General features: G+C 37.6%; 40 protein-coding genes and 2 pseudogenes. 27 read left to right on the top strand and 15 right to left on the bottom strand.

The genetic code is table 11. The features are described 5' to 3' along the window. Positions 1–209 precede the first annotated feature (209 nt). The 3 genes from AC1UFB_RS11110 to AC1UFB_RS11120 all read right to left on the bottom strand — a co-directional run bounded on the left by AC1UFB_RS11110 (position 210) and on the right by AC1UFB_RS11120 (position 2404). Entirely contained in the window at positions 210–1370 is a 1161-nt protein-coding gene (locus AC1UFB_RS11110) for an aminotransferase A (protein ID WP_482589214.1), read from the bottom strand. A 114-nt stretch (positions 1371–1484) separates the two neighbouring features. Next, on the bottom strand, positions 1485–1697 hold the full coding sequence (locus AC1UFB_RS11115) for an IDEAL domain-containing protein (protein ID WP_025909199.1): 213 nt from the start codon (positions 1695–1697) through the stop codon (positions 1485–1487). A 512-nt stretch (positions 1698–2209) separates the two neighbouring features. Then, positions 2210–2404, bottom strand: coding sequence for a hypothetical protein (locus AC1UFB_RS11120; RefSeq protein ID WP_061784983.1), 195 nt, complete (start codon positions 2402–2404; stop codon positions 2210–2212). A gap of 308 nt (positions 2405–2712) precedes the next feature. Between AC1UFB_RS11120 and AC1UFB_RS11125 the strand changes: the two genes are divergently transcribed. After that, positions 2713–3618: a chemotaxis protein gene (locus AC1UFB_RS11125; RefSeq protein ID WP_025909201.1), complete on the top strand. Its 906-nt coding sequence runs from the start codon at positions 2713–2715 to the stop codon at positions 3616–3618. Positions 3619–3690: 72 nt separating this feature from the next. Here AC1UFB_RS11125 and AC1UFB_RS11130 read toward each other — a convergent pair whose 3' ends face one another. Next, a complete protein-coding gene (locus AC1UFB_RS11130; protein WP_100347433.1) occupies positions 3691–4161 on the bottom strand; it encodes a YkyB family protein in 471 nt (156 codons plus the stop codon). 216 nt (positions 4162–4377) lie between these two features. Between AC1UFB_RS11130 and AC1UFB_RS11135 the strand changes: the two genes are divergently transcribed. Next, positions 4378–5235, top strand: coding sequence for a GRP family sugar transporter (locus AC1UFB_RS11135; RefSeq protein WP_328101654.1), 858 nt, complete (start codon positions 4378–4380; stop codon positions 5233–5235). 47 nt (positions 5236–5282) lie between these two features. Continuing rightward, on the top strand, positions 5283–6068 hold the full coding sequence (locus AC1UFB_RS11140; RefSeq protein WP_100347435.1) for a glucose-1-dehydrogenase: 786 nt from the start codon (positions 5283–5285) through the stop codon (positions 6066–6068). On the opposite strand, the gene AC1UFB_RS11145 is transcribed toward AC1UFB_RS11140, so the two are convergent. Continuing rightward, positions 6065–6574, bottom strand: coding sequence for a L,D-transpeptidase family protein (locus tag AC1UFB_RS11145; protein WP_025909205.1), 510 nt, complete (start codon positions 6572–6574; stop codon positions 6065–6067). The genes AC1UFB_RS11140 and AC1UFB_RS11145 overlap by 4 nt on opposite strands. Before the next feature lie 160 nt (positions 6575–6734). Between AC1UFB_RS11145 and AC1UFB_RS11150 the strand changes: the two genes are divergently transcribed. Beyond that, on the top strand, positions 6735–8267 hold the full coding sequence (locus tag AC1UFB_RS11150) for a Ppx/GppA phosphatase family protein (protein WP_482589219.1): 1533 nt from the start codon (positions 6735–6737) through the stop codon (positions 8265–8267). A 123-nt stretch (positions 8268–8390) separates the two neighbouring features. Then, complete coding sequence (locus AC1UFB_RS11155; RefSeq protein ID WP_328101237.1) at positions 8391–10523, top strand: RNA degradosome polyphosphate kinase; 2133 nt, start codon at positions 8391–8393, stop codon at positions 10521–10523. Positions 10524–10558: 35 nt separating this feature from the next. Here AC1UFB_RS11155 and AC1UFB_RS11160 read toward each other — a convergent pair whose 3' ends face one another. Further along, complete coding sequence (locus tag AC1UFB_RS11160) at positions 10559–10816, bottom strand: hypothetical protein (protein WP_100347438.1); 258 nt, start codon at positions 10814–10816, stop codon at positions 10559–10561. A 98-nt stretch (positions 10817–10914) separates the two neighbouring features. Beyond that, the gene (locus tag AC1UFB_RS11165) at positions 10915–11787 is read right to left on the bottom strand and encodes a metallophosphoesterase (protein WP_482589221.1); all 873 of its coding nucleotides are present in this window, start codon (positions 11785–11787) and stop codon (positions 10915–10917) included. Positions 11788–12009: 222 nt separating this feature from the next. On the opposite strand from AC1UFB_RS11165, the gene fadH reads away from it, so the two are divergent. The 3 genes from fadH (at position 12010) to AC1UFB_RS11180 (ending at position 14837) form a co-directional block, all read left to right on the top strand. Further along, positions 12010–12774, top strand: a complete 765-nt coding sequence (fadH, locus tag AC1UFB_RS11170; RefSeq protein ID WP_482589223.1) for a 2,4-dienoyl-CoA reductase — start codon at positions 12010–12012, stop codon at positions 12772–12774. Positions 12775–13021: 247 nt separating this feature from the next. Then, a complete protein-coding gene (locus AC1UFB_RS11175) occupies positions 13022–14233 on the top strand; it encodes an EAL domain-containing protein (RefSeq protein WP_025909149.1) in 1212 nt (403 codons plus the stop codon). A gap of 115 nt (positions 14234–14348) precedes the next feature. After that, positions 14349–14837 carry a DUF3993 domain-containing protein gene (locus AC1UFB_RS11180; RefSeq protein ID WP_025909148.1) on the top strand — a complete coding sequence of 163 codons (489 nt, stop codon included), beginning with the start codon at positions 14349–14351 and terminating at the stop codon, positions 14835–14837. Positions 14838–14860: 23 nt separating this feature from the next. Here the strand turns inward: AC1UFB_RS11180 and AC1UFB_RS11185 are convergent, their stop codons facing one another. Beyond that, entirely contained in the window at positions 14861–15097 is a 237-nt protein-coding gene (locus AC1UFB_RS11185; protein WP_025909147.1) for a glutaredoxin domain-containing protein, read from the bottom strand. Between the two features lie 230 nt (positions 15098–15327). Here AC1UFB_RS11185 and AC1UFB_RS11190 point away from each other — a divergent pair, with 230 nt between their 5' ends. The 4 genes from AC1UFB_RS11190 to AC1UFB_RS11205 all read left to right on the top strand — a co-directional run bounded on the left by AC1UFB_RS11190 (position 15328) and on the right by AC1UFB_RS11205 (position 18730). Next, complete coding sequence (locus AC1UFB_RS11190) at positions 15328–15564, top strand: YkuJ family protein (protein WP_025909146.1); 237 nt, start codon at positions 15328–15330, stop codon at positions 15562–15564. Between the two features lie 246 nt (positions 15565–15810). Further along, positions 15811–16701, top strand: coding sequence for a LysR family transcriptional regulator (locus AC1UFB_RS11195; RefSeq protein WP_482589227.1), 891 nt, complete (start codon positions 15811–15813; stop codon positions 16699–16701). A gap of 119 nt (positions 16702–16820) precedes the next feature. Next, on the top strand, positions 16821–17537 hold the full coding sequence (gene dapD, locus AC1UFB_RS11200) for a 2,3,4,5-tetrahydropyridine-2,6-dicarboxylate N-acetyltransferase (RefSeq protein ID WP_025909144.1): 717 nt from the start codon (positions 16821–16823) through the stop codon (positions 17535–17537). Between the two features lie 65 nt (positions 17538–17602). Continuing rightward, positions 17603–18730: an N-acetyldiaminopimelate deacetylase gene (locus AC1UFB_RS11205; protein WP_061784976.1), complete on the top strand. Its 1128-nt coding sequence runs from the start codon at positions 17603–17605 to the stop codon at positions 18728–18730. Between the two features lie 36 nt (positions 18731–18766). Here AC1UFB_RS11205 and AC1UFB_RS11210 read toward each other — a convergent pair whose 3' ends face one another. Next, complete coding sequence (locus AC1UFB_RS11210) at positions 18767–19633, bottom strand: mechanosensitive ion channel family protein (RefSeq protein ID WP_100347440.1); 867 nt, start codon at positions 19631–19633, stop codon at positions 18767–18769. Between the two features lie 341 nt (positions 19634–19974). Between AC1UFB_RS11210 and AC1UFB_RS11215 the strand changes: the two genes are divergently transcribed. From AC1UFB_RS11215 to AC1UFB_RS11240, 6 genes and pseudogenes are all read left to right on the top strand, one after another. Next, a complete protein-coding gene (locus AC1UFB_RS11215) occupies positions 19975–20517 on the top strand; it encodes a peroxiredoxin (protein WP_078989991.1) in 543 nt (180 codons plus the stop codon). A 208-nt stretch (positions 20518–20725) separates the two neighbouring features. Further along, positions 20726–21622 (top strand): phosphogluconate dehydrogenase (NAD(+)-dependent, decarboxylating), encoded by an 897-nt coding sequence (gene gnd, locus AC1UFB_RS11220; protein WP_025909140.1) that lies wholly within the window; start codon positions 20726–20728, stop codon positions 21620–21622. A gap of 133 nt (positions 21623–21755) precedes the next feature. After that, on the top strand, positions 21756–22418 hold the full coding sequence (locus tag AC1UFB_RS11225; protein WP_025909139.1) for a potassium channel family protein: 663 nt from the start codon (positions 21756–21758) through the stop codon (positions 22416–22418). 33 nt (positions 22419–22451) lie between these two features. Continuing rightward, a complete protein-coding gene (locus AC1UFB_RS11230; RefSeq protein ID WP_482589230.1) occupies positions 22452–23618 on the top strand; it encodes a sensor histidine kinase in 1167 nt (388 codons plus the stop codon). A 95-nt stretch (positions 23619–23713) separates the two neighbouring features. Continuing rightward, positions 23714–23806: pseudogene (locus tag AC1UFB_RS11235) on the top strand (DNA-binding response regulator); the annotation flags it as partial. Between the two features lie 146 nt (positions 23807–23952). Continuing rightward, positions 23953–24654 carry an ATP-binding cassette domain-containing protein gene (locus AC1UFB_RS11240; protein WP_100347442.1) on the top strand — a complete coding sequence of 234 codons (702 nt, stop codon included), beginning with the start codon at positions 23953–23955 and terminating at the stop codon, positions 24652–24654. A gap of 29 nt (positions 24655–24683) precedes the next feature. Here the strand turns inward: AC1UFB_RS11240 and rnjA are convergent, their stop codons facing one another. Together rnjA and AC1UFB_RS11250 are read right to left on the bottom strand one after the other, a co-directional pair. Continuing rightward, positions 24684–26351, bottom strand: a complete 1668-nt coding sequence (rnjA, locus tag AC1UFB_RS11245; RefSeq protein WP_025909133.1) for a ribonuclease J1 — start codon at positions 26349–26351, stop codon at positions 24684–24686. A gap of 5 nt (positions 26352–26356) precedes the next feature. Next, positions 26357–26566, bottom strand: a complete 210-nt coding sequence (locus AC1UFB_RS11250) for a DNA-dependent RNA polymerase subunit epsilon (protein ID WP_025909132.1) — start codon at positions 26564–26566, stop codon at positions 26357–26359. Positions 26567–27145: 579 nt separating this feature from the next. On the opposite strand from AC1UFB_RS11250, the gene AC1UFB_RS11255 reads away from it, so the two are divergent. Continuing rightward, complete coding sequence (locus AC1UFB_RS11255) at positions 27146–27928, top strand: Cof-type HAD-IIB family hydrolase (RefSeq protein WP_100347443.1); 783 nt, start codon at positions 27146–27148, stop codon at positions 27926–27928. A gap of 35 nt (positions 27929–27963) precedes the next feature. Here the strand turns inward: AC1UFB_RS11255 and def are convergent, their stop codons facing one another. Both def and AC1UFB_RS11265 read right to left on the bottom strand, forming a co-directional pair. Then, positions 27964–28518 carry a peptide deformylase gene (def, locus tag AC1UFB_RS11260; RefSeq protein WP_328101229.1) on the bottom strand — a complete coding sequence of 185 codons (555 nt, stop codon included), beginning with the start codon at positions 28516–28518 and terminating at the stop codon, positions 27964–27966. A gap of 152 nt (positions 28519–28670) precedes the next feature. After that, entirely contained in the window at positions 28671–28790 is a 120-nt protein-coding gene (locus AC1UFB_RS11265; protein WP_482589233.1) for a YjcZ family sporulation protein, read from the bottom strand. A 170-nt stretch (positions 28791–28960) separates the two neighbouring features. Between AC1UFB_RS11265 and AC1UFB_RS11270 the strand changes: the two genes are divergently transcribed. The 6 genes from AC1UFB_RS11270 to AC1UFB_RS11295 all read left to right on the top strand — a co-directional run bounded on the left by AC1UFB_RS11270 (position 28961) and on the right by AC1UFB_RS11295 (position 35466). Continuing rightward, complete coding sequence (locus AC1UFB_RS11270) at positions 28961–29611, top strand: YkyA family protein (RefSeq protein ID WP_100347444.1); 651 nt, start codon at positions 28961–28963, stop codon at positions 29609–29611. A gap of 569 nt (positions 29612–30180) precedes the next feature. Beyond that, positions 30181–31296: a pyruvate dehydrogenase (acetyl-transferring) E1 component subunit alpha gene (pdhA, locus tag AC1UFB_RS11275; RefSeq protein WP_100347445.1), complete on the top strand. Its 1116-nt coding sequence runs from the start codon at positions 30181–30183 to the stop codon at positions 31294–31296. A 3-nt stretch (positions 31297–31299) separates the two neighbouring features. Next, on the top strand, positions 31300–32277 hold the full coding sequence (locus tag AC1UFB_RS11280; protein WP_025909127.1) for an alpha-ketoacid dehydrogenase subunit beta: 978 nt from the start codon (positions 31300–31302) through the stop codon (positions 32275–32277). A 103-nt stretch (positions 32278–32380) separates the two neighbouring features. Then, positions 32381–33703, top strand: a complete 1323-nt coding sequence (locus AC1UFB_RS11285; protein WP_025909126.1) for a dihydrolipoamide acetyltransferase family protein — start codon at positions 32381–32383, stop codon at positions 33701–33703. Between the two features lie 3 nt (positions 33704–33706). Continuing rightward, positions 33707–35119 (top strand): dihydrolipoyl dehydrogenase, encoded by a 1413-nt coding sequence (gene lpdA, locus AC1UFB_RS11290; RefSeq protein ID WP_482589236.1) that lies wholly within the window; start codon positions 33707–33709, stop codon positions 35117–35119. Between the two features lie 104 nt (positions 35120–35223). Beyond that, entirely contained in the window at positions 35224–35466 is a 243-nt protein-coding gene (locus tag AC1UFB_RS11295) for a hypothetical protein (RefSeq protein ID WP_025909124.1), read from the top strand. Positions 35467–35545: 79 nt separating this feature from the next. Here AC1UFB_RS11295 and AC1UFB_RS11300 read toward each other — a convergent pair. Then, positions 35546–36999, bottom strand: a pseudogene (locus AC1UFB_RS11300) (BCCT family transporter). 239 nt (positions 37000–37238) lie between these two features. Between AC1UFB_RS11300 and AC1UFB_RS11305 the strand changes: the two are divergent. Then, the gene (locus AC1UFB_RS11305) at positions 37239–38255 is read left to right on the top strand and encodes a M23 family metallopeptidase (RefSeq protein ID WP_061784970.1); all 1017 of its coding nucleotides are present in this window, start codon (positions 37239–37241) and stop codon (positions 38253–38255) included. Positions 38256–38637: 382 nt separating this feature from the next. Further along, positions 38638–38763 carry a GapA-binding peptide SR1P gene (locus AC1UFB_RS11310; protein ID WP_076513032.1) on the top strand — a complete coding sequence of 42 codons (126 nt, stop codon included), beginning with the start codon at positions 38638–38640 and terminating at the stop codon, positions 38761–38763. Between the two features lie 56 nt (positions 38764–38819). Here AC1UFB_RS11310 and AC1UFB_RS11315 read toward each other — a convergent pair whose 3' ends face one another. Further along, on the bottom strand, positions 38820–40295 hold the full coding sequence (locus AC1UFB_RS11315) for an aminotransferase class I/II-fold pyridoxal phosphate-dependent enzyme (RefSeq protein ID WP_100347447.1): 1476 nt from the start codon (positions 40293–40295) through the stop codon (positions 38820–38822). Positions 40296–40634: the final 339 nt, after the last annotated feature.

Genomic DNA, 40634 nt, shown 5'->3' on the forward strand with positions numbered 1-40634 from the left:
ATGACTCACCTAGAAAAGTTATTGATCGATTGTGCATTCGATTGTAAAAGATAAATTCAACTTATATAGTTAAGGTTGTAAAAAAGTACATTAATAAAAAAGCGTGAGTTTCCATGAGAACTCACGCTTTTTTATTAATATATCATTAGTAGGAGGTTAGATAGGATACGTATAGAAATCATAGCTAAACAAAGCTCGTTAAGTCATTTTTAGCCTTTTTTTGTTTGCAAATAGGATTCCATACGGTCCATTGCTTCAACCAACTTCTCCATTGCATAAGCATAAGAAAGTCTAACATAGCCTTCACCTAGGTCTGAAAATGCACTACCGGGAACAAGAGCTACGCCTGCTTCTTTTACTAACTCAAGTGCAAAGTCAAACGACGACATGTTAAGTGATTGAATCGATGGGAAAATATAAAAAGCACCGTTAGGCTTTTCCACATCAAAGCCCATCTTAACAAGACGCTCGTAAACATAATTCAATCGTCTTTCGTATTCTTTTTTCATGTCTACAGCATCATTTTTACCTGCTGTTAAAGCGTTAAGAGCCGCAGCTTGCGAAATGGATGATGCGCAGCTGACGTTGTATTGATGCACTTTTAAAATATGCTTTGTTAAGTATGCTGGCGCAAATAATAACCCGATGCGCCAACCTGTCATCGAATGAGACTTAGATACGCCGTTTACCACAATGGTTTTATCACGCATTGAAGGAATGGCTGCAATCGAATGATGGTTACCTTCAAATACAAGTTCACTATAAATTTCGTCAGATAAGACAAAAACCTCTTTATCCTTTAACAAGTCAGCAATCTCTTGAAGCTCTTCTTTGGACAGCGTTACGCCGGTTGGATTTGAAGGGTAAGGTAAGATAACACATCTTGTTTTATCCGTTAGGTGCTGCTCAATTAAATCAGCAGTTAAACGAAATCCAGTTTGTGTTGTATCAATATGTACAGGAATAGCACCGTTTAATTTAATGAGCGGTTCGTATCCAGGATAGACTGGACCTGGTAAAAGTACCTCTGAGCCTTCTTCTGAAATTGTTCGCATCGCAATATCAATGGCTTGACTCGCTCCAATCGTAACAATGATCTCAGATGATGGATCGTAGGATAATTGATACTTTGTATGTACAAAATCAGCGGCTGCTTTTCTTAGCTCAATTGTTCCTGCATTATGTGTGTAAGACGTAGCGTTTTCATCAATAGCCGTTTTAGCAGCTTCTTTCACATGAGGCGGCGTTAGAAAATCAGGTTGTCCAATTGTTAATGACAATACGTTATCATACTGAGCTACCATATTATAAAATTTGCGAATACCCGACAGTTCAATGCCTTTTACTCGTTTGTTAATTAAATGTTCCATACTAGTCGTTCCATCCTTCCACAGTGTTTCACTCATTTTATCATAATGTATACATGTAAAAAACCACTATCTTCTCAATGCAGATTGAGAAGATAGTGGTTTTAATCATTCACTTTATAAAAGGTGAGAATAGCGAGCTATTAATTTGTAAAAAAGTTCTTCATCTCTGTTATCAAGCGCTTCGTCAATTAATTCTCTTACATGCTTTTTGTTAAAATCCGTTGATAACTTTTTCAACAATAGACTTGCTTCTTTTGAATAGTATGGTTGGACAGGTCTAAATGAAGTAGATGTGGCGAAATTTTTATTTTTTCGATAATCGTTCATCACTCAACAACCCCTTTAATTATACTTACTAATCTATACCCTCTTATGGCGCATGTAACCCTCCGTTTTCTAAAAATCATAAATAGACACTGTGTTTTTATGATTTTATTGCTAAACGAGAGGGGGGCGTTTTATTTAAATGTATGTATTTAGTTGAAATACAGTGAGAGGTAGTCTACTTAAAATTATTATGTATGTAACAGCTTCGTAAGGGTAGTGGAAATCACGCCAATCGAAGAACAGAAGCTAGTGTTAGCCCCCTCATAGTTACACACAAAAAAGAGTTTGGGACATAACAAAATGATTGCTTCTAAGAGACGAACAATAGCTGTTCCAATCTTTTTGGTTTGTCTGAACACGTTCGTTCCATTGCGCTAATTGTTTTCACAATCAACCAAAAAACCTGAACGATTAAAAGTGAGAAACTCTCAATCGTTCAGGTTTATCATTGGCTGAATTACTTATGTCCCAGCCTCTTTCAAAGCAATTATGCATTATGTTTATAGTTAGAATCAGTCAGTGTGTATGTTTCCTTCGCGCCAGTACACAGGAGATACATGACCGAAGTCCACCGTTTGGTCGTCTAATGTCACGATACAGTGATCTGTGCCAGCTTGCTCTTTAATATTCTCGTAAATCTCTTCTTCTACATCTTCAATAATAGTCATTTCATTTTCATCATTAAAAAGAATGACGGAACCTTTCATTAAACATACACCTTCTTTAAGTAATTGTGGTTTATCATGTGTAGTATAAAGGGTTTCAATTCAATCGTCCACAGGTATTACAAAGATTTTCGTTAACATTTTGTGAACGAGTTATATCCTAGAAGATAAGAATTTGTTATTAAACCTCTCGCACTTTCAGCCGATAATTACTAATACAGAGATGAAAACGTTTTATGTTAAAAACATTTATTTTTTAGGTGGTTTTACTTTACGACTATAAAGTTTCATTACTATAATAAAGGACGACCACTACATAAGTACACTTTACTATGGAAGGGCGAAAATTTATGCAGCACGATAAAGGAATCCTATTAGAAAGCGGAACAAATGAGCTAGAAATTGTTGAATTCTCAGTCGATACTATTCGTTTTGGAATCAATGTTATTAAAGTTCGAGAAATTATTAACCCAGTAACCATTACACCGGTTCCTAATTCCCATTCTTACATAGAAGGAATCATTGAGCTGAGAGGAGAAGTTCTGCCTGTTGTTGACGTTGCGAAGGCACTAAAGCGCCCAGCATCGAATCAACCTGCTAAGGATAAATTTATTGTCACAGAATTTAATCAACAAAAAATTGTTTTTCACGTTCATCAAGTCACGCAAATTCATCGCATATCGTGGATGGAAATTGAAAAGCCTTCAGATTTATACCAAGGGCTAGAAACTCAAATCACGGGTGTAGTAAAAGATGAAAGCGATATGATTTTATTACTGGACTTTGAAAAACTTGTCACCGACGTTAATCCTGAAGCTGGAATTGATCAGTCTAAAATTAAGCGGTTAGGTCAGCGCCAGCGATCAAGCAAGCGATTAGTAGTTGCTGAAGACTCACCGTTATTACGCAAAATGATTTCAGATACATTGGAAACAGCAGGCTATGCCAATACAGAGTTTTTTGAAAACGGGTATGATGCGTTACTTTATCTACAATCACTCGTAGAGTCAGGTCATGCCATTGAAGATGAGGTACAACTAGTTATTACAGATATTGAAATGCCACAAATGGATGGACATCATCTTACCAAGAAAATAAAAGAAGATGATCGTTTATCTGCACTCCCTGTTATTATTTTTTCATCTCTAATCACAGAAGATTTACGTCATAAAGGAAAAATGGTTGGTGCACAAGCACAAGTAAGTAAACCGCAAATTGGTGAACTAGTGCAAATGATTGATGAATTTATTTTATAAAGTAGTTGTGAGCAATATCAAGTTAATGAAAAAAGTGCCTCAATTGTTTCTTTGAGGCACTTTTTTATTTACTTACCAATAGCTTTTACCTAGTGGCTTAAAAACAGGCGCCTGCCGTTTGCGAACATTAGAAGGCTGAACAGGGTTAGGTGCTGATAATAAAAAGCCAGTATATTTGGATAATAATCGTTTTGCATAAGATAGTGACATTGTCGTTTTGGGATTTCGATATTGATGGTTTAAGTGACCGAGGTGTATTAGTTCTTTGAAGTCCTCTTTCTTAGGAGGCATATGGAAAAAGTAATCTCCAACGGATACCAGCACATCTGATTTTTGCTGACTTTTACCTGGGTTAGGTGAAAAATGAAGTCCTTCTTTTTTTGCTTTTCCTTCTGAAATCAGTTGCTCAAGCGCAAGCTTTTTTAACGTATAAAGCTGCTTCGGATCAGGGGCTGCTTTAGCGTGCCTGTTTACCGTGAAAATAGCTTGTGCAATCTCAGCAGTAGATGGATTGAACGTTTCTTGGTTGGTTGAATGAGGCATAAATAAATTCACTCCCTTTCATTAGTCGCTTCATGAAGCAAATGCTGTTTCATAAGGCTTAGTTCTTTTATTATAGCGTGTCTTGTCCAATTTGAAAATAATTACACAGAGATTGGATAAATTCAAAAATATTTTTCTTTTAGGTTTCGTTTAAAAATGAGAGGTTATACAAATAATACAACAAAGGTTTGAAAGCATAAGAAGGTGTTGAATGAAGTGGATATTTTAATTGCATTAATTCCCGCTGTCATGTGGGGGAGTATTTTACTTGTAAGTTCGAAGCTCGGAGGCAAAGCTTATAGCCAAACAATTGGTTTAACTGGAGGAGCGCTTTTATTCTCGATTGTAGCATTTTTTATTGTCTCACCTGAACTTACATGGAAAATCTTTATTGTAGGTTTTGTTTCAGGTTTATTCTGGTCAGTTGGTCAAATGAACCAATTCTCAGCCGTTGAATATTTAGGTGTATCAAAAACACAGCCTATTTCCACAGGTATGCAGCTAATCGGGACATCGTTATTTGGTGTCTTACTGTTTGGTGAATGGTCAACTCAAACAAAGCTACTAATTGGAATTGCTGCTCTTGCGTTTATTATTGTAGGTGTAGTGTTTACGTCATTAAATGATAAAAATAACAAAGAAGCTGATGGGAAAAGTCAATTTGGTAAAGGGATGTTTACACTTTTCATTTCAACATTAGGTTACATAGGTTATTTTATCGTCGTTCAATGGTTTGGAGTAGAAGGCTGGTCTGCGATTTTACCACAGTCTTTGGGTATGCTAGCAGGTGCATTGCTTCTTACTTTCCGTCATAAGCCATTTAACAAATATGCTACACGCAACATCTTAACAGGATTTGTTTGGGCGACAGGTAATATTGGTCTATTAGTAGCAGCTCCTCGTGTCGGAGTAGCAACAAGTTTTTCATTCTCACAAATGGGAATTATTATCTCAACGTTAGGTGGTATTTTCCTACTTGGTGAAAAGAAATCGAAAAAACAAATTACGTTTGTCATCATCGGCTGTATTCTAATCATCGTAGGTGGCGTACTGCTTGGATTTACGAAAAAATAAATAAAACTCTCATAAAAAACGAAACCAGAAAAAAAGGAGCGATTACTGTGTATAAAGATTTAGAAGGAAAAGTAGCAATCGTGACAGGAGCGGCAACTGGACTTGGAAAATCAATTGCAATAAGATTTGGACAAGAAAAAATGAAAGTGGTTGTGAACTATCGTTCAAAAAGTGAAGATGCTCAAAAAGTAGTGGAAGAAATTAAGCAAAATGGTGGAGAGGCAATCGCTGTACAAGCTGATGTATCAAAAGAAGAAGATATGAAGCGATTGATTGAATCAGCTCATACGACATTTGGATCGCTAGATGTCATGATGAATAATGCTGGAGTTCAAAAAGAAATTCCCTCTCATGAAATGTCGCTTGAAGAATGGAACAAAGTCATTTCTGTTAACTTATCAGGGACGTTTATGGGGTGTAGAGAAGCAATTAAGTACATGCTTGAACATAATATCAAAGGTACGGTCATCAACATGTCAAGCGTACACGATATTATCCCGTGGCCACATTTTGTTCATTATGCATCAAGTAAAGGCGGCATTAAAATGATGACAGAAACGTTAGCATTAGAATATGCGCCAAGAGGAATTCGCGTAAATTCAATTGGTCCAGGTGCGATTAATACGCCAATCAATGCTGAAAAATTCTCAGATCCATCAACCAAAGCCGATGTGGAAAAGCTGATTCCAATGGCTAAGATTGGAGAACCAGAAGAAATTGCAAGCGTCGCGGCATGGTTAGCATCGAACGAAGCTAGATATGTTACGGGCATCACGCTGTATGCTGATGGTGGAATGACCCTATATCCAAGTTTTCAAGCAGGAAAAGGTTAATTCATTCTTCTAGAAGGACGAATATACACACCGGTACCATTTGGCACAATGGAAGCAAGTTCGTTTACTTGTTCGTTTTTCATTCGAATACAGCCTTTTGAAACGGCTTTTCCAATCGAACTAGGGTCATTTGTTCCATGAATGCCATAGGATTGTTTTGAAAGGCTTAGCCACATTGTACCAAATGGTCCACCGGGATTTGGCTCTCTATTCACAATGACAAAGTCTCCAACAGGTGTTGTGCTAAGCATCTGCCCAACAGCAATTGGGTAAGTTGCTTTCACAACATTATTTTCTCTTAGCTCCAACTCTCTCTCCGCGATAAAGACATGAATGGAATATGGAATGGTTGTTTTATCTGGTAGGTCAGGAATAAGAATTACTTGCCCTGGTACGATGATGTTTGGGTTTAACCCTGGATTGGCTGCAAGAATCATACTGAAAGGCCTTCGATAATCAAGTGAAATTTGATACAATGTTTCACCTTGTTTCACAACATGGAGCATGACTTTCCCTCCTTAATCATAAATCTTTTTAAAATTAACAGAATTTTTCGTTATTATATAAATCTATAGGATTATTTGTTACTATATGAACAGCGTGAGGAGAAAGTGAGCAATAGAGTAAAGGTTTCATATATACGAAATTAGAAGGTGTTGAACAAAAATGAAAATGAAGCACGGAATGATTGACATTGGGTCGAATACAATGCGACTAGTGATTTATGAAAATAGAGAACGGAAAGGCTTTAAGCAAATTGAAAACCTCAAAGTAGTAGCCAGATTACGTAATTATTTAGATAATGACAGTTTGTTAAACGAAGAAGGCATTCATGTTTTGCTTCAAACGCTACAAACGTTTCAAATTATTACGCGTCATCACGAATTAACACACGTTAGCTGCGTAGCGACTGCTACGGTTAGACAAGCTAAAAATAAAGAGTACATTGTCCAACTGGTTAAAGAAAACACTGACTTCTCAATGAAGATCTTATCGGAATATGAAGAGGCCTTTTATGGTTTTTTTGCCGTGACGAATTCAACTTCAATAGAAGAAGCTGTAACAATTGACATAGGAGGAGGGAGCACAGAACTTACTTACTTTCGAAATAGAGAACTTGTTGAATATCATAGCTTTCCTTTTGGTGCGCTCTCCTTACGTTTGCAGTATGTGAAAGACCATGTACCGACCAATGAAGAAAGAGGCAAAATCCGTGATTTTGTACGAAGTGAATTTCAAACGCTATCTTGGCTTAAAAAACGCTATGTACCAATTGTAGCAATCGGTGGAAGTGCGAGAAATCTTGTACAGCTCCATCAAAGTTTTATTCAGTATCCGCTTGCTGGGGTGCATCAATATAAAATGACACCTAGGGACATTGCACAAGTGAAAACAATTATTACCCCCTACTCCTACGCTGAACTTCAAAAATTAGAAGGGCTATCCAAAGATCGAGCAGACACCATTATGCCTGCTATTGAAGTGTTTCAAGCCCTGTGTGAGGTCGTAAACGCGCCTTCATTTATTCTCAGTCGTAAAGGGCTTAGAGAAGGAGTGCTATATAAAGAAGCACATGAGCAAAGCCAGGGAACAATGTATCCCGACGTAGTGGAACGTAGTTTTCAAGAACTTGTCGATGACTTTGAAATTAATCCAATTTACGTTCAACAAGTAACGCGTACCGCTACAATGCTGTTTCAGCACCTGCGAGTGAATGCTTTACCAACCTTAACAGATGATGACCTCGAATTGTTAAGAAAAGGGGCTCAAGTGTTTCATTTGGGAGAATATATTGATTCAGAATCCAGCAGTCAGCATACGTTTTATTTATTAGCAAATCGTACAATTGACGGGTTAACGCATTTAGAACGCCTAAAGTTAGCATTAGTTGCTTCTTATAAAGGGAAATCTACGTTTAGACAATATATTGAGCCGTTTCGTGAATGGATTTCAAAAGAAGAACAGAGAAAACTCTTATTAGTAGGAGCTCTATTAAAATTGGCAACAAGCTTAAATGCAACTAAGCGAAATGTGGTAACACATATAGAAGTCAAGATTACGGATGCAATGTTAACTTTTACGCTCGTGTGTAATGGTAATTATAAAGCGGAAGAATACCAAGCTGAAAAACAAAAAAAGCATTTAGAAAAAGTGTTGAAAAAACCTATTGTGTTGAATTTTAAATACATTACGAATTAAAAGGTGATACTATTCCTGTACAAAATAAGAAATAAAAAATATACATGTCGTTCATCTTATCTTTATAATTAGTTCATAATTAGATATTAATTAAAAAAGGAGAGCATTTAGGGGGAAATGTAGATGGTGGATGTGGATAAAATATATAGACTGGATAAAGAAAATGAACTGACAAACCCTTCTTATTATAATAACCGGGAACTAAGCTGGTTGGCATTTAATCAGCGCGTACTAGAAGAGGCGATTGATAAACGGAATGCTCTTTTAGAACGATTAAAATTTCTAGCGATTTTCAGCTCTAATTTAGACGAATTTTTTATGGTAAGAGTAGCAGGAATAAAAGATCAAGTAAAAGCAGGATTTAATAAGCCTGAGAACAAAGCGGGACTGACCCCCAAACAGCAGCTTTCAGCAATCGCGATTAAAAATCATGAGCTCATTAAAGTTCAATCTGAAACCTATATGCATACTTTATTGCCATTGTTAAAACAAGAACAAATCAACTTTGTTTCAATCAAGGAATTAACGACGCATCAGAAAGAGTTTTTAAAATCTTATTTTATAGATCAAGTGTTTCCTGTTTTAACTCCAATGGCAGTTGATGCATACCGACCGTTTCCGATACTTCTCAATAAAAGTTTAAATTTAGCTGTGGTATTAAAAGAAGATAACGAAGAGCAGCAAGTTACGGGGATAAAAGGAAGACTTGCCATTGTGCAGGTGCCTGCGGTTTTAGAACGGTATATTGAACTCCCAACGGATTCATTGGAACGCTCATTCGTTTTATTAGAAGAAGTGATTGCCCACTTTATTCAGCAATTGTTTAGCGGTTATGAAGTAACATCTGTGACGCAGTTTCGCATTACGCGAAATGCGGATATGACCATTCATGAAGAAGGAGCTCGAGACCTTTTAAAAGAAATTGAGAAAGAGCTGAAAAAACGAAAATGGGGCGCTGCTGTGCGTTTAGAAGTAAAAGCCTCTTATTATGATGAACAGGTTCTAGCCTATTTAAAAAGAGTGTTGGATATCCACACGAAAGATGTGTACGTAGTTGACTCACCTCTTGATTTAACCATGCTGTTTTCGTTTTGTGACAAGATTAAAGTGACGCATGAGCATTTAGGTGTTGAAATGTTTATCCCGCAGCCTCCGCAAGATTTAGCATCGGATGAAGATATCTTTGAAAAATTGTTAGAGCAGGATTTGTTGTTTCATCATCCCTACGAGTCGTTTGAGCCGGTTGTTGACTTTGTAGCCGATGCGGCAGAAGATCCTGATGTATTAGCCATTAAACAAACTTTATATCGTGTAAGCGGAGATTCACCCGTCATAAAAGCGCTGCAAAGAGCTGCTGAAAATGGAAAACAGGTTACCGTATTGGTTGAATTAAAAGCACGGTTTGATGAAGAGAAGAACGTTCAATGGGCAAAAAAATTAGAAAAAGCGGGTTGTCACGTTATCTATGGGATGACACACTTAAAAACGCATAGCAAAATTACGCTTGTTGTCAGGAAGCGCCACAATCGAATTGAGCGATTTGTTCATCTTGGCACAGGCAATTATAATGACGCAACGGCTAAAATCTATACGGATATTAGTTACTTAACATCAAAGCGCCAGTTCGGTATTGATGCAACTAATTTCTTTAATTACTTAAGTGGCTATACGCAAAAGCCAGCTTATCACCACTTATCAGTTGCGCCGTTTGATATTCGAGATGATTTCCTTGCGTTAATTGATAAAGAAATAGCATGTCATAAAAAACACGGCAATGGCCGAATTATTGCTAAGATGAATTCCCTGACAGATAAGGCATTAATTATGAAGTTATATGAAGCTTCGCAGGCTGGTGTGTCCATTGATTTAATTGTCCGCGGTACGTGTTGTCTGCGTCCCAAAGTGGAAGGGATTAGCGAACATATTCGAGTGAGGAGTATTATAGGGAGGTTTTTAGAGCATAGTCGCATCTATACATTTCATCACAATGGAGAAAAAAAGGTGTATTTCTCATCTGCTGATATGATGACAAGAAATATGGTAAAGCGCGTTGAAATTCTATTTCCAATTCTCGAAAAATCGTTAAAAAACAGAACGCTAAAATGGTTAAACCTTATGCTTGAAGATAACATAAAAGCTAGAGAGCAGGATGCGAGCGGAAATTACTATTACCTGCCGCAGGGGCAACAAGAAGCTGTTGATAGCCAAAAAGTTTTTAGGCAACTAGCATATCAAGTCATGGAAGATGAAGAGTAAACAAAAAAGCCGATAGAAATCGGCTTTTGCACTTGTTATCGAGGAATGGGGCCAAATCCTGGTGTGCCTGGAGCTCCATAGAAAGTGTGGTAAACATGTGGACCTCCATAGTATGGAGTAGGTGGATATGGGTAGAACAGAGGGCAACAAACCGGGCGTCCACCGAATCCGCTCACTGCTAGTCCTCCAAGTAAGCCACCAGCTAGGCCAGCTACGAATGGCAAAGCAAAAAAGCGCTGTTCACCGTTAGGAGCGGTACGATATACGCCATACGGATAATATTGATGATACATAATTCAACCTCCTTCAATGTTGTCTATGTAGTGTATGGTGGTAGGTTTCATTATGAGTCTGTCTTACTATATGTTTCTAGTATAATCACAAAAAACGTCTAACTAGACGTTTTCTTCAGTGTGAATAATGTAATTTCAGGTGTAGCTAAAAATCTAAAAGGAATGCGCGTTGTGCCGATGCCGCGGTTCACATATAGCTGCATTTTGCTTTCTCCAACCTCGTAAAATCCTTCTGGATAAACTGTACCAAAAGGAGGAGTGATTAACGGCCCGAAAAATGGAAGCTGAATTTGTCCTCCGTGACTATGCCCTGACAGCTGTAAATCAACGGGAAATGCCGCAGCTTTAACTGCTACGTCAGGTTCATGAATCATAGCGATTGAAAAAGTAGAAGGCTCTAATCGACTAAGTGTTTGTTCATATTGAGGATCTCCTAACATCACATCATCTAACCCACAAATCTGGATATATTCGCCGCTATCAAGTGTAATGGTGCGTACGTCATTGACTAGAAGTTGGAAGTTTGATTCCTGAATTACATCTTGATAAAGCGTCGTACCATATCCTCCATGATCATGATTTCCGTAAATTGCGTACTTTCCAAGAGGCGACTTTAATCGGTGTAAAATAGGAGGAATTCGATGCGGATAAGCATATTCATTCGGTGCATCCATTAAATCTCCTGTAAACAAAATGACATCAGGTTTGAGTCTGTTAATCTTACTAACAAGCTCTTCTAGCTGCTGAAGATTATAAGAAAGCCCAAGGTGAGTATCACTAAATTGTAAAATTGTCCGATTGTGAAAGCCGGTTGGAATATTGTTTGAAAAGATGTTTTTACGCGTTATCTGGAGTCGCCTTGGCTCAATATACTTCGCATATGTATAACCAAAGGAAGTCGTTAATACAGTTCCTAACGATAAAGAAAGTAAACCTTTTAAAAAAGAGCGTCGTGTATACGTCTTTTTCATTTTAAAATCAACCTATTCTCTTTCATATTGCCATTCTACTTATAATGGCTAAAGTTTAATTATAGCACCTCTGAAAAAAGGATAAAACTTAAAACCCTTATTTACCTAAATAACTAGTAAAAAAACTTATTTTCGAGAAAAGTGAATAACTATTCATTTCTCTTTTAGATAAAAAAAGGTAGAATAAAAGAGTAAGAGTTTTAATAAAAGGGGGATAACAGAATGAAGGAGAAAGTAGTGATTGTAACAGGTGGTTCAAGTGGGATGGGTAAACATATGGCGAAGCGTTTTGCTAGCGACGGAGCGTATGTCGTAATTACTGGAAGGTCTCTAGAGAGGTTAGAAGAAACGAAGGCGGAGATTGAAACACTTGAAAATCAAGTATTACCTGTGCAGATGGATGTACGAAACCCTGAAGATGTAAAGCGGATGGTAAGTGAAACTGATAAGCAGTTTGGGCGAATCGACTACCTTATTAACAATGCCGCAGGGAATTTTATATGCCCTGCAGAAGAGCTTTCAGTAAACGGTTGGAAAAGTGTTATTGATATTGTGTTAAACGGTACATTTTACTGTAGCTCCGAAGTAGGAAAGTATTGGATTGACCACAAGATTAAAGGAGCCATTACGAATATTGTAGCTACATATGCCTGGAATGCAGGTGCTGGAGTTATTCATTCAGCTTCAGCTAAAGCTGGCGTGTTAACAATGACAAGAACATTAGCTGTTGAATGGGCAAGTAAATATGGTATTCGAGTGAATGCAATCGCTCCTGGACCAATTGAGCGTACTGGTGGAGCAGATAAATTATTTCAATCCGAAAAGATGAAAGCGCGTACACTTGATTCGGTACCACTTAGACGATTTGGTATACCAGAAGAAATTGCAGGACTAGCTGCATTCTTATTTTCGGATGAAGCCTCTTATATTAATGGTGAATGCATAACAATGGATGGAGGTCAATGGTTAAACCAATATCCTTTTTAAATGAAGGAAAAAAGCAGACAGTCGAATGTCTGCTTTTTTGAACTTTATGAAAGCGTTACTTCATTGCAAAGACTAGCAAAAACAGGATTTTCATATTATACTTACTAAAAATGTATATATAGTAATTGAGCACATTGAATGCTACAAAAAAGCTTGAATATTCATTGCGCTTACGTAAACCAATGAAAGTAGATCAAAAGGTCTGGAAAGAGGATTGAATTGAATCTATATGATAAGGGGGAACGTCATGGATCCTTTAGATGTGTTAACAAACATAGAGAACACCCTTCCATATTATCAAGCAATTTTTAGTGCGGATGAACACAAGATTGTTGGGTATGAAGTGTTAGCAAGGATTAAACAAGATGACGAGATTGAAAGTTTAGGAGCTTTTTTTCACGATGATGCGATTCCGGATGAATATCGAATTGAAGTGGATTATGCCGTTTTAACAAAAGCATTGAATCACATTTTAGAGCAGAAAGAAGAGTTTTTAATCTTTATTAATCAAAATCCCAATTTATTGATGAATGACCATGGAGAATCACTGTTAGAACTATTGCAGTATTTTGAAACAAAGGGGTTATCACTTAATCGAGTTGTTTTAGAAATTACTGAGCACAATTTTAATGGTGATATTGAATCTCTTCAGCATTTGTTGAAATATTATCAAACGTATGGCATTAAGGTGGCAATTGATAATATCGGTAAAGAAAGCAGTAACTTAGATCGTATTGGTTTGCTTTCACCAGATATCTTAAAAGTAGATTTGCATATTTTACGACAAACCGCTATGACGCAGTCTTATCAAGACGTTTTGTACTCGTTATCATTGCTAGCGCGTAAAATGGGAGCTACCCTGCTGTATGAAGACATTGAGGCTTCTTACCAGTTGCAATATGCATGGCGTAACGGTGGGAGGTACTTTCAAGGTTTCTATTTACATAAACCATCAGCTGAGTTGGTTGACCCGTTTCTGTTAAAAGATAAATTGAAAAATCAATTTGAAATGTTTATTGCTCATGAAAAGAAAAAATTACAGGCTATTTATGAATTAACGGAGAGTTTCGAAGTGAAAATGCAGCAGTTAATGAGTCAATGTCGCAAGATGGAAGGCTATGACGAGATGCTTCAGTATATTGCGAGTGAGCTTTCAATCGCATGCTTTCGAGTATATATATGCGACGAGAATGGGTTTCAGCGCTCATCAAACTTCTTAAAGAAAGAACATGAATGGATTGCTGAGCCAGATTACCTTCACAAAAACTGGAGCTGGCGTCCGTATTTTCTCGAAAATATCATCCGAATGAATCATGAGCAACGTGGGATTTTATCGGACTTATATAACGATATTGAAACAGGAGAGAACATCCGAACCTTTTCGTACCCAATTGAAAACGGTCATTATCTATTTATTGATATTTCATACGCCTTTTTATATGAGAAAGACGCATTATAAAAAAACATGCCCACTCTTAGTTGGGGGCATGCTTTTTTTATTTCTAAAAATGAAAGAATATGGGGTTAAAAAGAAGGAAAGCTATTACTAATTAAAACGAAAGGGATGATCGTTTATGAAAAAAGTAGTAGCATCCATAATCATATTTTTATGTGTAGTGTGTTTGTATACGCCCGCCCAGGCTGAAGTTGACGGAGATACGCGCAATGAAATCTTTACTGCGCTACATGAAGCATTTCAAGCACAGCTTCGTTTAACGAACGAGCATTATTCAAAGGAAAAAGCAATGAATACACTGCTTCCATATTTTGAAAAAAGTTATGCAGAGAAATTTCTAGATGACAATATGGTTCAAGAAGCTCAGGGGTATACCGTATACGGTTCTGATTTTGCTCTTCATTATATCCCGTATTTTTCATATGATGAACAGACAAAGGTAGCGGTTCATCCATCTATGCAAAAAGCTTACGTCTTCGAATATTTTCCGGCTGTAAAAGATGGCCCCGTATCTTATGTTGGGCATTATGAGATGCTGACGTTGACTCGCCATGAAGGAAAATGGAAAGTATCAGGATTTACATATAGTAATCAAAAGCCGAGCTAACCTTTTCCCATAAAGTGTTTAACTTAAGAAAGATCTAAAAGTTTTTCTAGTGTTTGTAAATCAAAACCTTTTACCACATCATTGTTGACTTTAACAGTTGGTGTTGAATACGATTGAAATACGTCAATCATACGATTTCTAGCTGCTATATCTTTGGAAACGTCATATTCTTTATATGAAATATTATTGTGTTTTAAAAACAGTTTAACAATTTCACACGGTGGACAAGCTGGTTGTGTATATAACTCTACGTTTTTCATCTTAAAACTCCTTATTGTATAATATGATATTATAATCAAAAACGACAAACTGCGCCATAATAAGCCAATTTCTTACGAAAATTCATGTAAAGTACTTGTGTTTTTTCTATATGTGGCATATAGTGAAATGGTGTCTTTTATGCATGAGGATTCATGCTGAAGAAATGAGAATGAATAAACAAGCCTTAAATAGGGTAAGTAATGATGTAATCGTTGAAAGGAGAGATTATATGTCACAATTACAAGGTATTTTAACTCGTCTTGTGAATCTCCGTGAGCAAGCAAGTGGAAGTGAAGCACCACAACGCTTCTTCGAAGTAGATGGAAAACGAATTTGTAGCGTGAAATATCATGCGAAAACTGAAACGTTTGAACTTGAAGTATATCAAGATGGCGAGAAGCCAAGCGTTTATCAATTTGATAATATTGACATGATTGCAATTGAGATTTTTGAATTAATTCATTAATGAAGCCATTAATCAGCTTAGATCTGTAAATTGTCGATGATTCGAATTAAAGCCTTGGGTGCACATTTACGTGTATCCAAGGCTTTTTATATGTCAAAAATAACTGATATACTAAACGTCCTTCATTTTATATAAAAAGTTAAAAAGAATCTTGACAATAAATAACTTTTGTCTATCTTTCTGAAGCATTTTTTTATATGATTAGAAGGTGAAAAAGTAAAACAATGTGTTGAGAGGAATAGCAAAATGCAATTAGTAGAATGTCGCATGCTTGTCGTATTGGCCCAAGAATTAAATATGAGAAAAGCAGCTGAGCGCTTATTTGTATCGCAGCCAGCTTTATCACAGCGCCTGCAAACAATTGAGCGGGCATGGGATACTCAAATCTTTATCCGTTCCCAAAAAGGTCTTTCTTTAACAGCAGCTGGTGAAAAAATTGTGCAGTTTGCAAAGGAAGTTGTTGAAAAAGAAGATCAAGTAAAAGAAGATCTTCATCATTTAGACACCGAAGTATACGGTACGTTAAAGCTCGCTGTAGCCTCCATTATCGGCCAGCATTGGCTGCCAGCGGTTTTAAAAAAGTATATGGATAAATACCCCCATGCAAAGATTTCCCTTGTAACGGGATGGAGCAGCGAAATGCTTCGCTATATTTACGAAGATGAAGTTCATATCGGAATTATTCGAGGAAATCCCGAATGGAAAGGTGTAAAGGAACATCTCTTTACCGACCCTTTATATTTAGTAGATACTGAAATTGAAGATGCCTCTGAGGTACCAAATAATGATCGACCGTTTATTCAATTTAAAAGTGATTCCACCTATTATCAAGAAATACTCGATTGGTGGCACAGGGAGTTTCATACAACTCCAAAGCGAACGATTGTTGTAGACCAAATTGAGACGTGTAAACAAATGGCTTTAAACGGTCTGGGTTTTGCCATTTTACCGTCAATTGCTGTGAAAGATGCGCAGCACTTACATCGCATTCCACTATTAAAAGAAAATAAAGAGCCGATTACTAGAGATACTTGGTTAGTAGGATATGAGTCAGCGTTTAAGCTGAAACAAGTGCGTGCATTTATGGAAATTGTCAAAGAGTATATCAAAGAACAGCAAGAAAAAGAGCTATCATAATACATCTACGCATTATGTGAAAAAATGAGAAAATTACGTGACTTCTAACTTGTCATGTGGAACTCATTTTGTTACATTAGTAAAATGAAGCAAATGCTAACTTAGGAGGAATACATAATATGAAAATGATGGATGCAAACGAAATTATTTCATTTATTCAAAACAGCACAAAATCAACACCTGTAAAAGTATATGTAAAAGGTGATTTAGAAGGAATCGACTTCGGCGCTTCTTCTAAAACATTCGTAACTGGCAACACAGGTGTTGTATTCGGTGAATGGAAAGAAATTCAAGCTGTAATTGAAGCAAACGAAGGAAAAGTAGAAGATTACGTTATCGAAAACGATCGTCGTAACTCTGCAATTCCGCTTTTAGATATGAAAAATATCAAAGCGCGCATTGAGCCAGGTGCAATCATTCGTGATCAAGTTGAAATTGGAGACAATGCTGTTATTATGATGGGTGCTTCAATCAACATCGGTTCTGTAATCGGTGAAGGTACAATGATCGATATGAACGTTGTAATGGGTGGACGTGCAACAGTAGGTAAAAACTGTCACATCGGTGCAGGTTCAGTATTAGCTGGCGTAATTGAGCCACCTTCTGCAAAACCAGTTGTTGTTGAAGACGATGTTGTAATTGGTGCAAACGCAGTTGTTCTAGAAGGTGTAACAGTAGGTAAAGGTGCAGTTGTTGCCGCTGGTGCAATCGTAGTTGAAGATGTACCACCATATACGGTAGTAGCAGGTACACCAGCTCGTGTTATTAAAGAAATTGACGAAAAAACAAAATCAAAAACTGAAATCAAACAAGAGCTTCGTCAACTAAACGACTAATAAGCGAAAGACACAGAAAGCGTGGGCAACCACGCTTTCTTAACTATAAGGAGGATTTTTGGTACGTGGACATTTCTCAATTTGCTGCTTTGCGCAGAGAATTACATAAAATACCTGAGCTAGGCTTTCAAGAAGTAAAAACGCAAGCGTTTTTACTACGCTATATTGAAAGTCTTCCTCAAGAACACCTTGAAATTAAAACGTGGAAAACCGGCATCTTTGTGAAAGTGAAAGGGAAAAAACCAACGAAAACAATCGGCTATCGAGCTGACATTGATGGTCTCCCAATTACGGAAGAAACTGAGTATGAGTTTTCGTCCACTCATGAAGGTTTAATGCATGCTTGTGGTCATGATTTTCACATGAGTATTGGTTTAGGCATTCTAACACACTTTGCAAACCATCCAATTGATGATAACTTGCTGTTTATCTTTCAACCCGCTGAAGAGGGGCCGGGGGGAGCTCAGCCAATGCTTGAAAGCGAGATTATGAAAGAGTGGAAGCCTGATCAAATTGTTGCGCTACACATTGCTCCTGAATATCCAGTAGGATCAATTGCGGTGAAAGAAGGCATTTTATTTGCGAACACATCTGAACTGTTTATTGATTTAAAAGGAAAAGGAGGACATGCAGCATACCCACATAACACAAATGATATGGTGGTAGCCGCTTGTCAATTGGTTTCACAGCTACAAACAATCGTTGCTAGAAACGTTGATCCATTAGATAGTGCTGTTATTACCGTTGGCAAAATTACTGCTGGAACGGTTCAAAATATTATTGCTGAGCGCGCTCGCATTGAAGGAACCATTCGTACGCTATCTCCTGAGTCAATGGCACGTGTTAAAGAGCGGATTGAGGCTATTGTAAAAGGTGTGGAAGTAGGTTATCAGTGTGAGACAGTCATTGATTATGGTTGTATGTATCATCAAGTTTACAACAATCATGATATGACAAAGGAATTTATGACATTTGCTAGAGCTCAAGAAGAAGTTGAGGTTATTGAGTGTCAAAAAGCGATGACGGGAGAGGATTTTGGTTACATGTTAAAAGAGATTCCTGGCTTTATGTTTTGGCTTGGAGTAAATTCTCCTTATGGTCTTCATCATTCAAAGCTTCAGCCTGATGAGAAGGCAATTGAGGTAGCCATTTCTCTTATTACTCGCTATTTCGAAATGAAAGGCATTGCATAAGAAAACCCCGGAAGCTAAACTTCCAGGGTTTTTTCGTTATCCGTTATCTTTAGCGGGCTGTGGTGATTCACCAGTCGGCTTTTCAACGTATACTTGGTGTGGGAAAGGAATTTCAATTCCATGCGCGTCAAATGCTTCTTTAAACGCTTTACGAAGCTTACGTTCTACTCCCCATTGCTCGCCATTTTTCGTTTTTCCAACTACTCGTAGTACAATGTCTGATGCACCTAGCCCCTGAACACCAAGAACGTTTGGTCCATCTACAATGTTTTCATCTTCTTGTGCAATACGATCACATACTTCTTGTAAAATAGAAACTGCGCGATCAATATCGTCATCATATGAGATGCCAATGTCTACAAGCGCACGCATATTTCCACGAGAGTGGTTGCTTAGGCTTGTAATCTCACGATTTGGCACATAGTGCAATGTTCCGTCAAATCCGCGAATTTGAGTTGTACGAAGTCCTACAGATTCAACAATACCTGAAAAGCTCCCTGTTGTTACATAATCGTCCACATCAATTTGTTTCTCAAGTAGTAAGAAAAATCCTGTAACAATATCGCTCACAAGTCCTTGCGCGCCAAAACCAATTGCTAATCCCACGACTCCAGCACCGGCAAGAAGCGCTGTTGCCTGCACGCCAATAGTTTCAAGTAACATTACAATAACAATAAAGATAAGAACGTATGAAAATACATTTACCATTAAGCTTTTAAGCGTAAGTGCTCTACCTTTTGACACGCTATCACGTTCCATCATACGGTTGAAAGAACGATCAATAATACGAGTTCCAATGGAACGTACGATTAAGAAACCAATTAAGATGAGGATAAGTTTTAACGCAACTACCCCTGCAACTGTCAGAAGTTGTTCCCAATTGACTTCTGAAAAATTCAACATGAAAAATTCATCCTTTCTAAACATAAAGCCTTAATTGGAAATAAATGAAGAAGATAACCATATGTAATGTAAAAACTTGCTTAGTTTCTGGCTCTTTCAGTACATTAATTTATTCCCGCTATTAGACATGCTAAACTTAATTTGTCCCTTTTTGCAAGTCATTAACGTTATTTTTTCTAGAAATGAGCAAAAAAAGTTCGTTTATCTTAGATAAAAATAGGGCATAACATGTATATCGTCCTATTTCATGTAGTTTGTAACGAATTAATAGGCATAATTTACTATATTTAAATGAAGAGCAGAATAAACCTGAGTTTATTATTATGTTGGAGGGATGATTCATGCCAGAACGCATGGTAGCCAAGCAGGCCCCACGCTTTGAAATGGAAGCAGTATTGCCGAATAAAGAGTTTGGAAAAGTAAGTTTAGAAGAAAATATGAAACAAGATAAATGGACAGTTCTGTTCTTTTATCCTATGGATTTTACAAAAGTGTGTCCAACTGAGATTACGGCTTTATCAGATCGATACGATGAGTTTAAAAAGTTAGAGGCAGAAGTAATTGGCGTCTCAACAGATACTATTCATACGCATTTAGCTTGGATTAAATCAGATCGACGAGACAACGGATTAGGACCAGTTAACTATCCTTTAGCTGCAGATACAAATCATATTGTTTCACGTGAATATGGCGTTTTAATTGAAGAAAAAGGCGTAGCTTTACGTGGCTTATTTATTATTAATCCTCAAGGAGAACTGATGTACGCCGTTGTCAACCATAATAACATTGGCCGAGATGTAGATGAAACGCTGCGCGTATTACACGCTTTACAAACTGGGGAGCTTTGTCCTGCAAACTGGAAACCAGGACAAGCTACGTTATAAAAAAGCTTAGGGCAAAGATAAAAACTTTCTTACAGCTAAAGTTCGGCTGAAGAATTAGTTAAAGCCAAGTGAAAATATATAAATGCTGGTGTTTCTAAGAAGTAGACATCAGTGTTTTTTATGTTTTGTTTAGAAAGTAGAAAATACGTTTGAAGATGACGAATTTATATCATACTAACGATAATTTAGTATTGAAGGAGGAATTTATATGCAAATTGGAATGATTGGTCTGGGAAAAATGGGAGCGAACCTTTCGCTAAACTTGATGGAACACAACCATGCAGTTGTAGCATTTGACGTGAATAAAGAAGCGGTTAAAACGTTGGAAGAACAAGGAGCTGTGGGGGCTCACTCAATAGAAGAATTAGTTAAAAAATTAGAAAAGCCAAAAGTAGCTTGGGTGATGGTACCGGCGGGAGATCTTACAGAAAAGGTAATAAATGAGCTTCAAGGCCTGCTTGATGAAGGAGATATTATTATAGATGGTGGAAACTCAAAGTACCAAGATTCTGTTCGTCGTGCTGAAAAAGCTCATCAAAAGGGGATTCACTTTTTTGATGTCGGAACCAGCGGTGGAATGGAAGGAGCACGAAATGGAGCCTGCATGATGATTGGTGGAGATAAGGAAGCTTTCGCTCACATTGAACCTATTTTTAAAGATATAAATGTGGAAAAAGGCTATCTGTATGCAGGAGATGCAGGAAGCGGCCACTTCTTGAAAATGGTACATAATGGAATTGAATATGGTATGATGCAAGCAATTGCAGAAGGGTTTGATGTGTTGGAAAAAAGTCAGTTTGATTATGACTATGAAGCCGTTGCGAGAGTATGGAACAATGGTTCTGTTATCCGATCGTGGTTAATTGAGCTGATGGAACGTGCCTTTTCAAAAGATCCTCGTTTGGATGATATCCGTGGCGTGATGCATTCTTCTGGAGAGGGAAAATGGACGGTTGAATCAGCTTTAGACTTACAAGTTCCAACACCGGTTATTGCGCTTTCACTAATGATGCGCTATCGTTCATTAGAAGATGATACCTTTACCGGGAAAGTTGTAGCTGCTCTTCGAAATGAATTCGGTGGTCATGCTGTAGAGAAAAAGTAAAGGGAAATCTAAAAGCTGTGGAAATCCGCAGCTTTTTTTCTGCAAGCTGACATGTATAGAGAAAAGAAGTCTTACATTATGGTAAAATAAAGTAGTATATGGACTTCACTTGTTACTATATGGAGGATTTTTCATGAAAAAGGAATTTGCAGTAGTTGGATTAGGGAGATTTGGCGGTAGCATTTGTAAAACATTAAGTGATCAAGGTATGGAAGTACTGGCTATTGATACGGATGAAGAGAAAGTAAATGAGTATGCGAGCGTTGCCTCACATGCCGTAGTGGGAGACTCTACGGATGAAGGTGTACTAAAAAGTTTAGGCATTCGTAACTTTGATCATGTCATAGTAGCTATTGGTGATAATATTCAAGCAAGCATTTTAACCACGCTGATTTTAAAGGAGCTAGGCGTAAAGAAAATTACGGTAAAAGCGCAAAATGATTATCATGCTAAGGTATTATCGAAAATTGGAGCTAACTTTATTGTGCATCCAGAACGTGATATGGGAAGAAGAATTGCCAATAGTATGATTTCCAATAGCGTACTTGACTATCTAGAGCTATCTGATGAGCACAGTATTGTTGAGCTAGTTGCGAGTAAAAAAATGGCGGGAAATACGCTTATCGACTTAGATATTCGTGCTAAATATGGTATTAATATTGTTGCAATTAAGAGAAGCCAAGATATTATTGTCTCTCCACAAGCATCAGAGTCAATCAAACAGGGTGACATTTTAATTGTTATTGGTGCAGATGTAAATATTAATCGATTTGAGAATAAATTCGCAGATATGTAATGAAAACCTGCTTTCAGCATTGGAAGCAGGTTTTTGCTATGTATTTATAGAAAATATGGATTTTATTGGTGGTTTGCTAGTACAATAGTAAGCGGAGGAATGCAAGATGAAAACTTTTTTAGTGCAAACTACTATGTTTTTAGCGATATGGATTGCCCTTTTTTTTCAATGTATCAAAGCGTAAATACTCTTGGATTACTTTTTTTAAGTTTTCTGTCCATGCTTATTTATTTTACAAAACCACTGTGGAGGCAGAAGCTAGGAAATCAAATGTGTCAAGTGTTGGTGCTGACAAGCTTAGGGTTCTTCTTATCGTTCTCCCCACTTTTAATGGCTCTTTTTCTGTATGTTAGTGTTGAAGCAACCAGTGAAGTGAAGGGACTTTCTTTTCGAATTTATGCTGGATGTACACTGATTGCTTTTTTACTTTTAACCTGGATTAAGTTAGAGGCCTTATTACTACCAACCATTATCATAACTGTGCTAATTGGAGTTGTTTTGTATCAATTAGGTGTAAGCAGGGAAGAAAAGCAACAAAAACAGCTTTTATATGATGAGCTTAGAGGTGAATATCGCTCTCTTAAACGAATGAGTTTGGAGGCAGATAAAGCGGCTCGAAATGAAGAAAGAACAAGAATTGCTCGAGATATTCACGATTCTGTTGGCCATAAATTAACGGCGTTATTACTAAATATTCAAGTGTTAAAGATGAGTCAAGAGTTAGAAAATGTACAGCTAGACCAATTAAAACGGTTAGCAGAAGAAAGCTTAGCCGAAACACGTCATGCTGTAAAGGAGTTGGATAAATCAACCTTACAGGGAGTAGCATCCATTGTTCATTTAATTAAAAAGTTAGAATCAGAGAGTCATATGAATGTTTCGTTTACAGTGAAGCAGCGAGTATTATCACTGACGCTGTCCAATACTCAAAGCGTCGCGTTATATCGCGCTATTCAAGAGGGATTTACAAACGCAATGCGTCACGGTAGTTCAAGAGAATTAGCAATTACTCTAATGCTATCACCAGTAGGAGATTTATCTTTCCAAATAAAAAACAGCATTGCACCTGATGCACCTCCTTTTCAAGAAGGGTTTGGGTTAAAGGCATTAAAGCAGCGGATTGAAAGTATCCGAGGACAAGTAAGCTACTTGCAAACACCTGAACATTTTTCTATAGAAGGCATCATTAAACTAAATTAAGGGATACAAAGAAGGTGAGTTTACTTGATTCATATTTTACTTGTGGAAGATCAAAGCATTGTTCGTTCAGGAATTAAAATGATGATTGAACAAGAGTTAAAAATCATCTTACGCAAATTTTACATAAGCTAGAGCTGCGTGACCGCACGCAGCTGGCTATTTATGCTGTGAAAAATCACTTAGCGTGAAGAAATCTTCTGACAAGAGGTCAGAAGATTTTTTGTCATGTGACGGAGGTCATAGTTTGGAATAGAAGAAGTGACGGAAGTAAGTGGTGAAGGAAGTGTTGAATTTATAAGATGAAGTAAGAAAGAAAATAAAGGAGTGAAGCCTTATGCTAGAAGTCATCGAACTAAGTAAAGCATACAAAAAAGCGAAAGTAGTAAATAACATCAGCTTGTTTTTAGAACGTGGCGAAACAATTGGATTATTAGGGCCAAACGGTGCAGGAAAGTCAACGACCATTTCTTTGATTTCTTCTCTTATTAAACCGTCAAGCGGTGACATACGTATCAACGGGAAAAGCAGCGTAGAAGATCCAATTCATATGAGACAAATACTGGGCGTTGTTCCTCAAGAGCTAGCTTTATATGATGAATTAACGGCAAGAGAAAATCTCGACTTTTTTGGAAGAACCCAAAGAATGAAAGGAAAACAGCTAGCTGAAAAAGTGGATGAGATTTTAAACATGATTAGCTTAACCGACCGCCAGCATGATCGCGTGAAAATCTTTTCTGGAGGAATGAAAAGACGACTTAACATCGGTATTGCTCAGTATCAAGTGCTTATTCCTCTATTAGCAGTGAGTATGGCAATGATAGGAGGGGCATATTGGCCTCTTGAAATTGTCACATCTCCAGTTATGCTGACACTTTCAAAGTTCGTACCGTTGACATATGGAATGGACCTTTTAAAGCAAGTTGTGCTCTATGATTATGCATGGCAAAAAATTGCGTACTCAAGCCTATTATTATGCATTATTACAGTGGTATTAATGGCTCTTGGAATTAATATTTTAGAGAAGAAACATACGTAAAAAGGATTCGCGTAAGCGAATCCTTTTTCTTATACTTCCATAATGATTGGTAAAATCATTGGACGACGTTTTGTTTTTTCATAGAGGAATGGAGCTAGTGTGTCTGTAATTTCATTTTTAATTTCAGACCACTGAGATGTACGGCGCTCCATTACTTTATTTAAGTGCTTTGTAATTAATGATTGTGCATCGTTAATTAAATCGCCAGATTCGCGCATGTAAACAAATCCACGTGAGATAATATCTGGACCCGCTGCAATTTTAAAGTCTTTCATGTTAATACTAACAACGACGATTACAAGACCTTCTTCAGATAGAATACGACGATCTCGCAGTACGATATTACCAATATCACCAATGCCGCTTCCGTCAATATAAACAGAACCAGATGGGATTTTACCCGCTACGGATGCTTCGTTCTCGCTTAGTGCTAATACTTCACCGTTATCCATAATGAAGCAGTTTTCTTCTTGAACACCGCAGTCAGTTGCTAGCTTGATATGCATCTTTTGCATGCGGTACTCACCATGAATTGGCATAAAGTACTTTGGTTTCATTAAGCGAAGCATTAATTTTTGTTCTTCTTGTCCACCGTGACCTGACGTATGGATGTCATTCAGTTTACCATGAATAACTTCAGCACCAGCACGGAATAACATATCGATCGTTTTGCTTACACTTACTGTGTTACCTGGAATTGGTGATGAAGAGAAAACAACTGTATCCCCAGGGATAATCTGAATTTGACGGTGTGTACCGTTTGCAATACGTGATAAAGCAGCCATCGGTTCACCTTGACTACCTGTACATAAAATTGTTACGCGGTTAGCAGGAATACGATTGATTTGAGATGGTTCAATAAACGTATCTTTTGGACAAGAGATATAGCCAAGCTCCTGACCAATATCAATTGCTGCTTCCATACTGCGACCAAACACAGCGATTTTACGATTGTTTAATACAGCAGCTTCAACAACTTGCTGTAAACGATGAATGTTAGATGCAAACGTTGCGAAAATAATACGGCCTTCAACTTTTCGGAAAATGTCATGAATGCTGTCACCAACGCGACGCTCAGACATTGTAAAGTTAGGGATTTCACTGTTTGTACTATCTGATAGTAGGCATAGTACGCCGTCTTTACCGATTTCAGCCATCTTTGTTAAGTTCGCTGGTTCTCCAACTGGTGTAAAGTCAAACTTAAAGTCACCTGTATGTACAATTTGTCCATTTGGTGTTTTTACAACAATACCGTATGAGTCAGGAATGCTGTGTGTTGTACGGAAAAACGTTACCGACGTCTTGCGAAACTTAATAACGTCGTCTTCTGTAATTTCATGAAGCTGTGCAGTTCTAAGTAATCCGTGCTCATCCAGCTTATTGCGTAGTAAACCTAACGCTAGCTTTCCAGCATAAATTGGAATGTTTAATTCGCGTAAAAGATACGGAATTCCACCGATGTGATCCTCATGACCATGTGTTACGAAAAGTCCACGGATTTTGTCTGCGTTTTTAACTAAATAGCTGTAATCAGGAATTACATAATCAATACCTAATAGTTCATCTTCTGGAAACTTAATTCCGGCATCGATAAGAATAATTTCATCTTGAAACTGTACGGCATAGGTATTCTTACCGATTTCACCTAGTCCACCTAGAGCGAATACCGCCGTCTGATTATTTTTTACAAATTTCATTTTTATCATATCTCCAATACTTTAAAATCTTCGCTGTGTTGCTCATATTCTAAGTAGTCTCCGTCCACTAGTTGAACAAATTCAATGTTAATTGAACGCGCTTTTAACTTTTTACGAACGTCGCGTTCAGACTCTCCTTCTACATAAACAGTTTGTGTGTTTTCACGAACTGGTACTTCTGTTAATTTTTCTTGAAAATATACTTTAAAAATCATAACTTCATTCTCTCCTTAAATCCGAAATTCAAATAACTTATTTTATTATAATATAAAATGTGTATGTATTTCATGTATTTTCTAAAGAAACTTGCTTTCACTACATTTTAGACATCAAAATAACACAAGTCAATTCGTTAAATGCAAAATAGGGACGATTTCTATCGATAAACTTAAATTTTATTGAAAAATTATACGAATAGCTAATATGAAATTATGACTATGTGAAAAAATTGACTGACTGGACTGCTTATTTAAATGGAAAATAAGGGCTATTCTATTTTACGATGCAGACACACGCTCTGCAAATGTATTGATAGAAAGCCCTTAAATCGTTAATTAAGCAATTGATTTTTTTCGTAATAATTCATTCCAACGTCTTAAAAGGCGCTTTCGAAAATCTTTTAGCATGAATCTCATCTCCTTTATATCTGATGAATGCCTGTCTATGTTTATAGTTGTAGTATATGAAAAAAGCGCATAGACTTGCGTGGTTATATATGGAAAGATGGAGAAAGTAGAAGTGGTTTGTTATAATGGCGTGAGAAACGAAAAAAAATAGAAAAGTTAGGTGAAACAATGGACAAAAAAATAGTGTTCTTTGATATTGATGGTACATTGTTAGATTATGATAAAAAATTACCTGAGTCAACAAAGCAAGCGGTAAATCAGCTCAAGGAAAAAGGTTATGAAGTAGCCATTGCTACAGGCCGAGCACCGTTTATGTTTAAAGAGCTTCGAGATGAGCTTGGTATCGATACATATATTAGCTTTAATGGTCAGTACATCGTATTAAATGGTGAAGTTCTGTATCAAAATCCATTAGACGTACAAGAGCTTCAAGCACTCACCGCGTTTGCTGCTCAAAAAAATCATCCAGTCGTTTATTTAGATCATGATGATATGAGGTCTAATATTGAATTTCATGAACATATTGAAGCAAGCATTAGCACGCTAAAGCTTGGCATCACACATCCAATTCATGACCCTTTGTACTATGAAAACCGCGAAATCTATCAAGCGCTTCTTTTCTGTACGGATGGTGAAGAGAAGCCTTACGAAGAAAAATTTAAAAAATTTGATTATATTCGTTGGCATGAATTCTCAACGGATGTGCTTCCTGCTGGTGGATCAAAAGCAAAGGGAATTGAGGTTATGATCAATAAGTTAGGCTATAAGAAAGAAAATGTGTATGCATTTGGCGATGGCTTAAATGATATTGAAATGCTCTCGTACGTAGGAAATGGCGTAGCAATGGGAAATGCCCATGATGAAGTAAAAGAAGTGGCAAATTATATTACAAAAGACGTAGCTGATAACGGAATTGCACACGGTCTTCAACTTGTAGGATTACTGTCTTAACAGAAAAGTAGGAACCTGCACGGGTTCCTACTTTTTTAGCGCATATAAGGGCTTGCATTTTCAGGTTCTTTAAACGGCTCTGCTTTATTAATATGGTCATAAAACATAACGCCATCAAGATGGTCAATTTCATGCTGAAAGACCACAGCTAATAGGCCTTTCAAACGGATTTTAACCTCTTCTCCTTCTAGCGTTGTACCTTTTACAGTAATACGAGCATACCTTGGGACATATCCAGGTATTTCTTCATCTACGGATAAGCATCCCTCACCGCTTGTTAAATACGTTTTTTCAACGGAGTGGCTCACAATTTTCGGGTTGAAAAGGGCATAGCTTTGCACGTTTCCACGCTCATCAGGTGCTTGAATAGCAATCATTCGCTTTGGTACGTTGATTTGAGGAGCAGCTAATCCAATTCCAGGACGTAAATTATACTTGGCTGCAATTTCAGGGTCTTGGCTGTTTTGAACATACTCAAGTAGTTGTCTAAGCGTTTCTTTATCTTCAGCTGTTGCTGGAAGCTTTACTTCTTGTGCTACTTTGCGCAGAGTAGGGTGGCCATCCCTAATAATTTTATCCATTGTAATCACTGTTCACATCTCCCTAACGATATATGGTACTAATAGTTATGACATATACTTGTCAGTTTAATACTATAAAGTGTATCAAAAGACATATGAAAAGTCATCCGAGTTGCTATATGTAGAAGAGAAAGCCACTTGACTTTCTCTTTGTTAACTAATTAACAGCCACCCCAACTGCAGCCAATAATAACAAGTAAAATAAATAGCACAATTAAAAGAACGAATTCTTTATTTGAACCGCCACATCCGTATCCATATCCATATCCTCCGTAATACATAACTAACACACTCCTGAACAGACAGAATCCCCAAAAACACAAACGATTTAACCGTTTTTTCTTGATGGGTTAGTATAATATATTAAAAGATAATAAAATGGTGTAGATGAATTGCTTAATTCGGGCAATAAAGATAAAATAGTGCTGGTATAAGGGAGGATTTACCAAGTATGAAGACTAAAAAAATAGTAAGTGCAATAGGTATAAGTATGATGCTTTTAGCAGGATGTTCAGCAGAAAGCGGAGACGAACTAGAAGTTTATAAAGCGCTTGAGAAAGTCGCTGATCAAGAGAAGCAGTTTATAAAAGAGCAGCAACCGATGACGGCACTCGAAGACAAAGAAAATGTTCTATATGAAGAAATCTTATCAATTGGAATGAAAGAAAAAGAAAAAGTTGACGAAAAAGCAAGCGAAGCGCTCCAATTATTAGATGAACGAGAAGAACATTTAGTAAAAGAAAAGGAAAGTATGCAGCGTTCAAAAGAAGAGTTTGAAAAAGCCAAAGAGAAAATCGAACTGGTAAAAGATGAAGACATAGAGAAGCAAGCCAACAAACTCGCTTCTTTAATGGAAAGTCGCTATAAGGCATACGACTTGATGTATGCTTCGTATGAAGAATCGGTGGAGTTAGACAGAGAGCTATACACAATGTTTCAAAAAACAAACGTGAAGCTAAATGATTTAGAAAACCAAATTTCTTCTATTAATGAGATGTACCAAAAGGTGCAGGAGAATAGTGAAAAGTTTAATCAAGCAACGGATGCTTATAATGAAGAAAAAAAGAACTTCTACAAAAAGGTGAAATCAGATCAAGAATAAAAGCGGGAAACACTCAAAGCAATAAGATTGGCTGTTTTTTGATTTGATATACAACAGTATTCGACATGAATTAAATAGTCTGTAAAACGCTTTCATTTAAAGGGTTTGTAAGAAATTAAACGGTGATATTAAGCAGGTTTTTAAACGGTTATTATAAGACAAGTAGTACAGAATATGTTTGTGTAATAGCACAGATGGATTTAATATTTTTTAAAAGTGTAATAAGGCAAAAAGCTTAAATTTATAAGCGTAAATAGATTGACGAACCGTTTTAATGTGGTGTACACTATTTAGCGTAGTAAGTGTTGTATTAATCATTTTGTTGAAATAATTAATACAGTTTAACGGAATGAAAGTTTCGCTTAAACTTTCCTTTTACTTAAATGTTTGAATCGAGTGCGCCCGGGAATACATAAAACATGTTGAAATACGTAGCGGACTCAAATGGAATTCTAGTCGACAAAAAATGACTTTTAGGTGCTTGTTTTGGGTATCCTAGCAATGTGTATTTTTTTGTTGGATTAGCACATTGAAAAGTAAGGCTTAAATGAAAGGAAGAGGTGACTTAGATGGCTGCTAAAACTAAAAAAGCTATTATTGATGTATCAAAGCAACTTGATAAAATTGCTGAGCAGTACCAAACGTTCCAAATTCTTAATGAAGAGGGCGAAGTAGTAAATAAATCAGCAATGCCAGATTTATCTGATGAACAATTAAAAGAACTAATGACTCGTATGGTGTACACACGTATTCTTGATCAACGTTCAATTTCATTGAACCGTCAAGGTCGTTTAGGTTTCTATGCACCAACAGCTGGTCAAGAAGCTTCTCAACTTGCATCTCATTTTGCATTAGAGAAAGAAGACTTCATTTTACCTGGATACCGTGATGTACCACAATTAATCTGGCACGGTCTTCCATTATACCAAGCGTTCTTATTCTCTCGTGGTCACTTCCACGGTAACCAAATGCCAGAGGATTTAGGCGCACTTTCACCACAAATTATCATCGGTGCACAAATCGTTCAAGCAGCGGGTGTTGCATTAGGTCTTAAAAAACGTGGTAAAAAAGCAGTAGCAATCACTTACACTGGTGACGGTGGAGCTTCACAAGGTGACTTCTACGAAGGTATGAACTTTGCAGGTGCGTTCAAAGCTCCAGCAATTTTTGTTGTTCAAAACAACCGCTTTGCGATTTCAACACCAGTTGAAAAGCAATCTGCTGCTAAAACAATTGCTCAAAAAGCAGCTGCAGTAGGTATCCCAGGGGTGCAAGTGGATGGAATGGATCCATTAGCAGTTTATGTTGCTGTAAGCGAAGCTCGTGAGCGCGCAGTAAACGGCGAAGGTCCAACATTAGTTGAAACATTAACTTACCGTTATGGTCCACATACAATGGCTGGAGATGACCCAACACGTTATCGTACAGCAGAGCTTGATACTGAGTGGGAAAAGAAAGATCCACTAGTACGTTTCCGTAAATTCTTAGAAGCTAAAGGCATCTGGAATGAAGAAGAAGAAAACAAAGTAATCGAGCAAGCTAAAGAAGATATTAAAAATGCAATCAAAAAAGCAGATGACTATCCAAAACAAAAAGTTACAGACTTAATGGATATCATGTATGAAGAAATGCCTTTCAACTTGAAAGAGCAGTATGAAATCTACAAAGAGAAGGAGTCGAAGTAAGCCATGGCGCAAATGACATTGATTCAAGCAATCACTGATGCGTTACGCACAGAAATGAAAAACGACGAAAACGTATTAGTTTTTGGTGAAGACGTTGGCGTAAACGGTGGAGTATTCCGTGCAACTGAAGGTCTTCAACAAGAATTCGGTGAAGATCGCGTTTTCGATACACCACTTGCTGAATCTGGTATCGGCGGTCTTGCTGTTGGTCTATCGACTCAAGGTTTCCGTCCAGTACCTGAAATTCAATTCTTCGGTTTCGTATTTGAAGTTCTTGATTCAATTTCTGGTCAAGCAGCTCGTATGCGTTATCGTTCTGGCGGTCGTTGGAACGCACCAATCACGTTCCGTTCACCATTCGGTGGCGGCGTACACACACCAGAACTTCACGCTGATAGCTTAGAAGGTTTAGTAGCATCTCAACCTGGTTTGAAAGTTGTAATTCCTTCAACTCCATACGATGCAAAGGGTCTTTTAATTTCAGCAATTCGTGACAACGATCCTGTTGTTTACTTAGAGCACATGAAATTATACCGCTCATTCCGTCAAGAAGTACCTGAAGAAGCTTATACAATTGAAATTGGTAAAGCTGATGTAAAACGTGAAGGTACTGACGTTTCAATCTTCGCTTATGGTGCAATGGTTCATTCATCATTAAAAGCAGCTGAAGAATTAGAAAAAGAAGGCGTATCTGTAGAAGTTGTTGACTTACGTACAGTTCAGCCTTTAGATATCGAAACAATCATCGCATCAGTTGAAAAAACTGGTCGTGCAATTGTTGTTCAAGAAGCTCAAAAGCAAGCTGGTATCGCTTCAAACGTTGTAGCTGAAATCAACGACCGCGCAATCTTAAGCTTAGAAGCTCCAGTATTACGCGTAGCTGCTCCAGATACAGTATTCCCATTCTCTCAAGCAGAGGGCGTTTGGTTACCAGACCACAAGGATATTGTAGCAACTGCTAAAAAAGTTCTTGAATTTTAATTGATTGTTACTCTATAGAAATCAGCATTTTGCTGATTTCTATTGTAAATAAGGTATAAAAACCAACTAAACATATTGCAACTAACTAGGAGGTTGAAGACACGTGGCATTTGAATTTAAACTGCCGGATATCGGTGAAGGTATCCACGAAGGTGAAATCGTAAAATGGTTCGTAAAAGCTGGAGATGAAATCGATGAGGATGATGTACTTGCCGAAGTACAAAACGACAAAGCTGTTGTTGAAATCCCATCTCCTGTAAAAGGTAAAGTATTAGAAGTTAAGGTTGACGAAGGTACAGTAGCAACTGTAGGTCAAGTTATCGTAACTTTTGATGCTCCTGGTTACGAAGATCTAAAATTCAAAGGCGACGATCATGACGACGCGCCAAAACAAGAAGCTCCAAAAGAAGAAGAGCAAGTTCAAGCAACAGCTGAAGCTGGACAAGACGTAGAAAAAGCAGCAGCTAGCGCGCAACCACAAGCTGAAGTAGATCCAAACCGCAAAGTTATTGCTATGCCTTCAGTTCGTAAATATGCTCGTGAAAAAGGCGTAGACATTAAAGCAGTTCCAGGATCAGCTAAAAACGGCCGTATCGTAAAAGAAGACATCGATAGCTTCTTATCTGGTAGTTCAACTGCAGCAGCTTCAACAGCAACTGAAGAGGCTCCAGCGGCAACTGAGGCAGCACCAAAAGCTACAGCTACAGCAATTCCAGAAGGTGACTTACCAGAAACTCGTGAGAAAATGAGCGGTATTCGTCGTGCAATTGCAAAAGCAATGGTTAACTCTAAGCAAACGGCTCCTCACGTAACATTAATGGACGAAATTGATGTTACAGCACTTGTTGCACACCGTAAGAAGTTCAAATCAGTAGCAGCTGACCAAGGTATTAAATTAACATTCTTACCTTATGTTGTTAAAGCATTAACTTCTGCACTTAAGAAGTTCCCAGCTCTTAACACATCTATTGATGATTCTACTGATGAAGTAATCCAAAAACACTACTACAACATCGGTATCGCGGCTGATACTGAAAAAGGTCTTTTAGTACCTGTAGTGAAAAATGCTGACCGCAAGTCTGTATTTGAGATTTCTGACCAAATTAATGACCTTGCTGGAAAAGCACGTGAAGGTAAATTAGCTCCTGCTGAAATGAAAGGCGCTTCTTGTACAATCACAAACATCGGTTCTGCTGGTGGACAATGGTTCACTCCAGTAATTAACCACCCAGAAGTTGCAATTCTAGGTATCGGACGCATTGCTGAAAAACCAGTTGTACGTGACGGTGAAATTGTAATTGCTCCAGTATTAGCATTATCTCTAAGCTTTGACCACCGTATCATTGATGGTGCAACAGCTCAAAACGCTCTTAACCAAATCAAGCGTTTATTAAATGATCCAGAATTATTATTAATGGAGGCGTAATAAATGGTAGTAGGAGATTTCCCAATCGAAACTGATACTCTTGTCATTGGTGCTGGCCCTGGTGGTTACGTTGCAGCAATTCGTGCAGCTCAACTAGGACAAAAAGTAACAATCGTTGAAAAAGGTAACCTTGGTGGTGTGTGCTTAAACGTTGGTTGTATTCCTTCAAAAGCATTAATCGCAGCAGGTCACCGTTTTGAAGAAGCAAAACACTCAGAAGATATGGGTATTTTTGCTGAAAATGTAACTGTTGACTTCACAAAAGTTCAAGAGTTCAAAAACGGCGTAGTAAACAAACTTACTGGCGGTGTTGAAGGTTTACTTAAAGGTAACAAAGTAGATATCGTAAAAGGTGAAGCTTACTTCGTGGATAGCGAAACTGTACGTGTAATGGATGAAAATTCTGCACAAACGTACAAGTTCAAAAACGCAATTCTTGCAACTGGTTCTCGTCCAATCGAGATTCCAGGATTCAAATTCTCTGAGCGCGTAATCGACTCTACAGGTGCATTAGCGCTTAAAGAAGTTCCTAAAAAATTAGTTGTAATCGGTGGAGGTTACATCGGTACTGAGCTTGGTACTGCTTATGCTAACTTCGGAACTGAAGTAACATTTGTTGAAGCAGCTGATGAAATCTTAGCTGGTTTCGAAAAACAAATGAGCTCTCTTGTAAAACGTAACCTTAAGAAAAAAGGAAACGTTGAAATCTTCACTAAAGCTATGGCTAAAGGTGTAGAAGAAACTGCTGATGGCGTTAAAGTAACGTTTGAAGTTGGTGGAGAAGCAAAAACAGTTGAAGCTGATTACGTATTAGTAACAGTTGGTCGTCGTCCAAACACTGACGAGCTTGGTCTTGAGCAAGTTGGCGTAAAAATGACTGACCGCGGTGTAATCGAAACTGACAAACAATGCCGTACATCTGTAAGCAACATCTATGCAATCGGTGATATCGTTTCTGGACCACCACTTGCACACAAAGCTTCATACGAAGGTAAAATTGCTGCTGAAGCAATCGCTGGTGAACCAGCTGAAATTGATTACTTAGGAATTCCAGCTGTTGTATTCTCTGAGCCTGAGCTTGCGAGCGTGGGTTACACAGAAGCACAAGCGAAAGAAGAAGGTTTAGCAATTCAAGCTTCTAAATTCCCATTCGCAGCTAACGGACGTGCACTTGCACTTAACGCTGCAGAAGGATTCTTAAAGCTAATCACTCGTAAAGAAGATGGCGTTGTAATCGGTGCTCAAATTGCTGGTCCAAGTGCATCTGACATGATCGCTGAACTTGGTCTTGCAATCGAGAGCGGTATGACTGCTGAAGATATTGCATTAACAATTCACGCTCACCCAACATTAGGTGAGATTACAATGGAAGCAGCTGAAGTAGCAATCGGAAGCCCAATTCACATTGTAAAATAATAGATGAAAAAGCTCGTGCCTCCGGCATGAGCTTTTTTGTTGTAAAACGTGGTCAAGCTGCATATAAGTGATGTAAGTGCCGTTATAAAAGTGAGGAATGAGCGATGGTTAAACCTTTTTTGTACAGCTTGCAGCTTATGATTTGGAGCGGCTATGCGACAGTTGAGCTTTTATCAAAACGTGATGAATTAACAGCAAAAATTATTCTTTTCTTTGTATTTGCCTATTTAGCATATGGAATTGCTAAAATGAATGTACACTCGAAGAAAAAAGCGTTCTTTGTGACGTGTAGCTCGCTCTTTGTTTTTTTTCTAGGCTACACCGTCATTTTTTTATTTATTAGATGATAATAAAAGGATTATTTCGTTTAATGTGAAATTATAACATAGTAAAAGAAGCATTCCGAAAACGGGAATGCTTCTTTTCTTAAATTTTTTTAGGATGTACATCTGCTTTTTTTAATTCTTCTCTAAACGATTTGATGAGTGAGAAGACCGTGAGTACCAGTACGATTGAAAATGGCAATGCTGCAATAATGGCGGCTGTCTGAAGCGCATCTAATCCACCAGTCCAAAGCAGGATAACCGCAGTTAAAGTTTGAATCATACCCCAAATAAACTTCACAGAACTTGACGGGTTTAAGTCACCATTCGTCGTTTGCATGCCGAGAACAAATGTTGCAGAGTCGGCTGATGTAATAAAGAAGGTAGCAATCAAGCAAATAGCGATAATTGACATAACCGTTCCTAATGGAAATTGTTCTAATACATAAAACAGAGCTACTTCTGAGCCTCGCTCGTTAATGACATCCATAACTGGTATGTTTTTAAAGAAGTCTAAATGAATGGCTGATCCACCGAATACAGAAAACCATAAGGCACCAAATATTGTTGGGACGGCTAACACACCAATTAAAAACTCTCGAATCGTACGTCCGCGAGAAATGCGAGCTATAAAAGTTCCAACAAATGGAGCCCAAGCAATCCACCAAGCCCAGTAGAAAATCGTCCAGTCCTGAACCCACGTGTTGTTATCAAACGGACTTAATCGGAAGCTCATAGATGGTAAATACTGAATGTAAGACCCGATTGTTGTGACGAATAAGTCCATTATAAAGTTTGTAGGACCCGCAAATAGTAAGAAAAGCATTAAAAGAATAGCTAATAGGATATTAATGTTACTTAAATATTTAATTCCTTTATTAAGACCCGTTTGAGCGGATAACACAAATAGTACCGTAACAATAATAATGACGATTAGCTGTGTAGTAAAGTTGTTATCAATGGCTGGAGATAAATAAGCCATTCCACCTGTAATCTGAATGGCTCCTAACCCAAGTGATGTGGCTACGCCAAACACAGTTGCAAACACGGAGATAACGTTAATAAGAGTACCTAACCCTCCGTCTACCAGCTTACCTAAAAGAGGACGTAAAATATTGCTAATTACAAAAGGATATCCCTTACGAAATTGAAAGTACGCAAGTGCCAAGCAAGCACTGAATAAATAGCCCAAGGATGTAATCCCCAATGAAAAAAAGAATATCGCATTGCTGCTCGAGCGGCTTCTGCTGTATTTCCATCTCCAGAAGGTGGGGTATGAAAATGGTTAATAGGTTCAGAAGTGCCCCAGAATACTAAACCGATCCCCATCCCTGCACTAAACAGCATGGTAAACCAGGATATATAACTATATTGAGGTTCATCCTCTGTCTTACCTAACTTGATATTTCCATACCGTGAAAAAATTAAAAATAGTGTAAAGCCTAAAAATAGGGTAGCAGCTAATAGGTAATACCAACCGAATTTTTCAATAATAAATTGATGAATAGCACTGGTAACAGGCGTTAAAGCGGCATTTCCTAGCGTGCTTTCTGGAATGACTCCCCAAATAATAAACAAAGCCGCAATAATCACAGAAAACAGAAACACTGGCGTCAGCTTTTTCAATTAGCTCGCACTCCTTTCGTGAAAAAACCTCTTATGTACAGTTTCTCTTTTAACCTTTTTTACTATACATGAAACCATTTTTACACTTTCCTCGTGCAGTACGATTCATCTTTCGTTTAAGACAATGTCAAAGAGGACAAAATGACGTAATAATAGAAAGGGGAGTCCGTATGAAAAAAAGAGTGTGGCTTACGGTAGTTGTTTTAATGGCATGTACCGCTTTTTTATTTATGAAGTTAAGCACGGAAGAGAAAGCAGGATATGTATACAGGGAAGGAAAGGCCTATTTAGATATGACGATTCAATCGGCGGCTTATGATTCTACATACAGCCCGGTCGACCGTCAGCTTCAGCTTGTTGTCGCGGATAACGTTTATATGTTTATTGAAAATGTTCCCGTCGTCCAAATTAATAATGAACTTTTTCCACTCGCTGAACAAGATTTTTTCATTCAAAACAATCGAGCGTTTATATCAGCATCGTTCTTAGAAAAACAAGAACCTAGCTACGTTAAACTTAAAGCAGCGTATGCTATTTTAAAGTCATCTCAATCAAGCGAAGAAGCAGCTCAAGCAGTTAGTACTAAGCAGTTTACAAGAGAAGAAGTGATGCAGTATATGAGTGGGTTAACACCACCACTAGAAAACGCTAAAGCTGATACGTTTCCATCTCATTTGCCAGGAGCTGATCGTACATATCGCCATGGTTTCCATGAAGGGTTAGACTGGTATACATACTCAGCGGGCGTAGTTGTCAATAAAGAAACTGAAGTGTATGGAATGGGAAAAGGCAAAGTGGTACGAGTGGATCATAATTATAAGCCGTATGAATCCGTGGAGCAACGAAACAAAGATTTAGCATATTGTAAAGAGGTTCAAAAGACTCCTGCTTATATCCTGGATAAGCTACGTGGTAGACAAGTATGGATTCAGTATGACAATGGCATGCAGGCACGATTTGCTCATCTAGATCAAGTCGATGAAGAGTTAAACGTGGGTGATACTATTACAAAAGATACGCTAATCGGCTACGTTGGAAATTCTGGTACAAGCGGAGAGGTGCAAAAAGATAATACAGAATTACATTTGCATGTAGACTTGTTGATTAACGGTACCCTGTTTTGGAAAGGGTTATCACAAGAAGACGTTAAAGATGTATTAATTAGCCAACTGAATAATAACGAATAGCTCATCCTATAAGAGATTGAGACATAAGTAGTTCAGCCCCTACTATACCTGAACAATTGAGAGTTCACAACTTTTAATCGTTCAGGCTTTTTTTGATTGGGAAAAACCAGTTTGGAAACAGGGTGGAATGGAGCGTAGCGCAATGGAACGAATGTGTTCAGACAAACTAAAGAGATGGGAACAGCTAGTGTTCGTCTTTTAGAAGCAATCATTTTGTTATATCCCAAACTCTTTTTTTACGTTTGAATGTCGAAAAAAGGCGGTCGAAAAATTAAATGTGACATACTAATTTAGTATTGACAGAATAAATGTTACATACTATTATAATATCAAGAAGAATAAAACGCTTTCAAAAATCTTTGAAACCAAAGGGGAGTTACACATGGGAACTATTGTATGTCAAACTTGCAACTGCACAATTGAACATTTTGAAGATGAGAAAGTGACGCGGCTATATTCAAAATGTAAAGAGGGAGAATGTCAAGCAGTCCATGAAGATTTAGACTAATAAATAGAAAAAGGTGCGCATTATAGCGCACCTTTTTGTTATTGAATTGCTTTTTGTTATTGAATTGCTTTATGTTCTTTAATTACACGTAATGTTTTTAACTCAAAATCTTCCGGTCCTTGAACGGGTAGACCAGCTTCTAGGTTTGTTTGAATATAACTCAGATTCTCTTCCGTAATAATTTCTCCAGGAATAAAGATTGGAATTCCCGGTGGGTATACCATTACAAACTCAGCGATAATTCGGCCAGCTGATTCATGAAATGGCACAACTTCGGTTTCAGCATAAAAAGCATCGCGAGGAGTAACTGCTAAGACTGGAATATCAGGTAGTAAAATAGCTGGTTTTGTTGCTTTTTCAGCTAAGTGATGAACTTCTCTTGACAGCTGCTGTAAAGCGGTAAGTAAGCAATCGATGTCTTCCTTACTATCTCCTGGTGTTACAATACATAAAACATTATATAAATCAGACATTTCCACTTCAATATTGTACGTCTCGCGCAGCCACTTCTCTACGTCATATCCTGTAATACCAAGGTCTGATACGGAAATAATAAGCTTTGTAGGATCTAGGTCGTACGTTGCTTTTGTCCCTAAAATCTCTCGACCAATACAGTGAATATGCTCAATCTTGTTAAGCTCTGTACGAGCATATTCAGCCAGTGCAATAGCTTGATTAGCTAATTTTTCGCCTTCTGTGGCTAATCGCTTACGAGCTACGTCCAAAGAAGCTAGTAGCACATATGATGTAGATGTTGTTGTTAACATACTTAGGATTGCTTGAACACGCTGTGGCGATACAAGCCCTTCGCGAACGTTTAAAATAGAGCTTTGAGTCATTGATCCCCCAAGCTTATGAACACTTGTAGCGGCCATGTCTGCGCCTGCTTGCATAGCTGATAGCGGTAATTCATCGTGAAAATGAATATGAACACCATGAGCCTCATCAACCAAAACAGGTATCCTATAAGAGTGAGCAACTTCAACAATTTTACGTAAGTCACCTGAAATTCCAAAGTAGGTAGGATTAATAACGAGTACCGCTTTTGCATCAGGATGCTGAGCTAGCGCTTTTTCAACTGCATCAGTCGTAATTCCATGAGAAATACCGAGGTTTTCATCGATTTCAGGATGAATGAAAACAGGCGTAGCTCCAGAAAAGACAACGGCGCTCATAACGGATTTATGAACGTTTCTAGGAACGATGATTTTATCTCCAGGCCCACAAGTTGTCATGACCATTGCCATAATAGCCCCGCTTGTTCCTTGGACAGAAAAGAAAGTATGATCTGCTCCGAACGCTTCAGCAGCTAAGTCCTGAGCTTCTTTAATAATACCTTTTGGCTGATGTAAATCATCAAGTGGTCCAATGTTAATCAAATCAATTGAAAGTGCGTTGTCGCCAATAAAATCTTTAAATTCAGGGTCCATGCCATTTCCTTTTTTATGACCAGGAATATGAAACTGAATGGGATTTTTTTTTGCATGTTCCACTAACCCTGTGAATAATGGAGTTGAGAATTGAGAAGTCAACTTTGCTAAACACCTCTTTAATAAAAATAATGAGCGGAGCCAGCTTTTGTACGAAGGTCTCCCGTGCGCTATATTGCTATAACTAAGAATCAGTGAAGATTCATTCTCCACTGATTAAATGTGCATGACATGTAAACTGTTTTATAAAAATAAAAACAATAAGAAGAAATGTAATTTCATACAGTTTCTTCGTTATGTATTCAATAAAACAAATGAATTATAGCACTTATTAATATGTTTGCAAAGGGATTTTTTAAACATATTCGCATTCACTAGTGTTGCATTAAAACAATTCAGCGCTTTATAAAAATCTAAATTTTCAGTAATTTTATCTTTGCA

Source organism: Priestia sp. KCTC 13724 (assembly GCF_056820425.1).

Bases quoted from the DNA above. Each gene is read 5' to 3' on its own strand.
- rnjA (WP_025909133.1), bottom strand. From the start codon at position 26,351: ATGAAATTTGTAAAAAATAATCAGACGGCGGTATTCGCTCTAGGTGGA.
- AC1UFB_RS11125 (WP_025909201.1), top strand. From the start codon at position 2,713: ATGCAGCACGATAAAGGAATCCTATTAGAAAGCGGAACAAATGAGCTA.
- AC1UFB_RS11240 (WP_100347442.1), top strand. From the start codon at position 23,953: ATGCTAGAAGTCATCGAACTAAGTAAAGCATACAAAAAAGCGAAAGTA.
- AC1UFB_RS11150 (WP_482589219.1), top strand. From the start codon at position 6,735: ATGAAAATGAAGCACGGAATGATTGACATTGGGTCGAATACAATGCGA.
- AC1UFB_RS11270 (WP_100347444.1), top strand. From the start codon at position 28,961: ATGAAGACTAAAAAAATAGTAAGTGCAATAGGTATAAGTATGATGCTT.
- AC1UFB_RS11190 (WP_025909146.1), top strand. From the start codon at position 15,328: ATGTCACAATTACAAGGTATTTTAACTCGTCTTGTGAATCTCCGTGAG.
- AC1UFB_RS11145 (WP_025909205.1), bottom strand. From the start codon at position 6,574: ATGCTCCATGTTGTGAAACAAGGTGAAACATTGTATCAAATTTCACTT.
- AC1UFB_RS11225 (WP_025909139.1), top strand. From the start codon at position 21,756: ATGAAAAAGGAATTTGCAGTAGTTGGATTAGGGAGATTTGGCGGTAGC.
- dapD (WP_025909144.1), top strand. From the start codon at position 16,821: ATGAAAATGATGGATGCAAACGAAATTATTTCATTTATTCAAAACAGC.
- AC1UFB_RS11155 (WP_328101237.1), top strand. From the start codon at position 8,391: ATGGTGGATGTGGATAAAATATATAGACTGGATAAAGAAAATGAACTG.
- AC1UFB_RS11165 (WP_482589221.1), bottom strand. From the start codon at position 11,787: ATGAAAAAGACGTATACACGACGCTCTTTTTTAAAAGGTTTACTTTCT.
- lpdA (WP_482589236.1), top strand. From the start codon at position 33,707: ATGGTAGTAGGAGATTTCCCAATCGAAACTGATACTCTTGTCATTGGT.
- AC1UFB_RS11310 (WP_076513032.1), top strand. From the start codon at position 38,638: ATGGGAACTATTGTATGTCAAACTTGCAACTGCACAATTGAACATTTT.
- AC1UFB_RS11110 (WP_482589214.1), bottom strand. From the start codon at position 1,370: ATGGAACATTTAATTAACAAACGAGTAAAAGGCATTGAACTGTCGGGT.
- AC1UFB_RS11280 (WP_025909127.1), top strand. From the start codon at position 31,300: ATGGCGCAAATGACATTGATTCAAGCAATCACTGATGCGTTACGCACA.
- AC1UFB_RS11255 (WP_100347443.1), top strand. From the start codon at position 27,146: ATGGACAAAAAAATAGTGTTCTTTGATATTGATGGTACATTGTTAGAT.
- AC1UFB_RS11295 (WP_025909124.1), top strand. From the start codon at position 35,224: ATGGTTAAACCTTTTTTGTACAGCTTGCAGCTTATGATTTGGAGCGGC.
- AC1UFB_RS11180 (WP_025909148.1), top strand. From the start codon at position 14,349: ATGAAAAAAGTAGTAGCATCCATAATCATATTTTTATGTGTAGTGTGT.
- AC1UFB_RS11115 (WP_025909199.1), bottom strand. From the start codon at position 1,697: ATGAACGATTATCGAAAAAATAAAAATTTCGCCACATCTACTTCATTT.
- AC1UFB_RS11185 (WP_025909147.1), bottom strand. From the start codon at position 15,097: ATGAAAAACGTAGAGTTATATACACAACCAGCTTGTCCACCGTGTGAA.
- AC1UFB_RS11250 (WP_025909132.1), bottom strand. From the start codon at position 26,566: ATGATTTTTAAAGTATATTTTCAAGAAAAATTAACAGAAGTACCAGTT.
- gnd (WP_025909140.1), top strand. From the start codon at position 20,726: ATGCAAATTGGAATGATTGGTCTGGGAAAAATGGGAGCGAACCTTTCG.
- pdhA (WP_100347445.1), top strand. From the start codon at position 30,181: ATGGCTGCTAAAACTAAAAAAGCTATTATTGATGTATCAAAGCAACTT.
- AC1UFB_RS11130 (WP_100347433.1), bottom strand. From the start codon at position 4,161: ATGCCTCATTCAACCAACCAAGAAACGTTCAATCCATCTACTGCTGAG.
- AC1UFB_RS11175 (WP_025909149.1), top strand. From the start codon at position 13,022: ATGGATCCTTTAGATGTGTTAACAAACATAGAGAACACCCTTCCATAT.
- AC1UFB_RS11160 (WP_100347438.1), bottom strand. From the start codon at position 10,816: ATGTATCATCAATATTATCCGTATGGCGTATATCGTACCGCTCCTAAC.
- AC1UFB_RS11265 (WP_482589233.1), bottom strand. From the start codon at position 28,790: ATGTATTACGGAGGATATGGATATGGATACGGATGTGGCGGTTCAAAT.
- AC1UFB_RS11195 (WP_482589227.1), top strand. From the start codon at position 15,811: ATGCAATTAGTAGAATGTCGCATGCTTGTCGTATTGGCCCAAGAATTA.
- AC1UFB_RS11210 (WP_100347440.1), bottom strand. From the start codon at position 19,633: ATGTTGAATTTTTCAGAAGTCAATTGGGAACAACTTCTGACAGTTGCA.
- AC1UFB_RS11120 (WP_061784983.1), bottom strand. From the start codon at position 2,404: ATGAAAGGTTCCGTCATTCTTTTTAATGATGAAAATGAAATGACTATT.
- AC1UFB_RS11305 (WP_061784970.1), top strand. From the start codon at position 37,239: ATGAAAAAAAGAGTGTGGCTTACGGTAGTTGTTTTAATGGCATGTACC.
- fadH (WP_482589223.1), top strand. From the start codon at position 12,010: ATGAAGGAGAAAGTAGTGATTGTAACAGGTGGTTCAAGTGGGATGGGT.
- AC1UFB_RS11215 (WP_078989991.1), top strand. From the start codon at position 19,975: ATGCCAGAACGCATGGTAGCCAAGCAGGCCCCACGCTTTGAAATGGAA.